This window comes from Ramlibacter paludis (assembly GCF_022012305.1).
GTDB lineage: Bacteria > Pseudomonadota > Gammaproteobacteria > Burkholderiales > Burkholderiaceae_C > Ramlibacter > Ramlibacter paludis.
Map to the genome: position 1 here is coordinate 169,097 of NZ_JAKLTM010000007.1, position 53,059 is coordinate 222,155.

Here is a 53,059-nt window from a genome sequence, read left to right on the forward strand (position 1 = left end):
CTGGCGATCACCCACGCGCACGCGGGAGCGGCGATGGCGCGGATCGCGACCGCGGCCGCGCTGGGCAAGAAGACGACGGGGATGTACCGGGACGGGCGCGCGCACTGAGCGGCGCGTGGTGGGGTTGCTACCAGGCCCGGGCCGGCATCGCGAAACCGGCCGGCGCTTCGCGCTCGTCGCCGAAGCTCACGACTTCGAAGGCATCCTGGTCGGCCAGCAGCGCGCGCAGCAGCTTGTTGTTCAGCGCATGGCCGGAGCGGAATGCGCTGTACGCCGCCAGCAAGGGCTTGCCGACCAGGTACAGGTCGCCCATGGCGTCCAGGATCTTGTGCTTCACGAACTCGTCGTCGTAGCGCAGCCCTTCCGAGTTCAGCACCCGGTAGTCGTCCATCACGATGACATTGTCCATGCCGCCGCCCAGCGCCAGGCCGCGCGAGCGCATCATCTCGACGTCCTTGGTGAAGCCGAAGGTGCGGGCACGGGCGATGTCGCGCGAATAGCGGCCCGAGCTCAGATCGAACTCGTAGCGCTGGCCGGTCGAATTGATCACGCGATGGGCGAAATCGATCTCGAAGGACAGCTTGTAGCCGTGGAAGGGGTCCAGCCGCGCCCATTTCAGGTCGTCGCCCTCGCCTTCGCGGACTTCCACCGGCCGGCGCACGCGGATGAAGCGGCGCGGTGCGTTCTGCTCCTCGATGCCGGCCGACTGCAGCAGGAAGACGAAGGAAGCGGAGGAGCCATCGAGCACCGGCACTTCGTCGGCTGTGATGTCCACGTACAGGTTGTCCAGCCCCAGGCCGGCGCAGGCCGACATCAGGTGCTCCACGGTCTGGACTTTCGCCCCGCCGTTGGAAATGGTCGACGCCATGCGGGTATCCGTCACGGCCTGCGCCGAGATCGGGATGTCCACCGGCAGCGGCAGGTCGACCCGGCGGAACACGATGCCCGTGTCCGGCTGGGCCGGGCGCAGGGTGAGTTCCACCCGCTGGCCGCTGTGCAGGCCCACGCCGACCGCCTTGGTCAGGGACTTGAGGGTGCGTTGGCGCAGCATGCGGGGGATTTTAAAGGGCCAGTCCCGTCCGCCGCCTGCCTTTTCCGTATGACCTTGATAGCGTGAGCCCATCGGCTGAGCCTGGGCCTGTCACGTCAAGCGGGTGTGAAGCGGACGTAAAAAAGGGCGGGCCCCCGTGACCCGCCCCAAGCTTCTTCCCTCGGAGAGACTCTTAACTCAGAAAAATCGCGATGCGATTTTTCTGAGTTGTCCAGCATGTGTGACGAGGCCCGGCAAAGCCGGATCCTCGTCACAAGGGGGACCGCGCTGCATGATATTCCGCGCGGTCCAGCGACACTTCAGGGTGTTTCCTCCCCGCTAGCGGCATCAGGCTGGTCGGAACATCGTGCAGACCAGCCTCCCTCGTGAAGGGGATCCGGCTTCGCCGGTCCCCTTCACGCTGTTCAGACCACTAAAGATTCGCATCGCGAATTTTTAGTGATGGCTCAATCAGCCTGTTTTCTGAGGAATGCCGGGATCTCGAAATCGTCCATGCCGCCCGACGACAGCGCGTCGACCTTCGCCGCCGCCTGGGTGCGGTTGGTGCGCCACACGCTGGGCACGGCCATGCCGCCGTAATCCGGCTGCGGGGCCTGCACGCCGGCCGCCTGCATCTCGCGGGTGACGATGGCGCCCGGGCCGGCGATGGCGTTGTTGATGGTCGGAACGTTGAAGGGCACGTTGTCGGTGCCGGTGCGCAGCACCTGCAGCGGGGGCGCCGTGCGGCGCTGCTGCCCCTGGCGCGACAGGCCGGTGGCCACGACCGTGACGCGGACCTGGTCGCCCAGCTCGTCGTCGTAGGCCGTGCCGTAGATCACGTGCGCGTCCGGCGAAGCGTAGGCGCGGATGGTGTTCATCGCCAGCTTGGACTCGGACAGCTTCAGGCTGCCCTTGGCCGCGGTGATCAACACCAGCACGCCCTTGGCGCCGGAGAGGTCGATGCCTTCCAGCAGCGGGCAGGCCACGGCCTGTTCCGCCGCGATGCGCGCGCGGTCCGGCCCGGAGGCCAGCGCCGTGCCCATCATCGCCTTGCCCGGCTCGCCCATCACGGTTCGCACGTCCTCGAAGTCCACGTTGACGTGGCCCGGCACGTTGATGATTTCCGCGATGCCGCCCACGGCGTTCTTCAGCACGTCGTTGGCGTGCGCGAAGGCCTCGTCCTGGGTGATCTCGTCGCCCAGCACCTCGAGCAGCTTCTCGTTCAGCACCACGATCAGCGAATCGACGTTGGCTTCCAGCTCCGCCAGGCCGTTGTCGGCGTTGGTCATGCGGCGGCCGCCTTCCCAGTCGAACGGCTTGGTGACGACGCCGACGGTCAGGATGCCCATTTCCTTCGCCACGCGGGCGATCACGGGAGCCGCGCCGGTGCCGGTGCCGCCGCCCATGCCGGCCGTGATGAACAGCATGTGCGCGCCCGAGATGGCTTCGCGGATGGACTCCACGGCCAGCTCCGCGCACTCGCGGCCCTTCTCCGGCTTGCTGCCGGCGCCCAGGCCGCTGCCGCCCAGCTGGATGTGCTTGTGGGCGGAGCTGCGGGCGAGCGCCTGCGCGTCCGTGTTCGCGCAGATGAATTCCACGCCTTGCACGCTGCGCTCGATCATGTGCGCCACGGCGTTGCCGCCGCCGCCACCCACCCCGATCACCTTGATCTGGGTGCCCTGGTGGAACTCTTCGACTTCGATCATTTCGATGCTCATTGCATGCTCCTGGAATTACGTTGCAGTTGCCACTGACTTGTCTTGTTGGTGTGTCGTTAACGCGGGAGTGGTGATTCGGTGCACCGACATCGCTCCTTTCTGCGCCTGCGCGGTGGACTCCCGCGCGCCAGCCACAACTTGTAGGGACTCATGGCTAGAAGTTCCCCACGATGAAATCCTTGATGCGGCCGAAGGCCGTCTTCATCGAACCGTGCTGCAGCGCGACCTTCTGGCCGCGGATGCGCGCGAGCCGCGCCTCTTCCAGCAAGCCCATCACGGTGGCCGCGCGCGGCTGCGCGATCATGTCGGCGAGGGCGCTGCTGTAGCGCGGCACGCCGCGGCGCACCGGCTTCAGGAAGATGTCCTCGCCCAGTTCCACCATGCCCGGCATCACGGCGCTGCCGCCGGTGATGACGATGCCGGAGGACAGCACCTCCTCGTAGCCCGACTCGCGGATCACCTGCTGCACCAGCGAGAAGATCTCCTCGACGCGCGGCTCGATCACGCCGGCCAGCGCCTGGCGCGACAGCATGCGCGGGCCGCGGTCGCCAAGGCCCGGCACCTCGACCTGCGTTTCCGGGTCGGCCAGCAGCTGCTTGGCCCAGCCCGATTCGACCTTGATGTCCTCGGCATCCTTGGTCGGCGTGCGCAGCGCCATCGCGATGTCGCTGGTGATCAGGTCGCCGGCGATCGGGATCACGGCGGTGTGCCGGATGGCGCCGCCGGTGAAGATGGCCACGTCGGTGGTGCCGGCGCCGATGTCGACCATCGCCACGCCCAGCTCCTTCTCGTCGTCCGACAGCACGGCCTGGCTGGAGGCCAGCGGGTTCAGCAGCAGCTGCTCCACCTCCAGGCCGCAGCGGCGCACGCACTTGATGATGTTCTCGGCCGCGCTCTGGGCGCCGGTGACGATGTGCACCTTGGCTTCCAGCCGGATGCCGCTCATCCCGATCGGCTCCTTCACGTCCTGGCCGTCGATCACGAATTCCTGCGGCTCCACCAGCAGCAGCCGCTGGTCGGTGGAGATGTTGATGGCGCGGGCGGTCTCGACGACGCGCGCCACGTCGGCCGGCGTCACCTCGCGGTCCTTCACGGCCACCATGCCGCTGGAGTTGATGCCGCGGATGTGGCTGCCGGTGATGCCGGTGTAGACGCGCGTGATCTTGCAGTCGGCCATCAGCTCGGCCTCTTTCAGCGCCTGCTGGATGCTCTGCACCGTGGCGTCGATGTTCACCACCACGCCGCGCTTCAGGCCGTTGGACGGCGCCACGCCGAGTCCGGCGAGCTTGAGTTCGCCGCCCGGCATGACCTCGGCCACGACCGCCATCACCTTGGCGGTGCCGATGTCGAGCCCGACAACGAGATCCTTGTAGTCCTTGGCCATCCTCTTTCTTTCCTCAGTTCCTCTTGGCCGCCACGTCCGTCGTGACGACTCCCCTCAACTTCACCGCGTAGCCGTCCGCGTGCCGCAGGTCCGCCGTGACCAGCGCCTCCGGCCGGCGGTTGTATTTCGACGTCACCTGCGTCAGCGTGCGCGCGAAGCGCTGCGTGCGCGCCAGCACTTCGTCCTGCGTGCCCCGTCCCAGTTCCACGACCGCGCCGCTGTCCAGGTGCAGCGTCCAGCCGCCGCGGCCGGTCAGCGCCAGCTGGTCGATGCCCAGGTCCAGCGTGTCGAACATCGGCTTCAGCGCGGCATACATCGCCAGCACCTGCGCCGAGGTGCCCTCGGGCCCCACCAGGCGCGGCAAGCCGTCCTGCTCCACGTCGCCCGCATTCGCCTCGAACACCTCGCCGTGCGTGTTGACCAGGTGCGACTCGGAATCGGCGCCCCAGAAGGCCTCGGCCTCGTGCTCCTGCAGCACCACGCGCAGCCGGTTCGGGAACTGGCGCTTCACCACGGCCTGCCGCACCCAGGGCACGGCTTCGAAGGCTTCGCGCGCCTTCTTCAGGTCGATGGTGAAGAAGTTGCCGGCCAGCCGCGGTGCCACGTTGGCGCGCAGCGTGGCCACGTTGTTGTGCGCCGTGTCGCCCAGCACCGTGATGCCGCCGATGGCGAACAGCGGGTTGCGCAGCGCCCACCAGCCCAGCGCCGCCGCCAGCAGCAGGGCGCAAGCCGCGAACAGCACCGAAGCGGTGAGGTTCATCAGCTTGACGTCCATCGGCTGGGGCAGCGTGGCGTTCATTGGTGGTCCAGCGCGGCCGAAGCCAGCAGTTGCACGCAGAGGTCTTCGTAGCTGATGCCGGCGGCGCGGGCCGACATCGGCACCAGCGAGTGGCCGGTCATGCCGGGCGAGGTGTTGATCTCCAGCAGCGAAGGCTGGCGCGTCTTCGCGTCGATCATCACGTCGATGCGGCCCCAGCCGCGGCAGCCCAGCACGCGGTAGGCCTTGAGCACGATCTCCTGGATCGCCGCTTCCTCGCCCGCGGGCAGGCCGCAGGGCACCAGGTACTGCGTGTCGTCGGTGAAGTACTTGTTCTGGTAGTCGTAGTTGCCTTCGGGCGCCACGATGCGGATCACCGGCAGCGCGCGCGCGTCGGCGCCGGTGCCGATGATCGGGCAGGTCACCTCGTCGCCGGAGACGAACTGCTCGCACAGCACGTCGGCGTCCAGCGCGGCGGCGGCTTCCACCGCTTCCTGCATCTGCGAGTAGCCTTCCACCTTGGCGACGCCGATGGACGAACCTTCGCGCGCCGGCTTGACGATCAGCGGCAGGCCCAGGTCGTCGGGGATCTTGATGACTTCGTCGCGCTTGTAGGCGCCGCGGCGCAGCAGCGTGTATTTCGGGGTCGGGATGCCCTCGGCCAGCCAGACCCGCTTGGTCATGACCTTGTCGATCGAGATCGCCGAAGCCATCACGCCCGAGCCGGTGTAAGGGATGCCGAGCAGCTCCAGCGCGCCCTGCACCGTGCCGTCCTCGCCGAAGCGGCCGTGCAGCGCGATGAAGCAGCGCTGGAAGCCCTTCTTCTTCAGCTCCACGAGGTCGCGCTCGGAAGGGTCGAAGGCATGGGCGTCGACGCCCTTGGATTGCAGCGCCTTCAGCACGCCGCTGCCCGACATGAGCGACACCTCGCGCTCCGCCGACTTGCCGCCCATGAGGACGGCCACCTTGCCGAAGTCCTGGTTGATCATGCTGCGGCACCTCCGAGTTCCACCAGCTTGGCCGGCACGCCGCCGATGGAGCCGGCGCCCATGCACATCACCACGTCGCCGTCGCGCACCATGTCCAGCACGGCCTGCGGCATGCCGGCGATGTCGCCCACGAACTGCGGCTCCACCTTGCCGGCCACGCGCACCGCGCGCGCCAGCGAACGGCCGTCGGCGGCCACGATGGGTTCCTCGCCGGCCGAATACACCTCGGACAGCAGCACGGCGTCGGCGTTGCCGAGGACCCGCACGAAATCCTCGAAGCAGTCGCGCGTGCGGGTGTAGCGGTGCGGCTGGAAGGCCAGCACGATGCGGCGGTCCGGGAAGGCCCCGCGCGCGGCCGCCAGCGTGGCGGCCATCTCCACCGGATGGTGGCCGTAGTCCTCGATCACGGTGAACTTGCCGCCGCCGTTGGCCGCGGGCACCTGCACGTCGCCGTAGCCCTGGAAGCGGCGGCCGACGCCGCGGAATTCGCCCAGCGCCTTCACCACCGCGTCGTCCGGGATGTTCAGTTCCACCGCGACCGCGATGGCCGACAGCGCGTTCAGCACGTTGTGCCGGCCTACGGCGTTCAACTTCACGTGCATGTCCGGCAAGGTGACGCCGTTGCGCCGCTGCACCGTGAAGTGCATCTGGGCGCCCACCGCCTTCACGTCGACGGCGCGCACCTGCGACTCGTCGTCGAAGCCGTAGGTGGTCACCGGGCACTGCACGTCGGGGATGATCGAGCGCACCGCTTCGCTGTCGGTGCACAGGATCGCCGTGCCGTAGAAAGGCATGCGGTGCAGGAAGTCCAGGAAGGCCTTCTTCAGGTTGTTGAAGTCGTGCCCGTAGGTCTCCATGTGGTCGGCGTCGATGTTCGTGATCACCGCCATCACCGGGAACAGGTTCAGGAAGGAGGCGTCGGATTCGTCGGCCTCCACCACGATGTAGTCGCCGCTTCCCAGCTTGGCGTTGGCGCCGGCGCTATTGAGCTTTCCGCCGATCACGAAGGTGGGATCGAGCCCGCCTTCGGCCAGGATGCTGGCCACCAGGCTGGTGGTGGTCGTCTTGCCGTGCGTGCCGGCAATGGCGATGCCCTGCTTCAGGCGCATCAGCTCCGCCAGCATCATGGCGCGCGGCACGATCGGGATCTTGCGCTTGCGCGCGGCGATCACCTCCGGGTTGTCCTGCTGCACGGCGGTCGACGTGACGACGGCATCGGCGCCGATCACGTTGGCCGCCGCGTGGCCCACGAAGGTCTGGATGCCCAGGCCCTGCAGGCGGCGCAGCACCGGCGTGTCGGCCAGGTCGGAGCCGGAGATGAGGTAACCGAGGTTGCGCAGGATCTCGGCGATGCCGGACATGCCGGCGCCGCCTATGCCGACGAAATGAATGTGCTTGACAGCGTGTTTCATGCTAACCCTGACAGTTCGTCGGCACTTCTGTGACGCGACGAAGTGGATGTGTAGACGTCGTGTTTCATTTTGCGAGGGCCTCGCAGGCGGCGACCATCTGCTCGGTCGCCTGGGTCTTTTGCAGTTTCCTGGCTGCCACCGCGCGGCGCAGCAGCTCGTCGCGCTTGAGGGTGAGCAGGAAGGTGGCGAGCGAATCCGCGCTCAGTTCGGACTGCGGCATCAGCCAGCCGCCGCCGGCATCCACGAGGAAGCGGGCGTTGGTGGTCTGGTGGTCGTCGACCGCGGAAGGGAAGGGAACGAACACCGCCGCGGCGCCGACGGCGGCGAGCTCGGTGACGGTGCTGGCGCCGGCCCGGCAGATCACCAGGTCGGCGTCGGCAAAGGCGGTGGCGGTGTCGTCGATGAAGGGCGTGAGTTCGGCCTCGACGCCGGCGGCCTGGTAGTTGGCGCGCAGTTCATCGATCTGCTTGGAGCCGCCCTGGTGGATGACCTTGGGACGTTGCGCCGCCGGCATGCGGGCCAGCGCCTGCGGCACCAGCGCATTGAGCGTCTTCGCGCCCAGGCTGCCGCCGACCACCAGGATCTTGAGCGGGCCGCCACGGCCGGCAAAGCGCTGCTCGGGGCTGCGCTGGCGCAGGAAGGCGTCGCGCAGCGGGTTGCCGATCCACTCGGCCTTCTTCAGCACGCCCGGGAAGGCGCTGTAGACGCGGTCGGCCACGCCCGCCAGCACCTTGTTGGCCATGCCGGCCACCGAGTTCTGCTCGTGCAGCACCAGCGGCTTGCCGAGCAACACGCTCATCATGCCGGCCGGGAAGGTGATGTAGCCGCCCAGGCCCACGACGACCTGCGGCTTCACGCGGCGCACGACGGCGATGCTCTGGGCAAAGGCCTTCAGCAGGCGCAGCGGCAGCAGCACGAGCGTCTTGATGCCCTTGCCGCGCACGCCGCCGAAGTCGATGGTCTCCAGCGGGAAGCCGCGCGGGGGCACCAGCTGGGCCTCCATGCTGTTCGGGCCGCCCAGCCAGTGCACGTTCCAGCCGCGGGCACGCAGGGCTTCGGCCACGGCCAGTCCGGGGAAGATGTGGCCGCCGGTGCCGCCCGCCATGACGAGAGCCGTGCGCGTCATGCCCGGCCTCCACGCATCAAGGTCCGGTTCTCGTAGTCGATGCGCAGCACCACCGCGATCGCCACCACGTTCATCAGCACCGCCGAGCCGCCGTACGACATCAGCGGCAGGGTCAGGCCTTTGGTCGGCAGCGCGCCCAGGTTCACGCCCATGTTGATGAAGGCCTGGAATCCCATCCAGATGCCGACACCTTGCGCCACCAGCCCGGCGAACACGCGATCGAGCGCGATCGCCTGGCGGCCGATGTGGATGATGCGATGCGTCATCCACAGGAACAGGCCGATCACGGTCAGCACGCCGGCCAGGCCGAACTCCTCGCCGATCACCGCCAGCAGGAAGTCGGTGTGCGCCTCGGGCAGCCAGTGCAGCTTCTCGACGCTGCCGCCCAGGCCCACGCCGAACACCTCGCCGCGGCCGATGGCGATCAGCGAGTGCGACAGCTGGTAGCCCTTGCCCAGCGCGTACTTCTCGTTCCACGGGTCGAGGTAGGCAAAGATGCGCTCGCGCCGCCAGTCGGAGAAGGCGATCATCAGCATGAAGGCCACGACCATCACCGCGGCGATCAGGAAGAACATGCGCGCGTTGACGCCGCCCAGGAACAGGATGCCCATGGCGATCACCGCGATCACCATGAAGGCGCCCATGTCGGGTTCGGCCAGCAGAAGGAGGCCGACCACGGCGACGGCGACGGCCATCGGCAGGACGGCGCGGAAGAAGCGCTCCTTCACGTCCATCTTGCGCACCATGTAGTTGGCGGCGTAGAGCAGCACGGCGAACTTCGCCAATTCGGACGGCTGGAAGGACATCGGCCCCAGCACCAGCCAGCGGCGCGCGCCGTTGACGCCTTTGCCGATGTGCGGGATCAGCACGATCACCAGCAGCAGCAGCGACACCACGAACAGCCACGGCGCCCAGCGCTCCCATTTCTCGATGGGCACCTGGAAGGCCAGCAGGCCGGCGACGAAGGCCAGCACCAGGAACAGCGCGTGGCGCGCCAGGAAGAAGGTGTGGGCGTAGCGGCCGAAGCGCGGGTTGTCCGGCATCGCGATCGACGCCGAATAGACCATCACCAGTCCCCACGCGAGCAAGGCCACGGTGACCCAGACCAGCGCCGGGTCGAAGGCATGCAGCTTCAGGCCGCCCCCGCCGACCCCGGCCTTGTCCTGCCGGGCCTGGCCCGGCATCCAGCCCGCGATCGCGTTGGACAGCGCGGCGATCATTCCGTGCTCCCGTCCAGCATCGCGCCGGTCTCGTCCGCCAGCGCCTGCACGGCGGCCTGGAACACCTGCGCGCGGTGCTCGTAGTTGCGGAACATGTCGAAGCTGGCGCAGGCCGGCGACATCAGCACGGCGTCGCCGGCATGGGCGCGCTGGGTGGCGGCGCGCACGGCTTCTTCCATGCTGGCGGCCTCCAGCAGCGGCACGCCCTCGGGCTCCAGCACGGCGCGGATCAGCGGCGCGTCGCGGCCGATCAGGACCGCGGCGCGGGCATAGCGCGCCACCGGCGCCGCCAGCGGCGCGAAGTCCTGGCCCTTGCCGTCGCCGCCCAGGATCACCACCAGCTTGCGCTCGGCGCCCAGGCCCTGCAGCGCGGCAACGGTGGCGCCGACGTTGGTGCCCTTGCTGTCGTCGAAGTACTCGACGTCGTTGACGATGCCGATGGGCTCGACGCGATGCGGCTCGCCGCGGTATTCGCGCAGGCCGTAGAGCATCGGTCCGAGCTGGCAACCGGCGGCCGTCGCCAGCGCCAGGGCGGCCAGCGCATTCACGGCGTTGTGGCGGCCGCGGATGCGCAGCGCGTCGGCCGGCATGAAGCGCTGCAGCGTGATCTCGACTTCCTCGTCGCGGCGCCGCCTCTGCGTCTCGTCGGCTTCGTGCGCCCGCACCAGCCAGGCCATGCCGTGCACGACCTCCAGGCCGTAATCGCCGGGCTCCTTCGGCATCTCCGCGCCGAAGGTCACGTAGTCGCGCTGCTCGAACTTGCCGCCTTTCAGGCGCACCGGCTCCGGCAGCATCTTCATCACCGCGGGGTCGTCGCGGTTCAGGATCATCTTGCCCGTCTTGCCGAAGATGCGGGCCTTGGCGGCGGCATAGGCTTCCATGCTGCCGTGCCAGTCGAGATGGTCCTGGCTGAGGTTCAGCACCGTGGCAGCGGTGGGCTCGAAGCCTTCCACGCCATCGAGCTGGAAGGACGACAGCTCCAGCACCCACACCTGCGGCAGGGCGCCCGCATCGCGCTTCTCCGCCAGGGTGGCGATCAGCGTCGGGCCGATGTTGCCGGCCACGGCAACGGTCTTGCCGCCGCGCTCCACGAGCTGGCCGGTGAGCGAGGTGACCGTGGTCTTGCCGTTGGTCCCGGTGATGGCCAGCACCGCGGGGTGGTAGCCCTCGGACTCGTGCAGCGAGGCCAGTGCATCGGCAAACAGGCCCAGTTCGCCCTTGACCGGAATGCCCTGCTCGCGCGCCGCGTTCTCGACGGGCGCGAGCTGCGCCGGCGCGAGGCCCGGGCTGCGCAGCACGAGCTGCCGGCCTTCAGCCAGCGCCGGCGTGAACTCGCCCGCGATGAACTCGACCTGCGGCACCTGCTCGCGCAGCGCGGGCAGCTGGGGCGGCGCCTCGCGCGTGTCGGCCACGGTCACGCGCGCGCCCGCGGCGGCGCACCAGCGCGCCATCGCGAGGCCGGAGGCACCGCAACCGAGGACGAGGACGTTCTGCTCTTGCATTCTTCTAACGCAGCTTCAGGGTGGACAGGCCGACCAGGCACAGCAGCATGGTGATGATCCAGAAGCGCACCACGACCTGCGTTTCCTTCCAGCCGGATTTCTCGAAGTGGTGGTGCAGCGGCGCCATCTTCAGGATGCGCCGGCCCTCGCCGTATTTCTTCTTCGTGTACTTGAAGTAGAGGACCTGCGCCATCACCGACAGCGCCTCCACCACGAAGATGCCGCCCATGATGGACAGCACGATTTCCTGGCGCACGATCACGGCGATGGTGCCCAGCGCGCCGCCCAGCGCCAGCGCGCCCACGTCGCCCATGAACACCTGCGCCGGGTGCGCGTTGAACCACAGGAAGGCCAGGCCCGCGCCCGCCATCGCCGCACAGAAGATCAGCAGCTCGCCGGAACCGGGGATGTAGGGGAACAGCAGGTACTTCGAATAGACCGAGCTGCCGGTGACGTACGCGAACACGCCCAGTGCCGAGCCCACCATCACCACCGGCATGATCGCCAGCCCGTCGAGGCCGTCGGTGAGGTTCACCGCGTTGCTGGCGCCGACGATGACCAGGTAGGTCATGATCACGAAGCCGAACACGCCCAGCGGGTAGTTGATCTCCTTGACGAAGGGAACCATCAGGCCGGCCTTGGGCGGCAGGTTGACGTCGAAGCCGGACGCCACCCACTTGAAGAACAGGTCCAGCACGCGGAAGTTGTTGCTCTCCGAGATGCTGAACACGAGGTAGAGCGCCGCCACCAGGCCGATCAGCGATTGCCAGAAGAACTTCTCGCGCGAGCGCATGCCTTCCGGGTCCTTGTTCACCACCTTCTGCCAGTCGTCGGCCCAGCCGATCGCGCCGAAGCCCAGCGTGACCGCCAGCACGATCCAGACGAACCGGTTGGTCCAGTCGAACCACAGCAGCGTGGAAACCGCGATCGAGATCAGCACTAGCACGCCGCCCATGGTGGGCGTGCCGCTTTTCTGCAGGTGCGACTGCATCGCATAGCCGCGCACCGGCTGGCCGATCTTCAGTGCCGTGAGGCGGCGGATCACCCAGGGGCCGGCGATGATGCCGATCAGGAGCGCCGTCATGGCGGCCAGCACCGCGCGGAAGGTGATGTACTGCACCACCCGCAGGAACCCGAATTCGGGGCCCAGGCTCTGCAACCAGGAAGCCAGGCTAAGCAGCATCGGGAACGTCCTTTTCTTGTTGTGCGTGGGCGGTGATGGCTTCCACCACCCGCTCCATCTTCATGAAGCGGGATCCCTTGACCAGCACGCTTTCCACGTCCGGCAACGCCGCCAGCACCGCGGCGTTGAGCGCCGCGACGTCGGCGAAGTGCCTGCCGCGCATGTCCACCGCCATGTCGCCCAGCGTGAACAGCTGCTCGATGCCGCGCTCGCGCGCGTACTCGCCCACCTCGGCATGGAAGGCCGGGCCCTGGTTGCCGACCTCGCCCATGTCGCCCAGCACCAGCAGGCGCGGGCCGGGCAGTTCGGCCAGCACGTCGATGGCGGCGCGGGCCGAATCGGGATTGGCGTTGTAGGTGTCGTCTACCAGCGTGAGCGTGCGCGCCCCGAGCTGCACGGCCAGCGCGCGCGAGCGGCCCTTGACCGGCTCGAAGCCTTCCAGGCCGCGGGCGATGGCGTCGAGCGGCGCGCCCGCGGCCAGCGCGCAGGCGGCCGCGGCCAGCGCGTTGCGCACGTTGTGGCGGCCGGCGATATGGAGTCGGAATGCAACCGGACCGGCCGGCGTCTCCGCCCGCACCTGCCAGTGCCCCTGGTGCCATTCAGACCCGGCCAGAACCAGGTCGGCGCCCTGCTGGGTGCCGAACGTCATGCATTGGCGGCCGTCGGCGAGCATCGCCCACAGCGCGCTGAAAGAGTCGCCGGCGGGAAAGACCGCGACGCCGTTCGCCGGCAGCGCTGCGAACACGCTGCCGTTTTCCTTGGCCACGGCCTCGACCGTCGCCATGAATTCCTGGTGCTCGCGCTGCGCGTTGTTGACCAGCGCTACCGTGGGTTGCGTCAGGCCCGCCAGGTAGGCGATCTCGCCGGGATGGTTCATGCCCAGCTCGATCACCGCCACCTTGTGCTCGGCGCGCAGGCGCAGCAGCGTGAGCGGCACGCCGATGTCGTTGTTCAGGTTGCCCTGCGTCGCCAGGTGGTTGTCGGGCTGCCAGGCGCGCAGGATGGACGCGACCATCTGCGTCACCGTGGTCTTGCCGTTGCTGCCGGTGATGGCGATCAGCCCCGGCGTGAACTGGCGGCGCCAGGCGTTGGCCAGCTTGCCCAGCGCGAACGTGCTGTCCGGCACTTCGATGCCCGGCATGCCGGCCGGCAGCCGGCCCGGCTGCGCGATGGCGGCAATGGCGCCCTTGTCGCGCGCCTGCGCCAGGAAGTCGTTGGCGTCGAAACGCTCGCCTTTCAGCGCGACGAACAGGTCGCCGGCCTGCAGCGTGCGCGTGTCGGTGTGCACGCGCTGCACCGCCACCTTGCCGTCGCCGGCCAGCTTGCCATGGGTCCAGGCCGCGGCCTGCTCGAGGGTGAACATGGTCATTGGCGCGCCTCCAGCGCTTTCGCGGCGTGCGCTTGATCCGAGAACGGGTGTTTCACGCCCGCGATCTCTTGGTAGTCCTCGTGGCCCTTGCCGGCCAGCAGGATCACGTCCTGCGGTGCGGCGGCGGCCACCGTTTCGGCGATCGCGCACGCGCGATCCGCCTGCACCTGCGCGTGCTGCGGGTTCGACAGTCCCTGCAGCACCTGGCCGATGATGGCCTCGGGCTTCTCGCCGCGCGGGTTGTCGCTGGTCACGACGACGCGGTCGGCGTTCTTCTCCGCCACCGCGGCCATCAGCGGCCGCTTGGTCGGGTCGCGGTCGCCGCCGCAGCCGAAGATGCACCACAGCCGGCCGCCGCGCTGCTGCGCCAGCGGCCGCAGCGCCTGCAGGCCCTTGTCGAGCGCATCGGGCGTGTGCGCATAGTCCACGGCCACCAGGGGCTGGCCGGGTACGTTGATCCTCTCCATGCGGCCCGGTACGGGCAGCAGGTTGGCGCAAGCCGACACCGCCTGGGCAAGCGGTACAGCGACGGCGCGCATCATCCCAACGACGCCCAGTAAATTCGAAACGTTGTATTGGCCGATCAGCTGCGTCTGCAGCGCGTGCCGCTCGGCGCCCTCGGCGACCACGAAGCGCAGGCCGCCGTCGGAGTAGCCGATGTCCAGCGCCTGCAGGCGCGCGGCCCGCTCGCAGGAATAGGTCCACACGTCCAGGCGCTTGGCCAGGTCGGCGGCGAGCTGCTCGCCGCGCGCATCGTCGATGTTGATCACGGCGGACTGCAGGCCGGGCCAGCGGAACAGCTCCGCCTTGGCTTCCCAGTAAGCCTCCATCGAGCCGTGGTAGTCCAGGTGGTCCTGGGTGAAATTGGTGAAGCCCGCCACGCGCACCGCCATGCCGTCCATGCGGCGCTCGACGATGCCGATGGAAGACGCTTCGATCGCGCAGGCGCGCAGGCCCTGCTCGAGGAAACGGCGGAACTGCCGCTGCAGCAGCACCGGGTCCGGCGTCGTCAGGCCCGTGTGTTCCACCTGCGGCGGCTTGCCGACGCCCAGCGTGCCGATCACGCCGCAGGGAATGTTCACGTTGGAGAGGCCTTGCGCCAGCCACCACGCGGTGGAGGTCTTGCCGTTGGTTCCGGTCACGGCTAGCACGTCCAGCACCTGGGTGGGCTCGTCGTAGAAGGCCGCGGCGATCGGGCCCGTCGCTGCCTTCAGGCCCTCGTAGGCCGCGACGGCTTCGCCGCTGAAGCCGAAGGCTTCGCTGCCCTGCGCTTCCACCAGGCAGGCGCGCGCGCCTTGCTGCAGCGCCGTCGGCACGAACTTGCGGCCGTCGGTGGCGGCGCCCGGCCAGGCGATGAAGCCGTCGCCCGCGCCGACCCTGCGGCTGTCGACCGACAGGTCCTTGACCTGGCGGCCACGCAGCCAGGCCACGGCGTCGGCGGGAGTGCGCAGCACCTGCATCAGAACGACTCCTGCACGCTGTCCACCACGATCTGCGGCTTCACGTTCATGTCCGGCTGCACGCCCAGCATGCGCAGGCTCTGCTGCACGGTGGAACTGAACACCGGCGCGGCAACGTCGCCGCCGAAGTAGCGGCCGCCGCTGGGCTCGTCGATCATCACGGCCACCACGATGCGCGGCTTGTCGATGGGCGCCATGCCCACGAAGACGCTGCGGTACTTGTGCTCGGCGTAGCCCTTGCCTTCCTGCTTGTGCGCGGTGCCGGTCTTGCCGCCGACCGAATAGCCCATGGTCTGGGCGCGCGGCGCGGTGCCGCCGTTCATGGTCACCAGGTGCAGCATGTTGCGCATCTCCTGCGCCACCTGGGGCTGCAGCACGCGGATGCCGGCCGCCGGCCCCGGGGTCTTCAGCAGGCTCACCGGCACCAGTTCGCCGTCGCGCGCGAACACCGAATAGGCATGCGCAAGCTGGAACAGGCTGACCGACAGGCCGTAGCCGTAGCTCATGGTCGCCTGCTCGATCGGGCGCCAGGTCTTGTAGGGACGCAGGCGTCCGCTGACCGCGCCGGGGAACTGCACCTGCGGCCGCTGGCCGAAACCCACCTGCGTGTACAGCTCCCACATGTCCTTCGGCTGCATCTGCATCGCGATCTTCACGGCTCCGACGTTGCTCGACTTCTGGATCACCTGGCTCACCGACAGCGCGGAGCTCTTGTGGTCGTCGCGGATCGTCGAGCCGCTGATGGTGATGGTGCCGGGCGCCGTCTGGATCACGGTCTCGGGCTTGACCAGCCCCTTCTGCAGCGCCAGCGACACCACCAGCGGCTTCATCGTGGAGCCGGGCTCGAAGGTGTCGGTGAAGGCGCGGTTGCGCAGCTGCGCGCCGCTCAGGTTCTGGCGGTGCGCAGGGTCGTAGCTCGGGTAGTTGGCCAGCGCCAGCACCTCGCCCGATTCGGCGTCGAGCACGACGACGCCGCCGGCCTTGGCCTTGTTGGCCAGCACGGCGTCGCGCAGCTGCTGGAAGGCGAAGAATTGCACCTTGCTGTCGATCGACAGCTGCAGGTCCTTGCCGTCGACCGGCCGGACCTGCTGGCCGACGTCCTCGACGATGCGGCCCAGGCGGTCCTTGATCACGCGGCGCGAACCCGGCTTGCCGGCGAGGTCCTTGTTGAAGGCCAGCTCGATGCCTTCCTGGCCGGTGTCCTCGATGCTGGTGAAGCCGACCAGGTGCGCGGCCGCCGAGCCCTCGGGATACTGGCGGCGGTATTCCTTGCGCTGGTAGATGCCCTTGATGTCCAGCGACGCGACCTGGCGCGCCACGCTTTCATCGACTTCGCGCTTGAGCCAGACGAAGTTCTTTTCCTCGTCCGCCAGGCGCTTCATCAGCTCGGGCAGCGGCATCTGCAGCAGGCGGGCCAGCTGCGCGAGCTTGGTCGGGTCGCGCTCCACGTCCTCGGGAATCGCCCAGATGCTGGGCACCGGCACGCTGCTGGCCAGCAGCAGGCCGTTGCGGTCGAAGATGCGGCCGCGGTTGGCCGGCAGTTCCAGGGTGCGGGCGAAGCGCACCTCGCCTTGTTTCAGGTAGAAGTCGTTGGCGATCACCTGCACCCAGGCGGCGCGGCCGGCCAGGCCCAGGAAGCCCAGGGCAATGCCGGCCACGATCAGCTTGCTGCGCCACACGGGCGTGCGGCTGGCCAGCAAAGGGCTGGACGTGTAGGCGACTGCGCGGTGGCGGCTCATTGCGGCGCCCCCTTGAGCGTCACGTATTGCGTGATGGCCGGCGTGGCCGCGCGCATCTGCAGCTGGTCGCGCGCGAGCTGCTGCACGCGCGCCGGCGTGGCCTGCGCGCGCTTCTCCACCTGCAGCCGCTCGTTCTCGACTTCGAGCTTGCGCGCCTCGCCCTGCGTACGCTCGATCTCGGCATACAGGCGGCGCGACTCGTACTGCACCTGCACGAGGTACAGGGCGCTCGCGACCAGCGTGACCAGCAGCAGGATGTTGATGCGCATCACAGGACTTCCGTCCTTTCCGCCACCCGCATGATCGCGCTGCGCGAACGCGGGTTCCCCTGGACTTCCGCGGCCGAGGGCTTCACGCGCTCCAGCGCCTTGAGCTTCATCGGCTTCGGCGCCGCGAAGGGCGCGCGCCGGTCCACTTCATCGCGCGAATGCCTGGCGATGAACTGCTTGACGATGCGGTCCTCCAGCGAGTGGAAACTGATCACCACCAGCCGGCCTTGGGGTTGCAGCACGTGCAGGCTCGCTTCTAGCGCCTGTTGCAGCTCTTCAAGCTCGGCGTTGACGAAAATCCGAAGAGCCTGAAATGTGCGCGTTGCAGGATCCTGGCCCGGCTCGCGGGTTTTGACCGTGCGAGCCACGAGTTCGGCCAGCTCGGAGGTGCTTGCAAGAGGGCCCCGTTCCTGTCGGCGAGCATCAATCGCCTTTGCAACCTGAAAAGCAAACCGTTCTTCGCCATAGTCACGGATCACCTCCGCCATCTGCTCCACCGAGGCGGTGGCAAGCCACTGGGCCGCGCTCTGGCCGCGCGTGGTGTCCATGCGCATGTCGAGCGGGCCGTCGTTCCGGAAAGAGAAGCCGCGTGCCGGGTTGTCGATCTGCGGCGAACTCACGCCCAGGTCCATCAGCACGCCCGTGACGCTGCCCGCTTCGAGCTCGCCCAGCGCCGCGAAGCCCTGGTGGCGGATCGAGAAGCGCTGGTCCTCGATGGCATTGGCCACCGCCACGGCTTCGGGATCCTTGTCGAAGGCGGTCAGCCGGCCCAACGGGCCCAGCTGCCCGAGGATCAGGCGTGAGTGGCCGCCGCGCCCGAAGGTCGCGTCGACGTAGTTTCCATCCGGCTTGGTGACGAGGGCGTCGACTGCTTCGTTCAACAAGACGGTGGTGTGTTGCCATGTGCTCGCCACCGCCTGCCTCTAAAAAGAGAAATCCTGGAAGGCGTCCGGCATCTCAGCGCGCATCGCCTCGGCCTCCTTGGCCTCGTAGGTTGCCTTGTCCCAGAGTTCGAAGTTGTTGCCCATGCCGAGCAGCATCACGTCCTTCTCGATGCCCGCGGCGGCCCGCAGTTCGGGCGAGACGAGGACGCGGCCCGTGCCGTCGAGCTCCACGTCCATCGCGTTGCCCAGGAAGATTCTCTTCCACCACTGCGCGGCCATGGGGAGCGCGGCGATGCGTTCACGAAATTTTTCCCATTCGGGCCGCGGGAAAATCATGAGGCACCCGTGGGGGTGCTTGGTGATGGTGAGCTGGTTGGCGGCAGCGGCGGCCAGGACGTCACGGTGCCGGGTCGGCATGGAGAGCCGCCCCTTGGCATCGAGACTCAGCGACGACGCGCCCTGGAACACCTTTGTCAGCCCTCACTGCTGGTTGAGGTAAGCAATGGTCCGTAGAGCCACTTCTCACCACTTAATTGCACTTTTTTGCACTGTAGCAGGAAACGGCTGGGGCGCAACTAGCTCATGGTAATTTTCGGCAATGAAATCAAGCACTTAGAAGCGATTCCGGAGGCACCGGGCCCCCGAAAGTCGTTCTAAAGCAAGCACTTACGGAACGCTGTGAAAGTGTTCCTTGAGGGCTGTCAGAGGATGTACCTGGACAGGTCCTCGTCGCGGCTGAGTTGCTTCAGGCGCGCATCCACGTACGGGCCGTCGATGGTGACGGTCTGCCCTTCCATGCGGGTGGCCTCGAAGCTCACCTCGTCCAGCAGGCGCTCCATCACGGTCGACAGGCGCCGCGCGCCGATGTTCTCGGTGCTCTCATTGACGTCGTGCGCGATCTGGGCGAGCCGCGTGATGCCTTCGGGCGTGAAGACCAGCTGCACCTGCTCGGTGGCCAGCAGCGCCTGGTATTGCTTGACCAGAGAGGCATGCGTGGTGGTGAGGATGGCCTCGAAATCCTGCACCGACAGCGACGCCAGCTCCACGCGGATCGGAAAGCGGCCCTGCAGTTCGGGGATCAGGTCGCTCGGCTTGGCGAGGTGGAAGGCGCCGCTCGCGATGAACAGCATGTGGTCGGTCTTGATCGGCCCGTACTTGGTCGAGACGGTCGTGCCTTCCACCAGCGGCAGCAGGTCGCGCTGCACGCCCTGCCGCGAGACTTCGGCGCCGCCGCCATTGCCTTCGCTGCGGGAGGTCACCTTGTCGATCTCGTCGATGAAGACGATGCCGTTCTGCTCCGCCGCCGCAAGCGCGGTGGCGCGGATCTCTTCCTCGTTGACCAGGCTGGCCGCTTCTTCCTCGACCAGCAGCTTCATCGCCTCGGCGATCTTCAGCTTGCGCGTCTTGCGCCGCACGCCGCCGAGGTTGCTGAACATGCCGCGCAATTGCTCGGTCATTTCCTCCATGCCGGGCGGGCCCATGATCTCGAGCTGCTTGCCGGCCTCGGCGACGTCGATCTCGATCTCCTTGTCGTCCAGCTCGCCCTGGCGCAGCTTCTTGCGGAACACCTGGCGCGCGGTGCTGTCGCCGGCGGGTTCCTCGCCGCGCGCCGGCGGGATCAGCGCGTTGAGCACGCGGTCTTCCGCCGCGTCCTCGGCGCGGGCGCGCACCTTGCGCATCTCGGCCACGCGGGTCTGCTTGACGGCCATCTCGGCCAGGTCGCGGATGATGGAGTCGACGTCCTTGCCGACGTAGCCCACCTCGGTGAACTTGGTGGCTTCCACCTTGATGAAGGGCGCGTCGGCCAGCTTGGCCAGCCGGCGCGCGATCTCGGTCTTGCCCACGCCGGTGGGGCCGATCATCAGGATGTTCTTGGGCGTGATCTCGTGGCGCAGCTTCTCGTCGACCTGCTGGCGGCGCCAGCGGTTGCGCAGCGCGATCGCCACCGCGCGCTTGGCGTCGTGCTGGCCGACGATGTGCCGATCGAGCTCCGACACGATCTCCTGGGGCGTCATGCTGCTCACTCGAGCACCTCGATCGTGTGGTTCATGTTGGTGTAGATGCAGATCTCGCCGGCAATCTCCAGCGACTTCTTGACGACGTCGCGCGCGGAGAGCTCGGTCGAGTCGAGCAGGGCCTTGGCCGCGGCCTGGGCGTAGCCGCCGCCCGAGCCGATGGCGACGATGCCCTGCTCGGGCTCGAGCACGTCGCCGTTGCCGGTGATGATGAGGGACGACTCGCGGTCGGCGACGGCCAGCATGGCCTCCAGGCGGCGCAGCACGCGGTCGGTGCGCCAGTCCTTGGTCAGCTCGATCGCGGCGCGCACCAGGTGGCCCTGGTGCTTCTCCAGCTTGCCTTCGAAGCGCTCGAACAGGGTGAAGGCATCGGCGGTGGCGCCGGCGAATCCGGCGAGGACCTTGTCATGGTAGAGCTTGCGCACCTTGCGGGCCGAGCCCTTGACGACGATGTGGCCCAGCGTGACCTGGCCGTCGCCCCCGATCGCCACCTGCCAGCGGCCGTCCGCGCCCTTGCGCCGCACGCTGACGATGGTCGTTCCGTGAAATTGTTCCATAGCCCCTGCAGCTTGGGGCCGGGACGAAAAATTGCAAGGAGGAAGCCATTCCCGCGCGGGCGGGAATCACTCGTTGCGCATGCCCACGCGTGCGTGCTCGCTGATGCCGATCACGTTGAAGAACGCGGCCACCAGCCGGTGCACCTCGATGAACTGCACCTGCCGGCCTTCGGCGACGCGCGCGGTCACCCAGTTCAGCAGCGTGCCGGCGGCGGTGAAGTCGATGCGCATCAGGCGCGCGCAGGAGATCACCATCACGTCGGCGTCCTGCAGCTTGGAGTCGAGCAGTTCCAGCGCTTCCTTGCCGTCGCCCAGCACCTGGCCCGACAGCTCCACGGTCGCGACCGTCGACAGCTGCGAGCTCATGCCGCCCGGGATCTGGCTGTCGCCGTAGCCGGTCATCACGCTGGACATCACCGAGTCGCCCACGATGGTGTGGCCCGCGGCGTAGCTGCCATCGGACTGCAGCGGCTTGTATTCGCAGCGCGAGCTGTCCCACGAGGGCGGCGAGACTTCGTAAGTCACGCAGTAATCGAGCGCGACCAGTTCGAATTCGTCCGGCCGGTGGATCACGCGCAGCAGTTCCATGCGCAGCTTCCACCAGTTGGGCGTGACGTTGCGGTCGCCCGAAGGCGTGGCGTCGCGCAGCACCTTCTCGAGGTTGTCGGCGCCGATGAAGCGCAGCTGCACCGTCTGGCCGGCCCATTGCGTGAACAGCTTGGTCAGCGGGTCCACCGCCGCATCGGCAATGGTCGTGAGCTTGCTCCAGTTCAGGCGATACGGCGGCGTCGCCTTCGCCAGCGCCGCGTTGAGCGCGGCGAGCGTCTGCGTGCCGAAGTTCGCCGGGCTGGTCCAGTCGGCGATGTTCTGGCCGCTGGCGGCGGCCTGCGCCGCCGGCGTGCCCATGCGGCCGATGATCTCGGGCAGCGAGAACCACTGCGGCGCCGAGCGGCCGAAGCGGCTCGCGAATTCGATGGCCGCGGGCTCGTAGCGGTCCTGCCGGCCGGTGGCGCGGTACAGGTCGAACAGCGTGTACCAGGTCTCTTCGTGGTTCACGCGCGTGCCGTTGGGGCCCAGCACTTCCAGCAGGCCGGCCTCGGCGCCTTCATCATCGCCGTTGGCGAAGCGGATCGAGGCTTCTTCCAGCTCGGGGTCGTGCGCGAATTCCTCGACGTCGATCGCGTCCTGCTTGGACAGCGAGAAGATGCTGCTGGGCGGCCCGCTGGGCGACGCTTCCTGCTTGCCGCCGCTCGCGGGCGCGGGCGGGCGCGCCACCGGCGCGGTGGGCGTGCGCGGGATCGGCGCCACGAAGGGCGCCGGGGCAGCGGCCGTGGGACGCGCAACGGGCGGCGCCGTCGGCGGGGGCGCGGCGCGCTCGGGCACCAAGCCCAGGTTCTGCGTCGTCGGGTCGGGATTGGGCATCACCGACTCCATCAGCGGCGCCTCCGCCGTTTCAGGCGGTGCGGCCTCGCCGGGCAGCGGCTGCGGCGAGGTGCGCGAATAGCTGCTGGCGGCGGGCTTCGGCGCGGCGGCCGCACCGGGCCGCGCCGCATCCGACGGCATGTGCGAGGACACCGGGAAGCCGCTCACGCCGCCGGCCTGCGTGCCATGCTTGGTCTTCCACCACTGCATGGACATCTGCGCTTCGATCTCGTCGATCTTCTTCAGCGTGGTGGCGCGGTCGTCGGGCTTGGACGGCATGGAGCTCTGGAAGAACGAAGGACGCGCCATCGCGTCCTGTCCCGCCAGCACCTCGCTGCGCCGCATCTTGCGCAGCATGTCGAACTCGCGTTTGCGCACGAAGTCGTTGCGCCGCTTGCGCTCGATCATCTCCTTGAGCATCTGCTTGGAGTACGAGCTCTCGCGGTCGGTGTCCGCCTGGTCTTCGCCCCAGGTGGTTGCCGGATTCTTGACGAAGCGCACCACGCGCGACAGCAATCCGCCGGGCTGTGATTCGTCTTTCTGCGCCATGCTTGCCGGTTCGTCCCTGCGTTATGCGCGGCTCAATCGCCGAACATCTTCTGCTTGAGCTCGCGGCGCTGCTGCGCCTCGAGCGAGAGCGTCGCGGTGGGACGCGCCAGCAGGCGGCCGACGCCGATCGGCTCGCCCGTCTCGTCGCAATAGCCGTAGTCGCCCGCGTCGATGCGCGCGATCGACTGCTCGATCTTCTTCAGCAGCTTGCGCTCGCGGTCGCGGGTGCGCAGCTCCAGGGCGTGTTCTTCCTCGATGGTGGCGCGGTCGGCCGGGTCGGGAACGATCACGGTGTCCTCGCGCAGGTGCTCGGTGGTCTCGCCGGCGCTATTGAGGATGTCCTGTTTGAGCTGCAGCAGCTTCAGGCGGAAGAACGCCATCTGCTTGTCGTTCATGTACTCGGTGTCGGCCATGGCCAGCACCTCGGCGTCCGTGAGTTCCTCGGCGGACTTGGTCTTCCAGTTGTTCGCCAGCTTCGGGTCCTTCTTGGCCGCGACGACGGGCGGGGGGGAGACGACGGATTGATTTGCCATGGGGGTATAGGTTGCCATGGCGCCGCCGGGGGCCGCGTTCGCAAGGGCCGCGGCCGCTGCCGACGCGCCCCGGCCGGTGGGAACCGACGGGGACCGCGCCGGCGGGTTCGCCGGTTGCGTAGCGGCCCGCGAGGGCGCCGCGTTGGAGGGGGGTGCCGAGGCGGCCGGGGCCTTGCTGGGGGCCGGCGGTGCTGCCTTGGCGGGGATGTTCTTGGCGGCGGCGACGACGGCCTTGGCGCCGCTGACGACGGCTTTCGCCACCGCCCCCAGCGCCTTGCCGGCTGCCGTCTTCGCGGCGGGCTTGCCCGCCGGCTTTGCCGCCTTCACGGGGGCCGCGGGCTTCGCTGCGGCCTTCGTGGCGGGTTTCTTGGCCGCCGTCTTGGCGGCCGGCTTCACGGCCTTCGCCGCGGGCTTGCTGGTCTTGGCTACGGGTTTGGCAGCCGCCTTTTTCGCGGGCGGCTTGGCAGCGGGCTTCGCCTTGGCGGCGGGTTTCGCAGTTTTTGCCTTGACCGCAGCCTTCACCGCAGGTTTCTTGGTCTTTGCAGCGACCTTGGGCTGAGCCTTCACTTCCCGTCTCCTCGCATCATCGACGCCGGCGGCCGCGGGTACCAAGCCCGCAATCCTGCCTTTTCTAGTGTGTGAAGCGCCGTCATGACCGGGCTTTATACCCTGATTGGCTCCTCCTGCACGGCCGTGAACCTCCTTTTCGGCTCCGCGCCCCGCTTCGCCCCTCCGAAAAGCGGGCTCCGTGAGTTGCGGAAGCGAGACAAACATGGGGGCCAGCCTACCGTCGCCCCCCGGCGGCAAGGTCTCGGACCGCGCCGCGGCCTGGCGTCAGACAAGGCACTGCTCGAGGCCCTGCAGGAAGATGTCCTTCGGCAGCTCGATGCCGATGAAGACCATCTTGCTCACGCGCTGCTCGCCCTCGGCCCATTGCGGGCCCAGGTCGCTTCCCATCAGCTGGTGCACGCCCTGGAAGATCACCTTGCGCTCGGTGCCCTTCATGTTCAGGACGCCCTTGTAGCGCAGCATCTTCGGTCCGTAGATGTTGACGATGGCGCCGAGAAAGTCTTCCAGCTTCATCGGGTCGAAGGGACGCTCCGAGCGGAAGACGAAGCTCTTGACGTCGTCGTCGTGGGCATGGTGGTGCGGGTGGTCGCAGTGCTCGCCATGCTCGTGGTCATGGTGCTCGTGGTCGTGGTCGTCATGACCGTGCGCATGGTGGCCGTGGTCGTGCTCGTCTTCTTCCTTGAGGAAATCCGGGTCGATGTCGAGCTTGGCGTTCAGGTTGAAGCCGCGCAGGTCGAACACCTCCTTGATCGGCACCTCGCCGAAGTGCACGGCCTTCTGCGGCGCACGCGGGTTCATGTGCTTCAGGCGATGGATCAGCGCGTCGACTTCGTCCTTGCCGACCAGGTCGGTCTTGCTGATGAAGATCTGGTCGGCGAAGCCCACCTGGCGGCGCGCTTCCTGGCGGTCGTCCAGCTGCTTGTCGGCGTGCTTGGCGTCCACCAGGGTGAGGATGGAATCGAGCAGGAAGCTCTCGGCGATCTCGTCGTCCATGAAGAAGGTCTGCGCCACCGGGCCGGGGTCGGCCAGGCCGGTGGTCTCGATCACGACGCGGTCGAAATCGAGCAGGCCCTTGCGCTTCTTGGCGGCCAGCAGCTGCAGCGCCGAGCGCAGGTCTTCGCGGATCGTGCAGCAGATGCAGCCGTTGCTCATCTGGACGATCTGCTCCTTGGTGTCGCTCACGAGGATGTCGTTGTCGATGTTCTCTTCGCCGAACTCGTTCTCGATGATGGCGATCTTCTGGCCGTGCGCCTCGCTCAGCACGCGCTTGAGCAGCGTCGTCTTGCCGGAGCCGAGGAAGCCGGTGAGGATGGTGGTGGGGATCAGGCTCATGTTTACTCTCTTCAAGGCATCGGTCAGTTTAGGGCAGCCCGCTTCATTTGCGGACCACCACCAGGCCCTTCAAGTATTCCCCTTCGGGGAAGGCCAGCGTCATCGGGTGGTCGGGCGCCGCGCCGAGGCGGTCGACGATGTAGCCGTCGACGCCGCTGTCGGCGCCCGCCGAGGCCACGATCTTGTGGAACAGGTCGGCCGAGATGCCGCCCGAGCAGGAGAAGGTGAACAGCAGCCCGCCCGGCGCCAGCAGCTTGAGCGCCAGCCGGTTGATGTCCTTGTAGGCGCGCGCGGCGCGCTCCGCATGGGCCACCGTCGGCGCGAGCTTGGGCGGGTCGAGCACGATGGCGTCGAACTGCCGGCCCGCCTCGCCGTAGCGGCGCAGCATGGTGTTCACGTCGGCATCGACGAACTCGGTGCGCGCGTCCTGCAGCCCATTGAGCTGCACGTTGGCCCGTGCGCGCTCCAGCGCCGGGCCGGAGGAATCGATCGAGGTCACCTCGCCGGCGCCGCCCGCGAGCGCGGCCACCGTGAAGCCGCCGGTGTAGCAGTAGCAATTGAGCACGCGCTGCGCGCCGCGCCGCCGCACCCAGCCGGCAAAGCGCGCGCGGCTCTCGCGCTGGTCGAGGTAGAAGCCGGTCTTGTGGCCGGTGGCGATGTCCAGGGCGAACTTCCAACCGTGCTCCGTCACCACGACTTCGGTCGGCCCTTCGCCATGCAGCCAGCCCGTCACTTCCGGCAGGCCTTCCAGTCCGCGGGAGTTGGCATCCGAGCGTTCGTACAGGCGCGTCAGGCCCGTGGCGTCCAGGAGGGCCTGCGCCAGCACCTTCTTCCAGCGCTCGGCCCCCGCGGATAAGAATTGCGCTACCAGGGTATTCCCGTAGCGATCGACGATCAGGCCCGGCAGGCCGTCGGATTCCCCGTGGACCAGCCGCACCCCGTCGCTTTCCACGCCCAGGCGGGCCCGGGCGGCGACCGCCTCCGTGCAGCGGCGCTGGAAGAATTCGGCGTCGATGCGCTCCGTTTCGGTGAAAGACCAGGCCCGGGCGCGGATTTTCGAGGCAGGACTGTAGGCGGCCCAGGCCAGGAAACGGCCGTCGTGGCCCTCCACGCGCACGGTTTCGCCGGCATCGGCGCCCCCCTTGGCCACGGCGGAATCGAAGATCCAGGGGTGGCGGCGCAACAACGACCGCTCCCGCCCTTCTCGCAGGCGAACAACTTTCATACCGGGATTGTCAACCTTTGCATGAACTCCCGATGGTCAGCCCGACAATCCCCCCTTAAGATGTAACACGATGCGACGAAGCCGTGGCGCCCTCCTGTGCGCAGCCCTCCTTGGGCTGGCGCTGCTGTTCGCGTCATTTGTCGTGCGTGCGGCCACGCCGATCGTGCTCGAGGCCGATCACCAGCCGCAGCGCCTGCTGGGTGCGGGCGACGCCTGGCTCGATCCGAGCGGCAAGCTCCCCGTCGAAGCCATCGTGCAGGACAAGGAGATCGGCTGGAAGCCGATCACGGGCACCGAGATCTTTCCGCTCGCGAAGGACAAGGCGTTGTGGCTGCGCTTCACGGTGCGCGCCAATCCCACCGCCTTCGGCGACCGCTGGTACCTCGAGGTTCCGCATGCGGCCGTCGACCGCGTCACGCTCTACACGCAGATGGCCAACGGCACCTGGCGCGGCGCGACCGCCGGCGACCTGCTGCCGGTGTCGCAGTGGCCGGTGCCGCACCGCCATCCGCTGCTGCCGCTGGCCGCCGATGCGGGCAGCAGCCAGACCTACTTCGTCAAGGTGGAGAACAGCCACAGCTTCAGCGCGCCGCTGCAGTTCGTGAGCGAGAGCTACCAGAGCCTGGGCGAACAGCAGATCGCCCTGATGCTGGGCATCTACTTCGGCCTCGCCGCCCTGGCCTTCGTGATGGCGGTGCTCAGTGCGATCAGCCTGAAGGACCTGGGCTTCGCGCTCTATGCGGCCACGGTGCTGGCGATGACGCTGACGCAGGCGGCGCTCACCGGCATCGGCGGCCTGCACCTGTGGGGCGAGCTGCCGTGGTGGAACGACATGGCGCCCTTCGTGCTGCCGGTCATGGCCGGCGGCTGCATGTGCGGCTTCGTGGCCGAAGTGGTGTCGGTGCGCGAACGCTGGCCGCTGCTGCACACCCTGGCCATCGGCATCGCGCTGGCTTCCATCCCGCTGATCGTCGGCATCCTGATGACCGATGCGGTCACGCGCTTCCGCCTGATGCTGCCCTTCGTGGTCGCGATCATGCCCTTCATCATCTTCATCCTGCTGTGGGCGCTGCGGCGCGGCGACCGCTATGCAGGCTGGATCCTGGCGGGCAACATCCCGGTGGCCATCGGCGCGCTGTTCCCGGTGATGCGCACGGCCGGCATGATCCCCGCCACCTTCTGGACCATGCACAGCATGCAGTTCGGCCTGGCGCTGGAGCTGCCGATCCTGATGGTGATGCTGCTGCGGCGCAGCCAGCAGCGCCGCGATTTCATCCGCCGCGTGAAGGGCATCGACCGCATCGACCCCGCCACCGGCCTCTTGAACGCCGCGGTGTTCCAGGAGCGGCTGGTGCGCCTGATCGCGCGCTCGGTGCGCCTGAAGTACCGCAGCGCCATCCTGCTGGTGGACATCACCAACCTCGACCAGATCCGGCGCGACTTCGACCGCCAGGCCGCGCAGGAACTGCCGCTGCGCGTGGCGGGCCGCCTGCTGTCGGCGGCGCGCGAGATCGACAGCGTAGCGCGCCTGTCGGACCACCGCTTCGGCTTGCTGCTGGAAGGCCCGCTCAAGGCCGATGAAGTGGCGGAGGCGGCGCCGCGCGTGGTGGCGCGCTGCCTGATGCCCTTCCGCAACCGGCCGCTCGGCTGGTCGGCGCAGGTGAAGGTGGCGCAGGCGCTGATTCCCATGGACGGCACCGATCCCGACCAGTTGATCGGCCAGCTCGAAGCGCTCCTGGCCAGCGCCTCGCAAGACAGCAAGCGCGCGGTCTTCAATCTCTCGCGACCGGGCACCCTGCCCCCGCGGCCGCTCGCGACTTCCTGAGCCCTATTTCTTGCGGTGCGCGCGCGGATGCGCGGCGTCGTAGGCCTTGGCGAGATGCTGGAAGTCGAGCCGCGTGTAGACCTGCGTGGTGCCGATGTTCGCGTGCCCCAGCAGTTCCTGCACCGCGCGCAGGTCCTGGCTCGATTGCAGCACGTGGCTGGCAAAGGAATGCCGCAGCATGTGCGGATGCACCGGCGTGGCGAGGCCGGCGCGCAGGCTGCGCTGCTTCAGGCGTTGCCAGATCGATTGCGCCGTCAGGCGGGTGCCATGGCGGCCCGTGAAGAGCGCCGGCTGGCCGCCGTGGGGACCGGTCGCCCGCAGCGCCAGCCAGGCTTCCAGCGCCTGCAGCGCCTTGGTGCCGACGGGCACCGAACGCCGCTTGCTGCCCTTGCCCAGCACGTGGGCCTCGCCGGCTTGCAGGTCGATCCAGCCGCGCGCCGTCGAACTCGCCTGCGCGTCCAGCCCCACCAGCTCGCCCACGCGCAGGCCGCAGCCGTACAGCAGTTCGACGATGGCGGCGTCGCGCGCTTCCAGCCACGGGTCGGCCTCTTCCTCGCTGTAGTCGGCCAGTTGCACCGCATCGTCGACGCCCAGCGCCTTGGGCAAGGGCTTGGGCGCCTTCGGTGCCTTCACGTCGACCACCGGGTTGCTCGCGACAAAGCCTTCGCGGCCCAGCCAGGCATAGAAGCCGCGCCAGCCCGAAAGCACCAGCGCGATGCCGCGGCCGCTGCGCCCGCCGCTGTGCATCTGCGCGACCCAGCGCCGCACGTGGGCGTTGTGCACCTGCGTGAGGCCGACGCCGGCCTTCTTCGCATTCTCGGAAAGCTTCTGCAGGTCCAGCGTGTAGAGCGTGACCGTGCGATCGGCCAGCCGCTTGCCGACGCGGACGTGTTCGAGGTAACGCGCGACCAGTGCCGCGTCGTCCATGCTCAGCGCGGACGCAGGCGGGACAGCGCCGCCCCGGCCAGTTCGGCGATGTGCTCGAGGAAGTCGGTGGCCATGCCGGCCTGGTAGCGCTGCGGGTCCGGCGAGCCCAGCACCAGCATGCCGAAGGCCTTGCCGGGGCCGTGCAGTGCGCCGGGGCGCAGCGGGATCAGCGCCAGCGACAGCGTCGTCGCCGGTTCTTCCAGCCAGCCCGCGGCCTCGATGCCGGAGTTCACGCCGCAGTAAGGCTGCGTGAGCGAGGAAGCGAAGGTCTTGGTGTCGTCGCTCACGCCTTGGGCGAAGGGCTCCTCGGCGTAGCGGCTGTCGACGTCCCACACCTTGAGCGCGACCTGCGGCACCATGAACTGGTTCTGCAGCTCCGCCACCAGCGTGGCCGGCAGCGCACGCGTGGACTGCACCAGCAGCAGGTTGCGCGCCCAGCGGTGGATGCGCTCGGCGATCACCATGTTCTCGTTGCCGTGCCGCACCATCTCCATGATGCGCTGCTCCAGCGCCTTGATCTTCTCGCGCAGCATCTCGGCCTGGCGTTCCTGCAGGCTCACCGCGCGGTTGCCGTGCGGGCTGGACAGCTGCACGGTGGCCAGCAGTTCGGCGTGGCGCACGAAGAAGTCGGGACTGTTCGCCAGGTAATTGGCGATGTCGTCTTCCGTGATCGGATTCATCTGGTCGTCCCCCGTCTTCATCGTCATGCCTGCAATTCCATCTCGCCCTCGAACACCGTCACCGCCGGCCCCGTCATGAAGACTGGGGCGTCGCCGCCGGCCCATTCGATGGTCAGCAGCCCGCCGCGCGTCTCGACGTCCACGCGATCATCCAGCTTTCCGAGCCGGATGCCAGCCACCACGGCGGCGCAGGCTCCGGTTCCGCACGCGAGCGTTTCACCCGCGCCACGTTCCCACACGCGCAGCTTCACGCGCGAGCGGTCCACCACCTGCAGGAAGCCGGCGTTGACCCGGTTCGGAAAGCGCGGGTGGTTCTCGATCAGGGGGCCCTGCTGCGCCACGGGCGCGTGGGTCACGTCGCCCACGAGCTGCACCGCGTGCGGGTTGCCCATGGACAGCACGGCGACGTGCACGATCGCCGATTCGGCGTGCGTTCCCAGCGCCAGGCTCCAGGTCTGCCAGCCGCCGTCGTGGTGGGGGCTCAGCCCCGCGGCGTCGAAGGGCACGAGGTCCAGCCCGAACACGGGTGGGCCCATGTCGACGGTGACGCGGCCGTCGTCGTTCAGGCGCGGCTCGATCACGCCCGAGAGCGTCTGCACCTTGAAACTGCGGCCCTGGGCGAGGCCCTTGTCGGCCACGTAGCGGGCGAAGCAGCGCGCGCCGTTGCCGCACTGCTCCACTTCGCCGCCGTCGGCGTTGTGGATCACGTATTCGAAGTCGACGCCGGGCGCCGGCGAAGGCCGCACCGACAGGACCTGGTCGGCGCCCACGCCGAAGTGGCGGTCGGCCAGTTGCCGGTACTGCGCCGGCGTGAGGTTCAGGCGCTGCCGGGTCTCGTCCAGCACGACGAAGTCGTTGCCGGCCCCTTGCATCTTGGTGAAGCGGATGCGCATGGGCCGATTATCCACCGCGCCTCGTCATTCCCGCGCAGGCGGGAATCCAGCGCTTCCGCATTGAAAAACCCGGCTGCGCCGGGTTCCATGGAAAGCCCTGGGTCCCCGCCTCCGCGGGGATGACGGTGCATCAATCGATCGTCACGTTCGCCGCCTTCACCACATCCGCCCACTTCTGCCGGTTGACGCGCACCGTGGCCTTGAACTGCTCCGGCGTCTCCAGGCGCACCGTGTTGCCCGCGGCCTCGAATTTGGCGTGCACGTCGGGCTGCTGCAGCACCTGCCGCACCGCGGCGTTCAGCTTGGCGACGATCGCGGGGTCCGTTCCCTTGGGCGCGAAGAGCGCGAACCAGGTCGAACTGTCGAAGCCCTGCGTGCCCGCCACGCCGCTTTCGGCGATGGTCGGGACGTCCTGCACCGCCGGCACCCGCTTGGCCGTCGTCACGCCCAGCAGGCGCACCTTGCCGGCCTTGGCGTGCGGCAGCACCGTCTGCACCTGGTTCATGATGCAGCAGGTCTCGCCCTTCAGCACCGACTGGATCGCCTCGGGGCCGCCCTTGTACGGTACGTGCACCATATTCAGGCCCAGCTTCGAATTGAGTTCGGCAAACGCCATGTGCGTGCCGGTGCCGTTGCCGGTCGACGCGTAGTTGTACTTGCCGGGATTGGCCCGCACCGTCTCCACGAATTCCTTGACCGTCTTCACGTTGATCACGTCCGGGTTGATCGTGAGCACGTTCGACACGTCGAGGATCGGCGCGACCGGCACGAAGTCCGCCTCCACGTCGAAGGGCAGCTTCTTGTAAAGCGCGGCGTTCACGCCGTGCGTGGCCGCGGTGCCGAACACCAGGGTGTAGCCATCCGGCTTGGCGCGCGCGACGAACTCGCTGGCGACGTTGCCCGCGGCACCGACCTTGTAGTCGATGATGACGGGCTGGCCGAGCAGCTTGCCCAACGGCTCCTGGATCGTGCGCGCCACCACGTCCACGCCGGAGCCGGCGGGGAAGGTCATGATGAAGGTGACGGGATGCTGCGGCCAGTCGCCGCCCTGGGCCTGCGCGGCGGGGGCGAGGCAGCAGGCGGCCAGCAGGGCGAGGACGGCGCGGCGGAAGGCGGGTTTCTGGATCACGGCTACTCCTGGAATGCGGTGCCGTGCATTGTGGCAAGGACGACCCCCCGCGTTCGGCATGAGCTTATTCGGGAAGTGATGTAATCGGGCGATGGTCCGAGCCACCCAGCTACTCCACCCCCAGCGCGAACCGGCAGTCCCGCGCCCGGCGGCCACGGTGCTGCTGCTGCGCGACGGTTCGCAGGGCGTCGAGGTGCTCATGACGCGCCGCTCCCCCACCGCCAGCTTCGCGCCCGGCGCCTACGTCTTCCCCGGCGGCGGCATCGACGCGGCCGACGCGCAGGCGCACGGCCAGGCCGCGCGGCGCCCGGGCCAGCACGACCTGCCCTTGACGCAGGCGATCGCCGCCATCCGCGAGAGCTTCGAGGAGCTGGGCGTGCTGCTCGCGCGCCATGCCGACGGCCGCCCCGCGACCGCGCAGGACATCGCGGCGCTGGACCGCAAGGCGCCCTTCTTCGCGCAATGCCGCGAGCGCGGGCTGCTGCTGGCCGCCGACCAGGTCTACCTGCTGGCCCACTGGATCACCGACCGCGACCTGCCGCGCCGCTTCGACGTGCCTTTCCTCGTCGCGCGCATGCCCGACGGCCAGGAGCCGGTGGCCGACGAGGCGGAGCAGTTCGAGCCGGTCTGGGTGCGCCCGGCCGACGCCCTGGCGCGCCACCACGCGGGCCAGTTCTTCATGATCTTCCCCACCATCCGCACGCTGGAGCGGCTGGTGAAATTCGACTCCGTCGACGCGGTGCTGCAAGCCTGCGCCGGCGAGCAGCCGCTGTGGACCAGTTGCCCGCGCGCCGGCCTGCTGCAAGGCGCGGAAGCGCGCTACATGGAGCACGAGTCACCCTACGGCGAACTCGCGCTGGTCTCGCCCGACGGCCAGATCCAGCACCACCTGGACTGGCGCACCGACCAGCCGGTGCCGCTGCTGAAGAATCTGCTGCGCCTGACCGCGCCCAACCCCGGCGTGATGACCGGCCCCGGCACCAACTGCTACATCGTGGGCGACCCGGACAGCGGCTACATCGTGGTCGATCCGGGCCCGAACGAACCCGAACACCAGCAGCGCATCTGGCGCGCCACCGGCGGCGACGTGCGCTTCATCGTCTGCACGCACTCGCATGCGGACCACTCGCCCGGCGCGAAGCCGCTGCAGGCGCTGTGCCGCACCAAGCCGCCGATCCTGGGTTTGCCGTCGGCACCGACGGCGCGGCCGGCCAGCGAATTCACGCCCGACCGCGTGCTGCGCGATGGCGAAGTGATCGCGGTCGGCGGCCACAGCCTGAAGGCGATCCACACGCCGGGCCACGCCGCCAATCACGTGTGCCTGGTGCTGCTGGAAGACGGGCTGCTGTTCTCCGGCGACCACATCCTGAACGGCAGCACCACCGTGGTCGATCCGCCCGACGGCGACATGACCGCCTACCTCGACTCGCTCGACGCGCTGTCCGCCGCCTGCGAGCGCTACGGCATGGAATTCATCCTGCCGGCCCATGGCTACGTGCTGGGTTTTGCGAAGCAGGCCATCGCGCAGCTGAAGGCGCACCGGCTGCAGCGCGAGGCGCGCATCGTGGCGGCCATGCGCGAGCGCCCGACGGGCACGCTGGAAGACTGGGTCGAGCTGGCCTATGCGGACGTGCCGCCGCGCATGTGGCCGGTGGCCAAGCGCTCGCTGCTCGCGCACGTGCAGCGCATCGAATCCCTGCAGGGCGCGCGGTGAGCGAAGCCGTCCGCCTGTCGCGCCGCGTCGCGGAGCTGCGCGGCTGCTCGCGCAGCGAAGCAGAGCACCTGATCGAAGGCGGCTGGGTCCGCGTCGCCGGCCAGCTGGTCGAGGAACCGCAGCGGCTGGTGCGCGACGAAGCGATCGAAGTCGATCCGAAAGCGAAGGTCGAAGCGCCCACGCCGGTGACGATCGTCTTCCACAAGCAGGCCGGCGAGCTGGCCGCGCCCAGCGCGCAGAGCCACGCCGACGACGACAGCGCGCGCATGCGCGTGCTGCGGCGGCACTTCCATCGCCTGGCCACGCCCATGCCGCTGGGCGGCGGGGCGAGCGGACTCGTCGTGCTGACGCAGGACCGCAGCGTGCTGCGCCGCCTGACGGAAGACGCGGCCCTGGTCGAACAGGAATGGATCGTGCACGTGGCCGGCCAGGTGCCACCCGAGGTGCTGCAGCGGCTCGGGCGCGGCCTGCCGGGAAAGGTGAGCGTCAACAGCAGCTCCGACACCGATGCGCGCCTGCGTTTCGCGTTCAAGGGCATGGCGCCGGTCGAACTGCCGGCGCGCTGCGAGGCGGCGGGGCTGCGCGTGCTGGCCGGCAAGCGCCTGCGCCTGGGCCGGGTGCCGTTGGGGCAGCTCGCGCCGGGGAAGTGGCGCTACCTGCTGCCCACCGAGCGCTTCTGAGGCCCATCTGCGAGAATAGGCCCGTGAAGCCCGCCAGGCCGCCGCTGGTGCAAGTGCCGAAAGGCCGCACTGGAGGAACGTCCGGACTGCGAAGGGCAGCGTAGCAGGCAACACCTGTCCACCGCGAGGTGAGGATCAGAGCAACAGAGACGAGTCCCGGATGCGCAAGTGTCTGGGGGTGAAACGGGCAATCTCTACGCGCAGCAATACCAAGTAGGCCGGCACGGGGTGGCAACACCCCAGCCCCTGTGTCCCGGGGGTTGTCGGCGGGTAGGTAGCACCGAGCCGGTGGGGCGACCCCCGGCCCAGATGAATGGCGGTCACGTCCGGGCAACCGGACGCACAAAATCCGGCGTATCGGCGGACTTCACACTTATCCCCATGGAAAAGGGCCGCAACCGCGGCCCTTTCTTCTTACTGCTGCGCGTTCTGCAGCGCCGCGATGCGTTCCTCGATCGGCGGGTGCGTGGAGAACAGCTTGCCCACGCCGGAGGTGATGCCGAAGGCCTGGATGCTCTTGGGCAGCTCGCCCGGCACCATGCCGCCCAGGCGGGCCAGCGCGTGGATCATCGGCTGCTTGCGGCCCATCAGCTGGGCGCTGCCGCGGTCCGCGCGGAATTCGCGGTGCCGCGAGAACCAGGCCACGATCATGGCCGCCACGAAACCGAGCAGGATGTCCAGCACGATGGTGGTCACGTAGTAGCCGATGCCGGGGCCCGAGCGGTTCTCGCCCTTGCTCAGGAAGCCGTCGACCAGGTAGCCGACCACCCGCGACAGGAACACCACGAAGGTGTTCATCACGCCCTGGATCAGCGTCATGGTGACCATGTCACCGTTGGCGATGTGCGCCACCTCGTGGCCGATCACGGCCTCGACTTCCTCGCGCGTCATGCCTTGCAGCAGGCCGGTGGACACGGCCACCAGCGAACTGTTCTTGAAGGCGCCGGTGGCGAAGGCGTTGGGCTCGCCCTGGAAGATGCCGACTTCGGGCATGCCGATGCCGGCCTGCTCGGCGAACTTGCGCACGGTGTTGACGATCCAGGCTTCATCGGCGCCCTCGGTGCCGGTGATGACCTGCACGCCGGCACTCCACTTGGCGACCGGCTTGGAGATCAGCAGCGAGATGATGGCGCCGCCGAAGCCCATGATGGCGGCGAAGACCAGCAGCGAGCCCAGGTTGAGGCCCGTTGCCGTCAGGTACCGGTTGACGCCCAGCAGGCTGGCGACCACGCCGAGCACGAGCACCACGGCGAGGTTGGTCAGGACGAACAGGACGATGCGTTTCATTGCGAAAAGACTCCGAAGGGTGTTGGACGTTCACCCCCGCGCCACAGATGAGGCTGCTCGCCTCCGGTATCAAGTGCCGCCGGGAGATGAAGTTGCCGCGCTGGGGTGTTGTTCTGGTCTCTGGCGCGGGCGGAATACGAAGGAGTCATCATAAAAGGAAAAGTTCTCGTTCCCGGCCCACCAGCCCGGCACGCCCAGCACCGGCAGCGGCGTGAAAGGCTTGGCCGCCAGCCGCTCCGGCGTGCATTGCAAGGACAGCCAGGCGTCGTCGCCCGCTTCCGAATCAATAGCGCACTGGCCGCGCCAGACATGGGCCGTCAGCCCTTTTCGCGGCGAAGCGAGTTGCTCCAGCAAGGCATGGCCGAAGACCATGAAGCGCGCCTGCGCCCACAGCGGCCGCAGGTCGACGAACAGCTCGCGCCAGGCGCGCGCCTCCAGGGCCTCCCACAGCGGCGGCGGCGCGAACAGCAGCGCGCCGTTCTCGTCGAACACCGTGATCGCGTCGCGCACCGGCCCGCGCCGGGCGCCGACGCCGGCACGGGCGATCTCCTGCGCTTGCAGCCGATTGAGCGCCCGCTTGGTGTGCGGAAAGCGCAGCCACGCCAGGCCGTTGAAGAAGTCGTGCAGGCCCGGCCGCACCGGGCAGCAGCCGGATTCGAAGATGAAGCGTTCGTAGGCGGTGCCGGCCGGCAGTTCTTCCTGGCCGACGAAGCGCACCGGGGCGCAACCCATCGAGTTGAGCGCCGCCGCCGGCGATGCGCCGAGTTGCACGGCTGCGGCCACCGGTTCGCCCAGGGCGCGCCACGGCGCGTACCAGGGCTGCGTCCAGTCGACTCCGCTGCTCACTTGCGGCGCGGCGCCCGTTTCTCGCGCACCGACACGTTGGACTTGCCCTCGTCGGCCAGCTCGAACAGGCCGGTGGCCGCCAGCAGCTTGGTCAGCGTGGAATAGCCGTAGTTGCGCTGGTCGAACGACGCCTGGTTGCCGATCTGCTGCCGCACTTCGTTGACGCGCGACCAGCCCTCGTCGTCCTCGGCCGAACGCACCGCGTTGCGCAGCAGTTCGACCAGCTTCCTGTCCTTCTGCAGTTCCGCGGTCGACATGCGGATGGCCTGCGGGCGCTCCGACTCGCCCTCCCCGTCACCCGCGGCCGGCCGCAGGTCGTCCAGGAACAGGAAGCGGGAACAGGCGTTGACGAAGGCCTCGGGCGTCTTGCGGGCGCCGAAGCCGTAGACCGCGGAACCCTTGGCGCGCAGGTGCATCACCAGCGGCGTGAAATCGGCGTCCGAGGAGACGATGCCGAAGGCTTCCGGCTTGTCGGTGTACAGCAGGTCCAGGGCGTCGATGATCATCGCCATGTCGCTGGCATTCTTGCCCTTGCTGTAGTCGAACTGCTGCATCGGCCGGATCGCGTGCTCGTGCAGCTGCTCCTCCCAGCCCTTCAGCTCGTTCTTCTTCCAGTTGCCGTACGCCCGGCGCACGTTGGTCTCGCCGATGGTGGACAGCTCGTTGAGGATCAGGCCGATCTTGGAGGCCGGCGAGTTGTCGGCGTCGATCAGCAGCGCCACACGGGGCTTGCCGTTCATGCCGCCACCCGCCACGGCAGCGTCTCGCCGCCGCGCAAGGGTTTCAGTTCGGCCTCGCCGAAGGGCACGCTTTCCGGCAGCGTGAAGGGCTCCTTCTTCAGCGTCAATTGGCCGCTGTTGCGGGGCAGGCCGTAGAAGTCGGCGCCGTGGAAGCTGGCGAATCCCTCCAGCTTGTCCAGCGCGCCCACGCTGTCGAAGGCTTCGGCGTAGAGCTCCATCGCCGACAGCGCCGTGTAGCAGCCGGCGCAACCCAGCGCATGCTCCTTCAGCACGGCCGGGTGCGGCGCGCTGTCGGTGCCCAGGAAGAAGCGCGGACTGCCGCTGGTGGCCGCCTCGACCAGCGCCAGCCGGTGCGTCTCGCGCTTGAGGACCGGCAGGCAGTAGTAGTGCGGGCGGATGCCGCCGGTGAAGATGGCGTTGCGGTTGTACAGCAGGTGGTGCGCCGTGATCGTGCCGCCGATGAAGGGGCCGCCATCGCGCACGTAGTGCGCGCCCTCACGCGTGGTCAGGTGCTCCATCACGATCTTCAGTTCGGGGAAGTCGCGCCGCAGCGGAATCAGCTGGCGGTCGATGAAGACGGCTTCGCGGTCGAACAGGTCGACGCTCGGGTCGGTGACCTCGCCGTGCACCAGCAGTAGCAGGCCGGCGCGCTGCATGGCTTCGAGCGTCTTGTAGGTCTTGCGGATGTCGGTCACGCCGGCGTCGCTGTTGGTGGTGGCACCGGCCGGATAGAGCTTGAGGGCGACCACGCCGGCCGCCTTGGCGCGCGCGATTTCCTCGGGCGCCAGGTTGTCGGTGAGGTAGAGCGACATCAGCGGCTCGAAGCGCACGCCCTTGGGCACCGCGGCGAGGATGCGCTCGCGGTAGGCCTGCGCCAGCGCCGCGGTGGTCACCGGCGGCCGCAGGTTGGGCATGATCAGCGCGCGGGCGAACTGGGCCGCCGAATGCGGCACGACGGAAGCCATGGCCGCCCCGTCCCGCACGTGCAGGTGCCAGTCGTCGGGGCGGGTGATGGTGAGTTGCATAGGTGCTAGGTGCTAGGTGCTGGGGACTAGGGGAATACCGATGGTAGCGCGCGCTGCCCGGACTCCTTCCCTAGCCCCTAGAACCTAGCACCTAGCCCCTGCTTCTCAATGCGACAGGATCTTGTTCAGGAAGTCCTTGGTCCGCGGCTGCCGGGCCTCGGGATTGCCGAAGAACTCTTCCTTGCTGCAGTCTTCCAGGATGCGGCCGCCGACGTCGATGAAGATCACGCGGTTGGCGACCTTGCGCGCGAAGCCCATCTCGTGCGTGACCACCATCATGGTCATGCCTTCCTTGGCCAGCGTCACCATCACATCCAGCACTTCGCCCACCATCTCGGGGTCGAGCGCCGAAGTCGGCTCGTCGAACAGCATCACGATCGGGTCCATCGACAGCGCGCGGGCGATCGCCACGCGCTGCTGCTGGCCGCCGGACAGCTGGCCGGGGTACTTGTCCTTGTGCGCCATCAGGCCCACGCGGTCCAGCACCTTCAGGCCGCGGGCCTTGGCTTCGTCCAGCGAGCGGCCCAGCACCTTGACCTGCGCGATGGTCAGGTTCTCGGTCACCGACAGGTGCGGGAACAGCTCGAAGTGCTGGAACACCATGCCTACGCGGCTGCGCAGCTTGGGCAGGTCGGTTTCCTTGGCGTTGACCTGCACGCCGTCGACGAAGATCTCGCCCTTCTGGATCGGCTCCAGCGCGTTGACGGTCTTGATCAGCGTGGACTTGCCCGAACCGGAGGGGCCGCACACCACGACCACGTCCTTCTGCTGGATCTGCACGCTGCAGTCCTGCAGCACTTGCACCGGACCGTACCACTTGGACACGTTGCGGATGTCGATCATCGGTTTGTCGCTCATGGCGGGTCCTTATCGAATGATGGCGATCTTCGCCTGCAGCCGCTTCACCAGCCAGGACAGCGTGAAGCAGATCGCGAAGTAGACGACGGCGGCGAGGATGTAGGCCTCGCGCGGATGGCTCAGGTTGTTGCCCGCTACGGTGAAGCCGTGCAGCAGGTCGCCTGCCGTGATGATGTAGACCAGCGAGGTGTCCTGGAACAGGATGATGGTCTGCGTCAGGAACACCGGCGTCATGTTGCGGAAGGCCTGCGGCAGGATCACCAGCCGCATGTTCTGCCCGTAGGTCATGCCCAGCGCCTGGCCGGCGTAGACCTGGCCGCGCGCGATCGACTGGATGCCGGCGCGCACGATCTCGGAGAAGTACGCCGCCTCGAAGGCGATGAAGGTGATCACCGCGGTCATCTCGGCGCCGATCGGCCGGCCGATGATGAAGGGCACCAGCAGGAAGAACCACAGCAGCACCATCAGCAGCGGGATCGAGCGCATGCCGTTGACGTACACCGTGGCCGGCCACACCAGGAAGGGCTTGCCGGACAGGCGCATCAGCGCCAGCACGGTGCCGAACAGCGTGCCGCCCAGGGTGGCCACCGCCGTCAGCGCCAGGCTGAAGTACAGGCCCTTGAGAATGTAGGCGCGGAAGACCTCGCCCGTGAAGACGGAAAAGTCGAGGGCGGCCATATCAGGCTCCGCCCGGCCGCCCGAAGGAGCCTGAAGCCCCCTCGGGGGGCAGCGCATTACACGAAGTGAAAAGCGTGGGGGTCATATCAGTGTCCGCCTCCGCCGGTGCTGGCCACGAAGCCCGGCACCCGCACCCGCTTTTCGATGAACGCCATGATGCGGTTGATGGCGAAGGCGGAGATGATGTAGAGCGCCGTCACCGCCATGTAGATCTCGATGCCGCGGGAGGTTTCCTCCCCGGCCTGCTGCGCGAAGAAGGTGAGCTCGGTCACCGACACGGCGTAGGCGACGGAAGAATTCTTGAAGATGTTCATGCACTCGCTGGTGAGCGGCGGCATGATGATGCGGTAGGCCATCGGCAGCAGCACGTAGCGGTAGTACTGCGGCGTGGTGAAGCCCATCGCCATGGCGGCGTAGCGCTGGCCGCGCGGCAGCGCCTGCACGCCGGCGCGCACCTGCTCCGCGATGCGCGCGGAGGTGAAGAGGCCCAGGCCCATGACCACCAGCACCAGCTTGGGCATGTTGGCGAAAGCCGGGATCAGCACCGGCATCACGTGGTACCAGAGGAAGATCTGCACCAGCAGCGGGATGTTGCGGAACAGCTCGACCCACCAGTTGCCGATGCGCGTGAGCACCGGGCTGTCGGGCAGCGTGCGGATGATGCCGATCAGCGACCCGACGACCAGGGCCACCAGCAGCGAGAGCGCCGCGACCAGCACGGTCTGGCCCCACGCCGAAATCAGCCAGTCGAGGTAGGTCTGCGTGCCGTTGGCGCCGCCCGAGCCGAAGCAGCCCTTGACCGGCGTCTTGTCGATCGTGTCCAGGCAGAACACCTGCCACTCCAGCGCCATGCCGCCTCCTCGTTCTTCTTTGCTGTTGCAGCCGGCCGCGCGCGAGCGCGGCCGGTGCGGGGCTTCTTACTTGTTGAACTCTTCCGCCGGGGCGTCGGAAGGCTTCTTCACCAGGTCCGACATGATCTTGCCCATGGGCAGGTTCACGCTGGTGTCCTTCGGGGGGATCGGCTTCATGAACCACTTGGTGTACAGCAGGTTCAGCTCGCCGTCCTTCATGGCACCGCGGATGTAGTCGTCCACGGCCTTCTTGAACTTCGGGTCGTCCTTGCGGACCATGATGGCGATCGGTTCGACGTTCAGGGTCTCGCCGACGATATGGAAGTCCTTGGGCGACTTGGAGCTGGCGATCAGGCCGGCCAGGATGTTGTCGTCCATCACGAAGGCGTCGGCGCGGCCGGACTCGAGCAGCAGGAAGCTGTCGGCGTGGTCCTTGCCGTAGACCTCGTTGAACTGGATGCCCTGGGCGCGCTTGTTCTTGCGCAGCAGCGCCACCGAGGTGGTGCCGGTGGTGGTGGCCACGTTCTTGCCGTTCAGGTCGGCGACCGACTTGATCTTGGAGCTGGTCTTGACCGCGGTGCGCACTTCCGTGACGTAGGTGGTCAGCGCGAAGGCCACGTCCTTCTGGCGGGTGGCGTTGTTGGTGGTCGAGCCGCACTCGATGTCGACGGTGCCGTTCTGCACCAGGGGAATGCGGTTGGCGGAGGTGACCGGCACGTATTCGACCGGGACGCCCGGCAGCACGGCCTTCAGGATGCGCTGGCAGAGTTCGACGTGGTAGCCGGTGAACTGGTTGTTGCCCAGCGTGTACGACAGGGGCGCGGACGATTCACGCACGCCCATCACCACCTTGCCGGCGGACTTGGCCTTGGCGAGGGTGTCGTTGGCCTGGGCCAGGGCGCCGGTGGCGGCGACGGCAGCGATGGCGAACGCCAACAGTTGCTTCTTCATTCAAATCTCCTTGTGATGCGTCTCAAAACGCGAAAGCGATGCGATTCTAGGCTGAGCCCCGCCAAAAGCACCCGAAAGCAGGGTTTATGCCCGGTCGCCCGCCAGGAACTGCCAGAGGGCCTGCGCCGTGCCCTTGGGCGCCTCGCGCGCCCCGGGTTTTTCGCGGTAGGCGCGCAGCTCCATGGTCACCGTGAGGCCCGGCAGTTCCGGGCCGGCGGCGTTCACCAGCCGGCGCGCCCGCAGCTCCTTCTTCACCGCGCTGTGCGGCAGGAAGGCGATGCCCAGGCCCTCCAGCGCCATCACCTTCAGGCCTTCGGCCATGTCGGTTTCATAGACGCGGTCGAGGTGGATGGCGGTGCCAGCCTGTTTCACGGCGAGGTCCGCCACGCGTCCCAGGTAGGCCCCGGGCGCGTAGCCGAGGTAAGGCAGCGGATGGCCCTGCCGCCCAGGCAGCTTGAAGAGGGGCTGGCCCTCGGCGTCGGGCTTGCAGTACGGCGCCAGCGATTCCTCGCCCAGCGTCAGCATCTCGTAGCGCACCGGGTCCAGCTGCAATGGCTGCGAATCGTGGTGGTAGGCGATCAGCACGTCGCAGCTGCCTTCCACCAGCCGCATGGCGGCGTCGTGCACGTTCAGCGCGATCAGGCGGCTCTTGATGGGGCCGAACTTCTCGCGCAGGCTGGAGACCCAGGCCGGAAAGAAGGTGAAGGCCAGCGTGTGCGGCACGGCGAACTCGATCACGTCCTGCCCGGCGGCCGCGTGCCCGCGCAGCATGGCGCGCGTGCTTTGCAGCGCCTGCAGCATCTCCAGCGATTGCGCGTACAGGGTCTCACCCGCCGGCGTCAGGCGCGTCGGGTAGGAGCTGCGGTCCACGAGGTCCGTGCCGGCCCAGGCTTCCAGCGCCTGGATGCGGCGCGAAAAGGCAGGCTGCGTCACGTGGCGCAGCTGCGCCGAGCGGCTGAAGCTGCGCGTCTCGGCCAGGCTGACGAAATCTTCCAGCCACTTGGTTTCCATGGCGGCGATTATCGCGGGGGCCGCACCCCGGGTATGCCCTAGCGAAGAGGGGTGCGCGCCAGGCGCTTGGCGTTGGCCGTCGCCTTGCGGTGCACCGGCGCCAATGCCTGCGACAAGATGTGATTGGTGTCGATCGAAGGCATGCGGGCGCCCTGCAGCGCGGCCAGCCAGGCCTTCTGCCACATCTGCGCCATCGCCCAGCCCATGCCGAACCACGACTGCCAGAAGGCGACGAGCTTTTCCTGGCCCATGCCTTGGAACTCCTTGCGGTCGCGGGCGCTGAGCGTCGGGCCGGCCAGCGCCATGCGCGTGAGGCGGTGGGCCACCACCTGCGGTACGGCCAGGGCCAGTTCGCCGGCCTGGCGCGAAAGGTGGGCGGAGGAGCGGCGGCGTGTGTTCATGGGCCCATTCTGCGCAGCGGCCGCGCCGCGGCGCTGTCGGCCAAAGCCTCAGAACTCGACCAGATACGCCGACACGCCGGCCCCATCGATGCGCAGTTCGCCCGCCGAAATCGGCAGCTGGAAGCGCCGCGGCCCCGCGCTGCCCGGGTTGACGTGCAGCACGCCCTGGCGTTGCTCGATCCGCGGCTTGTGCGAATGGCCGCAGACCAGCACCTGGATGCCGGCGCCCGGGGGGTCGAGATCGAGGTCGGCCACGTCGTGCAGCATGTGCACCCACACGTCCTCGAAGCGCACGATCTCGCTGGCCGCGAGCCGGTCGGCCCAGCCGCCGCGATCGTTGTTGCCGCGCACGGCGGTCACAGGCGCGAGGGCGCCGAGCTGCTCGAGGACGTCGGCCGTGCAGATGTCGCCGGCGTGCAGGATGTGGTCGCTGCCGCGCAGGAAGTCCAGGACTTCGGGGCGCAGCAGGCCGTGGGTGTCGGAAATCAGGCCGATGCGGAGCATGCCCGCATCATGAAAGAACCCGGCCCTCCTTGGGGAAGACGCCGGATTTCAATTGCTCGTCGGTGAGGTTGGGGCCTTGCCAGACCACCGCCTGCGAGGCGCCGGCGCCCTTGGCCAGCTCCTGGAAGCCGCGGATCTCCAGCTGGGTGAAGCCGCCGGCCGGGTCGTCCTGCAGGTGCATCACCACGCGGGGCCCGCCGAACAGCGAGCGGCTGCCCTTCACTTGCGCCATCAGGGTGCGCAGCAGCAGCTCGGCGGCGCCGAAGTCCGCCAGCAGCGTGCGCGGATGCGCAAACGGATTGAGCACCTGCACGTTGCGCGACTCCTGCTTGCGCGCCTTGGCCCCGACGGCCACCACCTTGGGCTTGCGGCCCTTGGCCAGCGCGATTTCCGGCGAGGTCGTGACCGATTCGCCCGACTTCGCGTTGCGCAAGGTCAGGCGATGCGGGGAAACCTGGACGTAGATCAGCGTGGCCATGGGACTCAGAGCGGGGGGACGGAAGCGGCGGCGAAGGCCTCCACGGCGCAGGCGACAAGCGCGAGCGCTCCGAACGAACGGATCTGCATGGGGGCCCTCCTTGAATTTGGCAATGCACGGCTCTTGCGGCCGCGCCAGCACTATAGCGGGGGCGAGGTCCGCCCCGCCAGTCCCCTTACGGCTTGGCCGGCGCCACGGGGTTGCCGCGGTCGAACACGATGCGCCACTGCCCCGGGGCTTCCAGCCGCCAGATGGAGGTAAAGCGGGCGAAGATCACGCCTTCGGGGTTCTTCACGGGACCGGAACTGAGCGCCAGGGTCCCTGAATCCAGGACTTCCACCTCGTCCGGCTCCCACGAAAAAGGCGCCTGCGGAGTGTTGTAGAAACGCTGCCAGAACGCCGTCACCGCCGCCTTGCCCCGCAGCGGCGTGGGGCCGCTGAAGAACACCGCCTCCTCCGACAGGAAGCTGGAGAAAGCCTGCAGGTTGCGGTCGGCCATCGTGCGGGCAAAGGCGCGCTCGGTCGCCATCACCTGCTCGCGCGCCGCGGCGATGTCGGCCTTGCCGGCAGCGCCGGGCGCGCCGGGCATCATGCTGCAGCCGGCCAGGGCCAGCGTCGCGGCCAGCATGGGGACTAGTTTCATCGTCGTTCCTCGGTCAGAGCAGGCGGGTCATGAAGAAGCTGTGCGGGTCCTCGCGGTAGTCGCCGAAGGGCGGGCACTCGACGAAGCCGGCGCTCGCGTACAGCCGGCGCGCCGGCACGAAGCCCGGCTCGGCGCCGGTCTCCAGGCTCAGGCGTTCGTAGTTGCGCTTGCGCGCCTCGGCGAGGATGTGTTCCAGCATCGCCCGGCCCGCGCCGCGCCGGCGCGCGGCCTGCGGCGTGCGCATCGACTTGATCTCGCCGTGCCGCGGCGACAGCTCCCGCAGCGCCCCGCAGGCCAGCAGCTCGCCCTCGTCCGACCAGGCGGTCCAGAAGGTGATGTCGGGCCGGCGCAGCTTCTCCAGGTCGAGGGCGTGCACGCTTTCGGGCGGCGAAAGCTCGTGCATGTTGCGCAGGTGCTCTTCGAGCAGGGCCTGGATCTCGGGCCCGGTGAGGTCGTCGCGGCGGATCTGCATGGTGCTGCTGGCGGGATGGGACCGGCATTGTGCCGCAGCCCCATGGGACCTTCGTCCAATTGGTGCGGCTGCGCCCGGGGAAGAGCATCGCTGCATGAAGGAAGACCCGGGAAAGGACGTGGACCTGCACGCGGTGATGGTGGCAGCGCTGCAGGCCCTGGCCGGCGAGGCGAAGCGGCGCCGCTCCGAACTGATCCTGCAGGCGCAGGCACTGCACTGCAGCGTGCACGGGAACCGGCACGAGCTGCAGCAGATGCTGCTGAACCTGCTGCTCGACGCGATGGCCTCCATGGAAGCCACGCACTTCGCATGGCGCCGCGTGCTGGTGGCAACCCGCGACGACGACGAGGGGCACGTGGTGCTGGTGTTGAAGGACCGCGGCTGGCCTTTGCCGGCCGCGCGCCTGGCGGCCGCGCGCGCCACCACGCTCGCGCATGGCGGCACGCTGCAGGTCAGCCCGCGTCCGGGCGGCGGCAACGTCTGCACCGTCACCCTGCCCTGCAGCTCCGCCCACGCCGCCGTCCTGCCGGTGCTGGCGGTCGGACCGGCTGCGACCCCAGCTGCGGCGCGCTGGGTCGAACTGGCCTGATCCGGGCCGTGCCTAGCGCCGGGCCAGGTGCAGGCGCACCACCGGCCGCGCCGGCTTGCGCCGTGCCACTTCGTCGAAGCCGGCCTCGTCGAACATCGCCAAGGAGCCGAACCAGGGCGCGTGCGGCGGCGACGGCTGCTCCTTGTCGACCGGATACGCCTCGAGCACGCGGACGCCCCGCCTGCGCGCATAGGCCACGGCGCCGGCGACCAGCTCGCGCGCGACGCCCTGCCCGCGGAATTCGGACGGCACCACGAGGCAGACGATGGACCACACCGGCGTGGCGTCCACCGGCTTCATGGTCGGCGAGTTGGCCAGCTTGGCGTAGTCCTCCCGCGGGCCGAGCGAGATCCATCCCACCGCCTGCTTCCCACGGTAGCCGATGAGCCCCGGCGGAGGATCGCGCTGCGCCAGCTCGTGCAGCGCCGCCTTGGCGCGCGCCGGCTGCCCGTCGCCCGGCCGCGTGAACCCGGTCTCCTTGCCGCGCACCCGGTAATACATGCACCAGCAACGGCGTGCTTCGGAACAACCGCGTGCCGCGAACAGCGCCTCCAGGTCCGGCCAGCGTTCAGGCGTGAGGGGATGCAGCGTGAGCTTCGTCATGATGGCAATGGCTGCCCAGGAAGTCCGCGACCAGCCGCCCCGCGAGCTCGGCGCCGGCTTCGCCACCCAGGTCGTGGCCGCCGGCAATGACATCGACGCGCACCGCGCCCGGCGCGCGCGCGGCAAACCGGTAGAGCGCGGCGGGTTCGCACAGGCGGTCTTCCGCGCCGGAGAGGAAGAGCAAGGGCCGCCGTTCCGCATCGATGCCTGGATACGGTCCGTCGGCGTCCCCATCGGGCGGCGTGCAGATCGGCGTCAGCAGCACGGCGCCGCGCAGCGCGGGCTCATCGGCGAGCAACTGCCAGGCCATCACGGAACCCAGCGACTTGCCCCCGATCCAGATGTTGCGGACATCCACGCGCGGGTCGCTGCGCAGCATGGCCAGCATCGCCCGCAGGTCGGCCGCTTCCGCGCCGGGCGCCGTCCAGTCGAAGCGGAACACGGCGATGCCGCGCGGCACGACGTGCTGCGCAAGCTGCACCGGAATCGGCCGGTGCATGCGGTAGGACTGGCCGGGCGCGAACAGCAAGGCCGGCACCGGTGCGTCGCCGGCGGGGAAGTCGGCGAGGTGGTTCGGAACGGTCACGCCTGCAAGCGCGAACGCAGGTCCTCGTACTCGTAGCTCGTGATCTCGTAGGGGTTGCCGTCCGGATCGACGAAGTACAGCGACCAGGAAACCTCGTGGTCTTCCGCCTGCATAGGCCGGCCCAGCGCCTGCGCCAGGTGCGTGCGCCAGGCCAGGAAGTCGGGGGCCGTCACCCGCATGGCGATCGTGGTGCGGCTCGGTTGCGCCGGCCTTTCGAACAGCGCCAGGTGGATCGTGCCGCCGGCGTTGCGCAGCGTCAGCGGCCCGTGGTCCGCCGTCCAGCGTTCCAGCTCCGGGACCCGCGTGAACCCCAGCACCTCGCGGTACCAGCGCTCGGCCTTCGGGCGATCGGTCACGTGGATGTGGATGTGGTCGACGGCTTGCAGGGCCGGTGGCGTGGATGCGGGATTCATCGTTTTGTCGGGCTCCGAGGGATTCAAGGCCAATGCCGGGCAAACACGGGTTGCACGCGCGCGTGCGCCTCGATGGCCGCGAGCGCGGCCGCGCACGCAGGCCGGCTCTGCTGCAGGTGCTTGCGCGCGCCCGACCACTTGGACACCACGGCGGCCAGCAGCTCCAGGCCGCCGGGCTGCGCCGGGTTGAGCGCGAACGTGTCGGCGAAGATGTCCCAGTGCTGGTACAGCCGCTGCCGCGTGCCGGCGCGCAGGTTGTCCTTGGCCGCATCGGAAGCGTCGGCCAGCCAGCGCTCCGGGTAGTCGGAGATGCTGATCGCCGAATAGCAGTTGGCGGCGATGTAGACCAGCCCGCGCATGGCGACGGCGCGCGCGGAGGCCTCGGCAGGCAAGAGCCACGAGGCGGGATGCACCAGTCCCAGGTGGATCAGGATCGCCGCGCTCTCGGTCATGACGGTTCCGTCGGGCAGCACCAGCGTGGGGATCTGCTTCAACGGATTGGCGCGCTCGAGTTGCGCGATGTCGCTGCCGCTTTCCCACGAAGCGGCAGTCACCAGGCGATAAGGCTGGCCCGTGAGTTCCAGCGCGCCTTCGACGGCGGCCGAGCCGGAGCCCTTGATTCCGAACAGGGTGTACATCGCCCGGATGTTAGCGCCGCTGCGATGCCTGCCAGGCCTGGATCCGCGGCAGCAAGGCGGCGCGGCGCGCCAGGGCGTCCCTGGTCCAGACCTCTTCGCGCTCGTAGTACACCTCGAAGGCCGGCGTCCCGGGCGGCAGCAGCACCCAGGGCTGCTTGCTCGCGGTGAAGATGTGCACGTCGGGCGGCAACAGGTCCGGCTGGTCGAGCGTGCCGACGCGGACGAACTTGGTGAACGGCCCCGAACCCGCATAGTGGCTCCACACGGCCACGCGGCAATGCGGGCAGCGTGCGATCTGCTGCCCCTTGCCGCTTTCCGAAGGCGTGTCCACGATCTCCGGCGGCTCGCCGAGATTGGCGACACGGTCGGATTCGATCATCGCGTTCAAGGCGAAGGACGCGCCCGACTCGCGCTGGCACCAGCGGCAGTGGCAGCAGTGCACCACCAGCGGAGGCGTCTCCATGCGATAGCGCACGGCGCGGCAGTCGCAGCCGCCTTCGGTGGGAAAGACGAGGGGTTCGTTCATTTCGACTGCGTTCCCAGGTAGTGGGCCGCGGCCATCACGATGGGCAGCAAGAGCTCCGGCACCAGGTAACCGATCCACAAGGCCTTGGGCTCCGGCAGGCCGACGATGGACATGGACACCACGCGTCCCAGGCCGGCCATGAAGACCGCGAGGGCGATCAGGTAAACCAGCGTGCCCTGCTGCCGCACGGTGATGGCGGACCACAGGCAGATGAGGCCGGTGCCGAAGTAGATGCCCGCGAGGAAGCGATGCACGTTGTCCAGGCGCGGGGTGGTGTCGGGCTGCCCGAGCACGAACTGCAGGGTGCCGCCCAGGAGCGCGATGGCCGTGAACAGGAACAGGCAGATCCGCACGACCAGCTGGCTCGCGGAAAGCGGCATTTCGACCGGCATGGGATCCCCTCGTTGTCTATTCGTCCAGCAAGCCGCCCTTGTAGAAGCTCCAGGCCGTCCCGTCGTGCAGGTAGAAGAAGCCGTCGCCGCAGGCGTCCTTGCCGGGATAGTAGTCACGATAGGCCTTGGGCACCAGCTTTTCCAGCTGGTCGTCCGTGAGCTCTTCGAACTCCTCGGGCGTGATCGCCATGCCCGCGCGCAGCCGCCTGTCCATGCCGTCCCCTATTCGCTGATTTCGGGTTCGACCACGCGGGCCAGCTGCAGCAGCGACTCCTGCCAGCCCAGGTAGCACATCTCGGCGGGGATCACGGAGGGGATGTTCTCCTGCACCACGTTCATCTCGGTGCCGCAGGACACCTGCGTGAGCGTGACGGTGGTGACCATCTCGCCGGGCAGGTTCGGATCGTCGAACTTGCTCGTGTAGCGCAGCTTCGCGCCCGGCTGGAGCTCCAGGTACTTGCCGCCGAAGGAATGGCTCTGGCCGTTGCCGAAGTTGGTGAAGGACATGCGCCAGCTGCCGCCCACCTTGGCGTCCATCTGCTGGACCTGGCCGGTGAAGCCGTAGGGCGGCAGCCACTTGCACATGGCCGCCGGGTCGAGGAAGGCGCGATAGATGCGCTCGGGCGGCGCGCGCAGGACGCGGTGCAGGCGGACGGTGTTGCTCATGCTTGGCTCCATGGGGAAGAGGACGACCCTCTGCTGCTACGACGAACGGGCGGGCCGGAAATCGACATGCTCAGGAATCGCTTCCTGGCCGCGCATCCTGCTGGCCGCCGGCCTTGGGCGGCGCTGGCCGGTGCTCGGCCGACTCGCGCGCCGTCCGCATCTCGATGGTCTGGGCGCGCTCCTTGGCGATGGCGTCCTCGACCCGTTCCACGAGCAGCACGAAAGCCGCCTGCTCGGGCTGGTCGCGATAGACGCCGCCGCGGGCCTGGTACAGGCAGGCTTCCTGCCGCAGGAAAGACTTCATCAGGTCGTAGTTCTTCCAGTGCTCGCGCAGGTGGAAGATGCCTTCGAGCGACACCAGGATGGTCACCAGCAGGCTGAGCAGCGTGGGCACGATGGACGGCACGTCCTTCACGTTGATCAGCACGGGCACGGTCGCCGCGAAGATCGCCGCCAGCGACGCGGTGCCCAGGTAGCCCCAGCGGTAGCGGTCCCCCTTGCGGGTGTAGGCGTCGGTCTTGAAGTCGACGCGCGTCTTCAGGTAGTCGTCCGGCGTTCGCGCCGAGTAAGGGGATGCTGCGGACATGGTGGCCTCCCTGCCGTTGCGCGGAGGATTGTGCCCGCGGGGGAGGGTTTGGCAAGCCCTCCCCGGCGCACTCAATGCAGGGTAACGACGATGGGCGCGCCGCGGGTGATGATCATCGTGTGCTCGTACTGCGCCGACAGGTTGCCCGCGGCGCCGGCCAGCGTCCAGCCGTCGGCCGTCTCGGTGACGATCCGGCTGCGCGTGGAGAGGAAGGGTTCGATCGTGATGACCATCCCTTCCTTCAGCGTGCGCATGTCCGCCGGATCGAAGTAGCCGGCGATGTGCTCCGGCTCCTCGTGCAACGCACGGCCGACGCCATGGCTGCCGAGGTTCTCGATCACCTTGAAGCCGTAGGCCTTGGCCGTGCGCTCGATGGCGGCGCCTATGCCGCTGATCGGCTGCCCCGCGCGCGCATGCTTCATCGCCGCTTCCAGCGCCGTGCGGGTGGCGTGGCACAGGCGCGTCTTCAGCGGATTGGTGGGCGGCACCACCACCGTGCCGCCGGTATCGGCGAAGTAGCCGTCGAGCTCCGCCGACACGTCGACGTTCAGCACGTCGCCGGCGCGGATCACGCGGTCGCCGGGGATGCCGTGCGCGGCTTCCTCGTTGATGCTGATGCAGGTGGCGCCGGGGAAGTCGTAGGTGAGCCGGGGCGCCGAGCGCGCGCCGTGTTCGGCGAGCCAGCGTTCGCCGAACGCGTCGAGCTCGCGGGTGGTCATGCCGGGTTCGGCCGCGTCCAGCATCTGCTGGAGCACCAGCGACACGATGCGGCCGATGCGCTGGAGGCCGACGACGTCGTCCTGGGTTTCGATGGTCATGCCGGATTATCCCGGTTCGTGGCAGACCAGTTCGACGTTGTGGCCGTCCGGGTCCAGCACGAAAGCCGCGTAGTAGTTGGCGTGGTACTGCGGACGCAGCCCCGGGGCGCCGTTGTCCTTGCCGCCCGCCGCCAGGGCCGCGCGATGGAAGTCCCGCACCTGCTGGCGGGTTGCCGCGCGGAACGCGATGTGCAGGTGCGCCGGCTTCTCCTGCGTGGGGCCGAGGCACAGCGAGGTCTTGCCGTCCGCGCTCATCTCGACGCCCAGGGCGTTCTCCTGCACCAGCTCGATGCCGAGCGGCTGCAGGGCCTGCAGATAGAAGGCCTTGCTGGCCTGGTAGTCGCGGACACCGAAGAAGACGTGGTCGAACATGGATCTACTGGCGGCCCTTCAGGGCCTTGGCGCGTTGCTCGGGCGTGAGATGGTAGAACATGCGGCACACGGCCTTCGCGTGTTCGTCGTGCACGCTGTAGGGCCACGCGCATTCGGGCGTGATCTCCACCGCCTCCTGGGGCGCGCCGGCCGGCTCGACGGCGCGGAAGCCGGAACCGGCAAAGCCGCCGAGAAGCACGGCCCAGAACGCCGCCGCCACGATGGTGAGCAGCGCCAGGGAACCCACCACGATCCACTTGGCGACGGCGTAGATGCGGGGGAAGCCTTCCGGGGCAGGCGGGTCGGCGGCGTCGGGCATGCGATCCGTCAGGGCGGGGGCGCGTCGTGGCAGGCGACGCAGATCTTGTTGCCTTCGGTGTCGCGGAAATAAGCGCCGTAGTAATTGGCGTGGTACTCGGGCCGCAGCCCCGGCGCCCCTTCCGACACGCCGCCGCTGGCCAGTGCCACCCGGTAGGCCTCGTCGACCGTGGCCCGGCTCGCAGCCAGGAAGGCCACCATCTGCCCGTTGCCGGCCGCGTGGGCAAGCTGGTCGAACGGCTTGCCGATCAGGAACAGCGGCCTGGGGCCGGGATGCGACTGCCAGCCGGCCCACGGACGTTCCCGATTGCAGAAGCGCTCCTGCACGCCCAGCACGGGCATCAACGCGCGGTAGAAAGCCAGCGCCCGGTCGAATTCGGCGACGCCGAGGAAGACATGCGAGAACAAGGTCGGTGCTCCGGGTTCAATCCAGGTACTGCCAGGTGTCGGCTCCGTCGAGGCGCCGCACGCGCACCGACTCCAGCAGCTTGGGATCGAAGTTGCGCAGGTTCACGCCATGGCGTGCGCCGGGCTTGGCATCGAGCGGCTCCCAGTGCGTGGTGCAGCCGCAGGTCGCGCAGCGCAGCGTCCTCAGCGTCCGGTCGCCGTGGATGTACTCCTGCGTGTGCTCCGGATGGCCGGTGACCCGCACGGTCCCGAACGCGTAGTAGGCCCACACGCCGGCGAGGCGCCTGCAGATGGAACAGTTGCAGCTGGTGGCCGTCTCCGGGGCGGAGGGCAGCTCGATGGTAATGGCGCCGCAGTGGCAGCTTCCGGTCAGCATGGTGCGTCTCCAGGTGTTTGCTGCTGCAGGCTCGATCCCCGGGGGCATCGGAGTCGTCCGCATGGAAGGTCGGTCACACGCGATCCCTTCCTGTCAGCGTGGCGCTTGCGGCCAGTGCTGGCCAGCTGCGAATGGAAAGTAGAGCTCGCCCGATTCCTGCGCCTGGCAGTAGTTCAGGCCGAGCCCCGACATGATCGCCCGGATTGCCGGCGGGCCGGAATAGACATCGATCTCCAGCAGGATCTCGTCCGCACCGCCGAACAGCGTCACTTCGAAGGCGTGCTCTTCCCCATCGAAAGCGCCGGACGCAAACAGCCGCTCGCTCGATTCCTCCCAGCGCAGCCCGGGAAGGATGCCTTCGAGCGCAGCCCTGACCTGGTTTCGAGTGCCCAAGGGCTCGCGATGCTCCCGTTCCCACGTGTGCATGGAACCGAGTCCTTCTGCAGCGCGGAAGAGAGCGAGGCGGAACGGCATGTCCTTGCCTGCTGGTCCGCTTCAGAAGACACCGGACTTGAAGAGTTCGCCATTGGCCTCCAGCAGGCGCCAGGCGTTGCCCTCCCTGTACAAGGTGCGCCCGGTATCGGGGTAGTGGCAGACGTCCTGGCTCACGCGCGTCCCGACGATCAGGTACGAACAGGGCTGGTTCGACTGGTTGGACACGAAGTGGGCAGTCGGCACACCCGCGGGCCAGCAGGCCGCATCGCCGGCGTGCAGGACCTGCGCTTCGGTGCCTTCCGTGACCGTCACCTCACCGGACAGGACGTACAGGAACTCGTCCTCGTTCTCGTGCCAGTGCCTGTTGGAAGACCGTGCGCCGGGCTGCAGGGTCTGCACGTTTGCGCCGTACTGCGAAATCCCTCCGGCTTGCGCCAGCCGCACCGTATCGGTGACGCCGAAGGTCTCGCGTTCGGTTCGTTCTGCCTGCGCCTG

The 53,059-nt window shown here is 68.5% G+C and carries 62 protein-coding genes and 1 other RNA gene (2 of these 63 cut by a window edge); 7 read left to right on the top strand and 56 right to left on the bottom strand.

Annotated features, from left to right (window positions below):
* Positions 1 to 108, top strand: partial view of a crossover junction endodeoxyribonuclease RuvC gene (ruvC, locus tag LZ009_RS21385; RefSeq protein ID WP_275700004.1) — the 3' portion only. It extends 441 nt beyond the left edge of the window; the window shows 108 of its 549 coding nt (coding positions 442-549); its start codon lies beyond the left edge, outside the window; its stop codon occupies positions 106 to 108.
* Between the two features lie 19 nt (positions 109 to 127).
* On the opposite strand, the gene lpxC is transcribed toward ruvC, so the two are convergent.
* The 20 genes from lpxC to dksA form a co-directional block, all read right to left on the bottom strand.
* Positions 128 to 1,051, bottom strand: a complete 924-nt coding sequence (gene lpxC / locus LZ009_RS21390; RefSeq protein WP_275700005.1) for a UDP-3-O-acyl-N-acetylglucosamine deacetylase — start codon at positions 1,049 to 1,051, stop codon at positions 128 to 130.
* A gap of 446 nt (positions 1,052 to 1,497) precedes the next feature.
* Positions 1,498 to 2,748 (bottom strand): cell division protein FtsZ, encoded by a 1,251-nt coding sequence (gene ftsZ / locus LZ009_RS21395; protein WP_275700006.1) that lies wholly within the window; start codon positions 2,746 to 2,748, stop codon positions 1,498 to 1,500.
* A gap of 154 nt (positions 2,749 to 2,902) precedes the next feature.
* Positions 2,903 to 4,132, bottom strand: a complete 1,230-nt coding sequence (gene ftsA, locus LZ009_RS21400; RefSeq protein ID WP_275700007.1) for a cell division protein FtsA — start codon at positions 4,130 to 4,132, stop codon at positions 2,903 to 2,905.
* A 13-nt stretch (positions 4,133 to 4,145) separates the two neighbouring features.
* Positions 4,146 to 4,931, bottom strand: a complete 786-nt coding sequence (locus LZ009_RS21405) for a cell division protein FtsQ/DivIB (protein ID WP_275700008.1) — start codon at positions 4,929 to 4,931, stop codon at positions 4,146 to 4,148.
* A complete protein-coding gene (locus LZ009_RS21410; protein ID WP_275700009.1) occupies positions 4,928 to 5,878 on the bottom strand; it encodes a D-alanine--D-alanine ligase in 951 nt (316 codons plus the stop codon). Before LZ009_RS21410 ends, LZ009_RS21405 begins: the two co-directional genes overlap by 4 nt.
* Positions 5,875 to 7,290: a UDP-N-acetylmuramate--L-alanine ligase gene (gene murC / locus LZ009_RS21415; RefSeq protein ID WP_275700010.1), complete on the bottom strand. Its 1,416-nt coding sequence runs from the start codon at positions 7,288 to 7,290 to the stop codon at positions 5,875 to 5,877. Before murC ends, LZ009_RS21410 begins: the two co-directional genes overlap by 4 nt.
* A gap of 64 nt (positions 7,291 to 7,354) precedes the next feature.
* Positions 7,355 to 8,416: an undecaprenyldiphospho-muramoylpentapeptide beta-N-acetylglucosaminyltransferase gene (gene murG / locus LZ009_RS21420; RefSeq protein WP_275700011.1), complete on the bottom strand. Its 1,062-nt coding sequence runs from the start codon at positions 8,414 to 8,416 to the stop codon at positions 7,355 to 7,357.
* Positions 8,413 to 9,636, bottom strand: coding sequence for a putative lipid II flippase FtsW (gene ftsW / locus LZ009_RS21425; RefSeq protein ID WP_430300404.1), 1,224 nt, complete (start codon positions 9,634 to 9,636; stop codon positions 8,413 to 8,415). Before ftsW ends, murG begins: the two co-directional genes overlap by 4 nt.
* Positions 9,633 to 11,138 carry a UDP-N-acetylmuramoyl-L-alanine--D-glutamate ligase gene (murD, locus tag LZ009_RS21430; RefSeq protein WP_275700012.1) on the bottom strand — a complete coding sequence of 502 codons (1,506 nt, stop codon included), beginning with the start codon at positions 11,136 to 11,138 and terminating at the stop codon, positions 9,633 to 9,635. Before murD ends, ftsW begins: the two co-directional genes overlap by 4 nt.
* 4 nt (positions 11,139 to 11,142) lie before the next feature.
* Positions 11,143 to 12,321 (bottom strand): phospho-N-acetylmuramoyl-pentapeptide-transferase, encoded by a 1,179-nt coding sequence (gene mraY / locus LZ009_RS21435; protein ID WP_275700013.1) that lies wholly within the window; start codon positions 12,319 to 12,321, stop codon positions 11,143 to 11,145.
* Complete coding sequence (locus tag LZ009_RS21440) at positions 12,311 to 13,684, bottom strand: UDP-N-acetylmuramoyl-tripeptide--D-alanyl-D-alanine ligase (RefSeq protein ID WP_275700082.1); 1,374 nt, start codon at positions 13,682 to 13,684, stop codon at positions 12,311 to 12,313. Before LZ009_RS21440 ends, mraY begins: the two co-directional genes overlap by 11 nt.
* A 2-nt stretch (positions 13,685 to 13,686) precedes the next feature.
* Positions 13,687 to 15,150 (bottom strand): UDP-N-acetylmuramoyl-L-alanyl-D-glutamate--2,6-diaminopimelate ligase, encoded by a 1,464-nt coding sequence (locus LZ009_RS21445; protein WP_275700014.1) that lies wholly within the window; start codon positions 15,148 to 15,150, stop codon positions 13,687 to 13,689.
* Positions 15,150 to 16,889, bottom strand: a complete 1,740-nt coding sequence (locus tag LZ009_RS21450; RefSeq protein ID WP_275700015.1) for a peptidoglycan D,D-transpeptidase FtsI family protein — start codon at positions 16,887 to 16,889, stop codon at positions 15,150 to 15,152. Before LZ009_RS21450 ends, LZ009_RS21445 begins: the two co-directional genes overlap by 1 nt.
* Positions 16,886 to 17,158, bottom strand: a complete 273-nt coding sequence (ftsL, locus tag LZ009_RS21455) for a cell division protein FtsL (RefSeq protein WP_283254407.1) — start codon at positions 17,156 to 17,158, stop codon at positions 16,886 to 16,888. Before ftsL ends, LZ009_RS21450 begins: the two co-directional genes overlap by 4 nt.
* Positions 17,158 to 18,072, bottom strand: coding sequence for a 16S rRNA (cytosine(1402)-N(4))-methyltransferase RsmH (rsmH, locus tag LZ009_RS21460; protein ID WP_275700017.1), 915 nt, complete (start codon positions 18,070 to 18,072; stop codon positions 17,158 to 17,160). The genes ftsL and rsmH overlap by 1 nt, the downstream gene beginning before the upstream one ends.
* 9 nt (positions 18,073 to 18,081) lie before the next feature.
* Complete coding sequence (gene mraZ / locus LZ009_RS21465; RefSeq protein ID WP_275700018.1) at positions 18,082 to 18,510, bottom strand: division/cell wall cluster transcriptional repressor MraZ; 429 nt, start codon at positions 18,508 to 18,510, stop codon at positions 18,082 to 18,084.
* Positions 18,511 to 18,743: 233 nt separating this feature from the next.
* On the bottom strand, positions 18,744 to 20,066 hold the full coding sequence (gene hslU / locus LZ009_RS21470; protein WP_275700019.1) for an ATP-dependent protease ATPase subunit HslU: 1,323 nt from the start codon (positions 20,064 to 20,066) through the stop codon (positions 18,744 to 18,746).
* Complete coding sequence (gene hslV / locus LZ009_RS21475) at positions 20,063 to 20,614, bottom strand: ATP-dependent protease subunit HslV (RefSeq protein ID WP_275700020.1); 552 nt, start codon at positions 20,612 to 20,614, stop codon at positions 20,063 to 20,065. Before hslV ends, hslU begins: the two co-directional genes overlap by 4 nt.
* 66 nt (positions 20,615 to 20,680) lie before the next feature.
* Entirely contained in the window at positions 20,681 to 22,585 is a 1,905-nt protein-coding gene (locus LZ009_RS21480; RefSeq protein ID WP_275700021.1) for an STAS domain-containing protein, read from the bottom strand.
* A 32-nt stretch (positions 22,586 to 22,617) separates the two neighbouring features.
* Positions 22,618 to 23,379 carry an RNA polymerase-binding protein DksA gene (gene dksA, locus LZ009_RS21485; RefSeq protein WP_430300409.1) on the bottom strand — a complete coding sequence of 254 codons (762 nt, stop codon included), beginning with the start codon at positions 23,377 to 23,379 and terminating at the stop codon, positions 22,618 to 22,620.
* Between dksA and LZ009_RS21490 the strand changes: the two genes are divergently transcribed.
* Positions 23,315 to 23,677 (top strand): hypothetical protein, encoded by a 363-nt coding sequence (locus tag LZ009_RS21490; RefSeq protein WP_275700087.1) that lies wholly within the window; start codon positions 23,315 to 23,317, stop codon positions 23,675 to 23,677. The two genes, dksA and LZ009_RS21490, sit on opposite strands and share 65 nt — an antisense overlap.
* Before the next feature lie 275 nt (positions 23,678 to 23,952).
* Here LZ009_RS21490 and LZ009_RS21495 read toward each other — a convergent pair whose 3' ends face one another.
* Positions 23,953 to 25,020 carry a CobW family GTP-binding protein gene (locus tag LZ009_RS21495; protein ID WP_275700022.1) on the bottom strand — a complete coding sequence of 356 codons (1,068 nt, stop codon included), beginning with the start codon at positions 25,018 to 25,020 and terminating at the stop codon, positions 23,953 to 23,955.
* Between the two features lie 43 nt (positions 25,021 to 25,063).
* A complete protein-coding gene (locus LZ009_RS21500; RefSeq protein WP_275700023.1) occupies positions 25,064 to 26,245 on the bottom strand; it encodes a class I SAM-dependent rRNA methyltransferase in 1,182 nt (393 codons plus the stop codon).
* A 70-nt stretch (positions 26,246 to 26,315) separates the two neighbouring features.
* Here LZ009_RS21500 and LZ009_RS21505 point away from each other — a divergent pair, with 70 nt between their 5' ends.
* Positions 26,316 to 28,070 carry a sensor domain-containing diguanylate cyclase gene (locus LZ009_RS21505; RefSeq protein ID WP_275700024.1) on the top strand — a complete coding sequence of 585 codons (1,755 nt, stop codon included), beginning with the start codon at positions 26,316 to 26,318 and terminating at the stop codon, positions 28,068 to 28,070.
* A gap of 3 nt (positions 28,071 to 28,073) precedes the next feature.
* On the opposite strand, the gene LZ009_RS21510 is transcribed toward LZ009_RS21505, so the two are convergent.
* From LZ009_RS21510 to LZ009_RS21525, 4 genes are all read right to left on the bottom strand, one after another.
* Positions 28,074 to 28,997 carry a tyrosine recombinase XerC gene (locus LZ009_RS21510; protein ID WP_275700025.1) on the bottom strand — a complete coding sequence of 308 codons (924 nt, stop codon included), beginning with the start codon at positions 28,995 to 28,997 and terminating at the stop codon, positions 28,074 to 28,076.
* A gap of 2 nt (positions 28,998 to 28,999) precedes the next feature.
* Positions 29,000 to 29,704 (bottom strand): DUF484 family protein, encoded by a 705-nt coding sequence (locus tag LZ009_RS21515; protein ID WP_275700026.1) that lies wholly within the window; start codon positions 29,702 to 29,704, stop codon positions 29,000 to 29,002.
* On the bottom strand, positions 29,701 to 30,570 hold the full coding sequence (dapF, locus tag LZ009_RS21520) for a diaminopimelate epimerase (RefSeq protein ID WP_275700027.1): 870 nt from the start codon (positions 30,568 to 30,570) through the stop codon (positions 29,701 to 29,703). Before dapF ends, LZ009_RS21515 begins: the two co-directional genes overlap by 4 nt.
* A 130-nt stretch (positions 30,571 to 30,700) precedes the next feature.
* Positions 30,701 to 31,660 carry a Bug family tripartite tricarboxylate transporter substrate binding protein gene (locus LZ009_RS21525; protein ID WP_275700084.1) on the bottom strand — a complete coding sequence of 320 codons (960 nt, stop codon included), beginning with the start codon at positions 31,658 to 31,660 and terminating at the stop codon, positions 30,701 to 30,703.
* A 130-nt stretch (positions 31,661 to 31,790) separates the two neighbouring features.
* Between LZ009_RS21525 and LZ009_RS21530 the strand changes: the two genes are divergently transcribed.
* The 3 genes from LZ009_RS21530 to rnpB all read left to right on the top strand — a co-directional run bounded on the left by LZ009_RS21530 (position 31,791) and on the right by rnpB (position 34,466).
* On the top strand, positions 31,791 to 33,413 hold the full coding sequence (locus LZ009_RS21530) for an MBL fold metallo-hydrolase (protein WP_275700028.1): 1,623 nt from the start codon (positions 31,791 to 31,793) through the stop codon (positions 33,411 to 33,413).
* Entirely contained in the window at positions 33,410 to 34,093 is a 684-nt protein-coding gene (locus tag LZ009_RS21535; RefSeq protein ID WP_275700029.1) for an RNA pseudouridine synthase, read from the top strand. Before LZ009_RS21530 ends, LZ009_RS21535 begins: the two co-directional genes overlap by 4 nt.
* 25 nt (positions 34,094 to 34,118) lie before the next feature.
* Positions 34,119 to 34,466: RNase P RNA component class A (gene rnpB / locus LZ009_RS21540), an RNA gene on the top strand.
* Between the two features lie 41 nt (positions 34,467 to 34,507).
* Here rnpB and htpX read toward each other — a convergent pair.
* From htpX to LZ009_RS21610, 14 genes are all read right to left on the bottom strand, one after another.
* Positions 34,508 to 35,380, bottom strand: coding sequence for a protease HtpX (gene htpX / locus LZ009_RS21545; protein WP_275700030.1), 873 nt, complete (start codon positions 35,378 to 35,380; stop codon positions 34,508 to 34,510).
* A 69-nt stretch (positions 35,381 to 35,449) separates the two neighbouring features.
* Complete coding sequence (locus LZ009_RS21550) at positions 35,450 to 36,226, bottom strand: DUF3025 domain-containing protein (RefSeq protein WP_275700031.1); 777 nt, start codon at positions 36,224 to 36,226, stop codon at positions 35,450 to 35,452.
* Entirely contained in the window at positions 36,223 to 36,966 is a 744-nt protein-coding gene (locus tag LZ009_RS21555; RefSeq protein WP_275700032.1) for an NYN domain-containing protein, read from the bottom strand. Before LZ009_RS21555 ends, LZ009_RS21550 begins: the two co-directional genes overlap by 4 nt.
* On the bottom strand, positions 36,963 to 37,991 hold the full coding sequence (pyrC, locus tag LZ009_RS21560) for a dihydroorotase (protein ID WP_275700033.1): 1,029 nt from the start codon (positions 37,989 to 37,991) through the stop codon (positions 36,963 to 36,965). The genes LZ009_RS21555 and pyrC overlap by 4 nt, the downstream gene beginning before the upstream one ends.
* A gap of 105 nt (positions 37,992 to 38,096) precedes the next feature.
* On the bottom strand, positions 38,097 to 38,834 hold the full coding sequence (locus LZ009_RS21565; RefSeq protein WP_275700085.1) for an amino acid ABC transporter ATP-binding protein: 738 nt from the start codon (positions 38,832 to 38,834) through the stop codon (positions 38,097 to 38,099).
* A 24-nt stretch (positions 38,835 to 38,858) separates the two neighbouring features.
* Positions 38,859 to 39,527, bottom strand: coding sequence for an amino acid ABC transporter permease (locus LZ009_RS21570; protein ID WP_275700034.1), 669 nt, complete (start codon positions 39,525 to 39,527; stop codon positions 38,859 to 38,861).
* A gap of 86 nt (positions 39,528 to 39,613) precedes the next feature.
* Complete coding sequence (locus LZ009_RS21575; protein WP_275700035.1) at positions 39,614 to 40,378, bottom strand: amino acid ABC transporter permease; 765 nt, start codon at positions 40,376 to 40,378, stop codon at positions 39,614 to 39,616.
* A 66-nt stretch (positions 40,379 to 40,444) separates the two neighbouring features.
* Positions 40,445 to 41,329: an amino acid ABC transporter substrate-binding protein gene (locus LZ009_RS21580; RefSeq protein WP_275700036.1), complete on the bottom strand. Its 885-nt coding sequence runs from the start codon at positions 41,327 to 41,329 to the stop codon at positions 40,445 to 40,447.
* 84 nt (positions 41,330 to 41,413) lie between these two features.
* Positions 41,414 to 42,340 (bottom strand): LysR substrate-binding domain-containing protein, encoded by a 927-nt coding sequence (locus LZ009_RS21585; RefSeq protein ID WP_275700037.1) that lies wholly within the window; start codon positions 42,338 to 42,340, stop codon positions 41,414 to 41,416.
* Between the two features lie 38 nt (positions 42,341 to 42,378).
* Positions 42,379 to 42,741 carry a polyhydroxyalkanoate granule-associated phasin gene (locus tag LZ009_RS21590; protein ID WP_275700038.1) on the bottom strand — a complete coding sequence of 121 codons (363 nt, stop codon included), beginning with the start codon at positions 42,739 to 42,741 and terminating at the stop codon, positions 42,379 to 42,381.
* A 48-nt stretch (positions 42,742 to 42,789) separates the two neighbouring features.
* On the bottom strand, positions 42,790 to 43,245 hold the full coding sequence (locus LZ009_RS21595) for a metallophosphoesterase family protein (protein ID WP_275700039.1): 456 nt from the start codon (positions 43,243 to 43,245) through the stop codon (positions 42,790 to 42,792).
* A gap of 7 nt (positions 43,246 to 43,252) precedes the next feature.
* A complete protein-coding gene (locus LZ009_RS21600; RefSeq protein ID WP_275700040.1) occupies positions 43,253 to 43,723 on the bottom strand; it encodes a rod shape-determining protein in 471 nt (156 codons plus the stop codon).
* A 175-nt stretch (positions 43,724 to 43,898) separates the two neighbouring features.
* Entirely contained in the window at positions 43,899 to 44,366 is a 468-nt protein-coding gene (locus LZ009_RS21605; protein ID WP_275700041.1) for a YybH family protein, read from the bottom strand.
* 13 nt (positions 44,367 to 44,379) lie between these two features.
* Positions 44,380 to 44,838 (bottom strand): GNAT family N-acetyltransferase, encoded by a 459-nt coding sequence (locus LZ009_RS21610; RefSeq protein WP_275700042.1) that lies wholly within the window; start codon positions 44,836 to 44,838, stop codon positions 44,380 to 44,382.
* Positions 44,839 to 44,932: 94 nt separating this feature from the next.
* Between LZ009_RS21610 and LZ009_RS21615 the strand changes: the two genes are divergently transcribed.
* On the top strand, positions 44,933 to 45,427 hold the full coding sequence (locus tag LZ009_RS21615; RefSeq protein ID WP_275700043.1) for an ATP-binding protein: 495 nt from the start codon (positions 44,933 to 44,935) through the stop codon (positions 45,425 to 45,427).
* A 12-nt stretch (positions 45,428 to 45,439) separates the two neighbouring features.
* Here LZ009_RS21615 and LZ009_RS21620 read toward each other — a convergent pair whose 3' ends face one another.
* From LZ009_RS21620 to LZ009_RS21695, 16 genes are all read right to left on the bottom strand, one after another.
* The gene (locus tag LZ009_RS21620) at positions 45,440 to 46,030 is read right to left on the bottom strand and encodes a GNAT family N-acetyltransferase (protein WP_275700044.1); all 591 of its coding nucleotides are present in this window, start codon (positions 46,028 to 46,030) and stop codon (positions 45,440 to 45,442) included.
* Positions 45,996 to 46,616 carry an alpha/beta hydrolase gene (locus LZ009_RS21625; protein ID WP_275700045.1) on the bottom strand — a complete coding sequence of 207 codons (621 nt, stop codon included), beginning with the start codon at positions 46,614 to 46,616 and terminating at the stop codon, positions 45,996 to 45,998. The genes LZ009_RS21620 and LZ009_RS21625 overlap by 35 nt, the downstream gene beginning before the upstream one ends.
* Positions 46,613 to 47,029 carry a VOC family protein gene (locus tag LZ009_RS21630; protein WP_275700046.1) on the bottom strand — a complete coding sequence of 139 codons (417 nt, stop codon included), beginning with the start codon at positions 47,027 to 47,029 and terminating at the stop codon, positions 46,613 to 46,615. Before LZ009_RS21630 ends, LZ009_RS21625 begins: the two co-directional genes overlap by 4 nt.
* 23 nt (positions 47,030 to 47,052) lie before the next feature.
* The gene (locus LZ009_RS21635; protein WP_275700047.1) at positions 47,053 to 47,667 is read right to left on the bottom strand and encodes a glutathione S-transferase; all 615 of its coding nucleotides are present in this window, start codon (positions 47,665 to 47,667) and stop codon (positions 47,053 to 47,055) included.
* A gap of 10 nt (positions 47,668 to 47,677) precedes the next feature.
* Positions 47,678 to 48,193, bottom strand: coding sequence for a GFA family protein (locus tag LZ009_RS21640; protein WP_275700048.1), 516 nt, complete (start codon positions 48,191 to 48,193; stop codon positions 47,678 to 47,680).
* On the bottom strand, positions 48,190 to 48,585 hold the full coding sequence (locus LZ009_RS21645) for a DUF4345 domain-containing protein (RefSeq protein ID WP_275700049.1): 396 nt from the start codon (positions 48,583 to 48,585) through the stop codon (positions 48,190 to 48,192). Before LZ009_RS21645 ends, LZ009_RS21640 begins: the two co-directional genes overlap by 4 nt.
* Before the next feature lie 16 nt (positions 48,586 to 48,601).
* Positions 48,602 to 48,799 (bottom strand): hypothetical protein, encoded by a 198-nt coding sequence (locus tag LZ009_RS21650; protein ID WP_275700050.1) that lies wholly within the window; start codon positions 48,797 to 48,799, stop codon positions 48,602 to 48,604.
* A gap of 8 nt (positions 48,800 to 48,807) precedes the next feature.
* Positions 48,808 to 49,251, bottom strand: coding sequence for an SRPBCC family protein (locus LZ009_RS21655; protein ID WP_275700051.1), 444 nt, complete (start codon positions 49,249 to 49,251; stop codon positions 48,808 to 48,810).
* Positions 49,252 to 49,321: 70 nt separating this feature from the next.
* On the bottom strand, positions 49,322 to 49,837 hold the full coding sequence (locus LZ009_RS21660; protein ID WP_275700052.1) for a DUF4231 domain-containing protein: 516 nt from the start codon (positions 49,835 to 49,837) through the stop codon (positions 49,322 to 49,324).
* A 71-nt stretch (positions 49,838 to 49,908) separates the two neighbouring features.
* A complete protein-coding gene (gene map, locus LZ009_RS21665) occupies positions 49,909 to 50,655 on the bottom strand; it encodes a type I methionyl aminopeptidase (RefSeq protein ID WP_275700053.1) in 747 nt (248 codons plus the stop codon).
* Between the two features lie 6 nt (positions 50,656 to 50,661).
* A complete protein-coding gene (locus LZ009_RS21670) occupies positions 50,662 to 51,027 on the bottom strand; it encodes a VOC family protein (protein WP_275700054.1) in 366 nt (121 codons plus the stop codon).
* A gap of 4 nt (positions 51,028 to 51,031) precedes the next feature.
* Positions 51,032 to 51,346, bottom strand: coding sequence for a hypothetical protein (locus LZ009_RS21675; protein ID WP_275700055.1), 315 nt, complete (start codon positions 51,344 to 51,346; stop codon positions 51,032 to 51,034).
* Positions 51,347 to 51,354: 8 nt separating this feature from the next.
* Positions 51,355 to 51,753 carry a VOC family protein gene (locus LZ009_RS21680; RefSeq protein ID WP_275700056.1) on the bottom strand — a complete coding sequence of 133 codons (399 nt, stop codon included), beginning with the start codon at positions 51,751 to 51,753 and terminating at the stop codon, positions 51,355 to 51,357.
* A gap of 16 nt (positions 51,754 to 51,769) precedes the next feature.
* On the bottom strand, positions 51,770 to 52,129 hold the full coding sequence (locus LZ009_RS21685; RefSeq protein ID WP_275700057.1) for a GFA family protein: 360 nt from the start codon (positions 52,127 to 52,129) through the stop codon (positions 51,770 to 51,772).
* Between the two features lie 93 nt (positions 52,130 to 52,222).
* Positions 52,223 to 52,603 carry a hypothetical protein gene (locus LZ009_RS21690; protein ID WP_275700058.1) on the bottom strand — a complete coding sequence of 127 codons (381 nt, stop codon included), beginning with the start codon at positions 52,601 to 52,603 and terminating at the stop codon, positions 52,223 to 52,225.
* A gap of 21 nt (positions 52,604 to 52,624) precedes the next feature.
* Positions 52,625 to 53,059 carry the 3' portion of a cupin domain-containing protein gene (locus tag LZ009_RS21695; protein ID WP_275700059.1) on the bottom strand. 18 nt of this gene lie beyond the right edge of the window, so the window shows 435 of its 453 coding nt (coding positions 19-453); the start codon falls outside the window, past its right edge; its stop codon occupies positions 52,625 to 52,627.

Bases quoted from the DNA above. Each gene is read 5' to 3' on its own strand.
- lpxC (WP_275700005.1), bottom strand. From the start codon at position 1,051: ATGCTGCGCCAACGCACCCTCAAGTCCCTGACCAAGGCGGTCGGCGTG.
- ftsZ (WP_275700006.1), bottom strand. From the start codon at position 2,748: ATGAGCATCGAAATGATCGAAGTCGAAGAGTTCCACCAGGGCACCCAG.
- ftsA (WP_275700007.1), bottom strand. From the start codon at position 4,132: ATGGCCAAGGACTACAAGGATCTCGTTGTCGGGCTCGACATCGGCACC.
- LZ009_RS21405 (WP_275700008.1), bottom strand. From the start codon at position 4,931: ATGAACGCCACGCTGCCCCAGCCGATGGACGTCAAGCTGATGAACCTC.
- LZ009_RS21410 (WP_275700009.1), bottom strand. From the start codon at position 5,878: ATGATCAACCAGGACTTCGGCAAGGTGGCCGTCCTCATGGGCGGCAAG.
- murC (WP_275700010.1), bottom strand. From the start codon at position 7,290: ATGAAACACGCTGTCAAGCACATTCATTTCGTCGGCATAGGCGGCGCC.
- murG (WP_275700011.1), bottom strand. From the start codon at position 8,416: ATGACGCGCACGGCTCTCGTCATGGCGGGCGGCACCGGCGGCCACATC.
- ftsW (WP_430300404.1), bottom strand. From the start codon at position 9,636: ATGATCGCCGCGCTGTCCAACGCGATCGCGGGCTGGATGCCGGGCCAG.
- murD (WP_275700012.1), bottom strand. From the start codon at position 11,138: ATGCAAGAGCAGAACGTCCTCGTCCTCGGTTGCGGTGCCTCCGGCCTC.
- mraY (WP_275700013.1), bottom strand. From the start codon at position 12,321: ATGCTGCTTAGCCTGGCTTCCTGGTTGCAGAGCCTGGGCCCCGAATTC.
- LZ009_RS21440 (WP_275700082.1), bottom strand. From the start codon at position 13,684: ATGTTCACCCTCGAGCAGGCCGCGGCCTGGACCCATGGCAAGCTGGCC.
- LZ009_RS21445 (WP_275700014.1), bottom strand. From the start codon at position 15,150: ATGCAGGTGCTGCGCACTCCCGCCGACGCCGTGGCCTGGCTGCGTGGC.
- LZ009_RS21450 (WP_275700015.1), bottom strand. From the start codon at position 16,889: ATGAGCCGCCACCGCGCAGTCGCCTACACGTCCAGCCCTTTGCTGGCC.
- ftsL (WP_283254407.1), bottom strand. From the start codon at position 17,158: ATGCGCATCAACATCCTGCTGCTGGTCACGCTGGTCGCGAGCGCCCTG.
- hslV (WP_275700020.1), bottom strand. From the start codon at position 20,614: ATGGAACAATTTCACGGAACGACCATCGTCAGCGTGCGGCGCAAGGGC.
- LZ009_RS21480 (WP_275700021.1), bottom strand. From the start codon at position 22,585: ATGGCGCAGAAAGACGAATCACAGCCCGGCGGATTGCTGTCGCGCGTG.
- LZ009_RS21495 (WP_275700022.1), bottom strand. From the start codon at position 25,020: ATGAGCCTGATCCCCACCACCATCCTCACCGGCTTCCTCGGCTCCGGC.
- LZ009_RS21500 (WP_275700023.1), bottom strand. From the start codon at position 26,245: ATGAAAGTTGTTCGCCTGCGAGAAGGGCGGGAGCGGTCGTTGTTGCGC.
- LZ009_RS21505 (WP_275700024.1), top strand. From the start codon at position 26,316: ATGCGACGAAGCCGTGGCGCCCTCCTGTGCGCAGCCCTCCTTGGGCTG.
- LZ009_RS21510 (WP_275700025.1), bottom strand. From the start codon at position 28,997: ATGGACGACGCGGCACTGGTCGCGCGTTACCTCGAACACGTCCGCGTC.
- LZ009_RS21515 (WP_275700026.1), bottom strand. From the start codon at position 29,704: ATGACGATGAAGACGGGGGACGACCAGATGAATCCGATCACGGAAGAC.
- dapF (WP_275700027.1), bottom strand. From the start codon at position 30,570: ATGCGCATCCGCTTCACCAAGATGCAAGGGGCCGGCAACGACTTCGTC.
- LZ009_RS21530 (WP_275700028.1), top strand. From the start codon at position 31,791: ATGGTCCGAGCCACCCAGCTACTCCACCCCCAGCGCGAACCGGCAGTC.
- htpX (WP_275700030.1), bottom strand. From the start codon at position 35,380: ATGAAACGCATCGTCCTGTTCGTCCTGACCAACCTCGCCGTGGTGCTC.
- LZ009_RS21555 (WP_275700032.1), bottom strand. From the start codon at position 36,966: ATGAACGGCAAGCCCCGTGTGGCGCTGCTGATCGACGCCGACAACTCG.
- pyrC (WP_275700033.1), bottom strand. From the start codon at position 37,991: ATGCAACTCACCATCACCCGCCCCGACGACTGGCACCTGCACGTGCGG.
- LZ009_RS21565 (WP_275700085.1), bottom strand. From the start codon at position 38,834: ATGATCGACATCCGCAACGTGTCCAAGTGGTACGGTCCGGTGCAAGTG.
- LZ009_RS21570 (WP_275700034.1), bottom strand. From the start codon at position 39,527: ATGGCCGCCCTCGACTTTTCCGTCTTCACGGGCGAGGTCTTCCGCGCC.
- LZ009_RS21575 (WP_275700035.1), bottom strand. From the start codon at position 40,378: ATGGCGCTGGAGTGGCAGGTGTTCTGCCTGGACACGATCGACAAGACG.
- LZ009_RS21580 (WP_275700036.1), bottom strand. From the start codon at position 41,329: ATGAAGAAGCAACTGTTGGCGTTCGCCATCGCTGCCGTCGCCGCCACC.
- LZ009_RS21585 (WP_275700037.1), bottom strand. From the start codon at position 42,340: ATGGAAACCAAGTGGCTGGAAGATTTCGTCAGCCTGGCCGAGACGCGC.
- LZ009_RS21590 (WP_275700038.1), bottom strand. From the start codon at position 42,741: ATGAACACACGCCGCCGCTCCTCCGCCCACCTTTCGCGCCAGGCCGGC.
- LZ009_RS21595 (WP_275700039.1), bottom strand. From the start codon at position 43,245: ATGCTCCGCATCGGCCTGATTTCCGACACCCACGGCCTGCTGCGCCCC.
- LZ009_RS21600 (WP_275700040.1), bottom strand. From the start codon at position 43,723: ATGGCCACGCTGATCTACGTCCAGGTTTCCCCGCATCGCCTGACCTTG.
- LZ009_RS21605 (WP_275700041.1), bottom strand. From the start codon at position 44,366: ATGAAACTAGTCCCCATGCTGGCCGCGACGCTGGCCCTGGCCGGCTGC.
- LZ009_RS21610 (WP_275700042.1), bottom strand. From the start codon at position 44,838: ATGCAGATCCGCCGCGACGACCTCACCGGGCCCGAGATCCAGGCCCTG.
- LZ009_RS21615 (WP_275700043.1), top strand. From the start codon at position 44,933: ATGAAGGAAGACCCGGGAAAGGACGTGGACCTGCACGCGGTGATGGTG.
- LZ009_RS21620 (WP_275700044.1), bottom strand. From the start codon at position 46,030: ATGACGAAGCTCACGCTGCATCCCCTCACGCCTGAACGCTGGCCGGAC.
- LZ009_RS21630 (WP_275700046.1), bottom strand. From the start codon at position 47,029: ATGAATCCCGCATCCACGCCACCGGCCCTGCAAGCCGTCGACCACATC.
- LZ009_RS21635 (WP_275700047.1), bottom strand. From the start codon at position 47,667: ATGTACACCCTGTTCGGAATCAAGGGCTCCGGCTCGGCCGCCGTCGAA.
- LZ009_RS21640 (WP_275700048.1), bottom strand. From the start codon at position 48,193: ATGAACGAACCCCTCGTCTTTCCCACCGAAGGCGGCTGCGACTGCCGC.
- LZ009_RS21645 (WP_275700049.1), bottom strand. From the start codon at position 48,585: ATGCCGGTCGAAATGCCGCTTTCCGCGAGCCAGCTGGTCGTGCGGATC.
- LZ009_RS21650 (WP_275700050.1), bottom strand. From the start codon at position 48,799: ATGGACAGGCGGCTGCGCGCGGGCATGGCGATCACGCCCGAGGAGTTC.
- LZ009_RS21655 (WP_275700051.1), bottom strand. From the start codon at position 49,251: ATGAGCAACACCGTCCGCCTGCACCGCGTCCTGCGCGCGCCGCCCGAG.
- LZ009_RS21660 (WP_275700052.1), bottom strand. From the start codon at position 49,837: ATGTCCGCAGCATCCCCTTACTCGGCGCGAACGCCGGACGACTACCTG.
- map (WP_275700053.1), bottom strand. From the start codon at position 50,655: ATGACCATCGAAACCCAGGACGACGTCGTCGGCCTCCAGCGCATCGGC.
- LZ009_RS21670 (WP_275700054.1), bottom strand. From the start codon at position 51,027: ATGTTCGACCACGTCTTCTTCGGTGTCCGCGACTACCAGGCCAGCAAG.
- LZ009_RS21675 (WP_275700055.1), bottom strand. From the start codon at position 51,346: ATGCCCGACGCCGCCGACCCGCCTGCCCCGGAAGGCTTCCCCCGCATC.
- LZ009_RS21685 (WP_275700057.1), bottom strand. From the start codon at position 52,129: ATGCTGACCGGAAGCTGCCACTGCGGCGCCATTACCATCGAGCTGCCC.
- LZ009_RS21690 (WP_275700058.1), bottom strand. From the start codon at position 52,603: ATGCCGTTCCGCCTCGCTCTCTTCCGCGCTGCAGAAGGACTCGGTTCC.